Raw genomic sequence first — 56637 nt, forward strand, 5'->3', positions numbered from 1 at the left:
GGATTTGGCTCAGGGTCTGGATTTGGCTCAGGGTCTGGATTTGGTTCAGGGTCCGGATTTGGCTCAGGGTCTGGATTTGGTTCAGGATCCGGTGTTGGGTCTGGATCCGGATTTGGTTCAGGATCTGGATTTGGTTCAGGATCCGGTGTTGGGTCTGGATCCGGATTTGGCTCAGGATCTGGATTTGGTTCAGGGTCCGGTGTTGGGTCTGGATCCGGATTTGGCTCAGGATCCGGAGTTGGATCAGGATCCGGAGTTGGGTCTGGATCCGGAGTTGGATCAGGATCTGGGTTTGGCTCAGGATCCGGTGTTGGATCAGGATCTGGAACCGGTGCTTCACATACTGGCGGCACGATAATTTCAGTATTGGCCGCATCAGCTGTAACAGCTGTCTGAGCTAATATTCTGCCGTTAGTAGTGGAGTCCGCACCAACCGTGATGGCTGATTTACTCATTAATGTTCCGACAAACGTGCTGTTTGCGCCAAGAGTGGCAACGTTGGCTACCCAAAAGATATTACAAGCCTGGGCACCGCCCTGCAGTTGGATCTCCGTATTTGCAGCGGTAGAAAGCGCTCCATCAATCTGGAATATATAAACGCCATCACCGTTAAGCGTAATACTTGATCCCATAGAGACAGCATTATTAAAGTTATACACACCTGGAGTTAATGTGTCCCCGCCCAGTGTAGACAATGTAGTATCAGCAGGTTGCGAGTCAGCACGGGTCATAGCACCTTGGAAATCTGAATACGCTTCTGTATATGCGTCGTTCGCTACGTCTGTTGAACCGGTAACATCTGCCGTTCCGGTTAAACCTCCGGCTCCCAAACTGCCATTGACTGAAGTGGATTCTGTAACTGTTACGGATTCACCTAAAATACCATATGGGTTTGCTGCTCCTAGGCCAGGGTTAACTCCGACAGCATTAACGTGTAATGAAAAAAGGGGAAGTATGAGAAGGATGGTCATAAAAATCGAAAATATCCTAAAATATTTCACTTGATGTTTCACCCCTTCAGATAGTAATATACCTACAAAGTATATTAATTTTCTTAATTTTCAGTAAATTTAATGTAGTGGAATTTATATTGTTCACTCCTTTCAAAAATATTAGGTCCCCATTAATAAATTTTTTTATTATCATTAAATTCACTAAAGTGAACAATTTTGATTTATCAATAAAACTTTCAAGATAGCTTATTGCTGCAAATAGTAGGCTACACATAGAGTATACACCCGTTTTTATTAAAGTATATAACTATTTTTACTATTATAATTGTTCACTATAGTGGAATTATATTATATAGTAATAAATAGTTTAAGTTTTTATTTAATTGCAAAAAGGAAAAATAATCATGGTGATGAGAATAAAAAAGAGTATTCCTGGACACAATACAACCTGCCTTCCCAGCTATCAGCGCGAGTTGTGTCTTTAATGATGAATGTTACCCCTCAAATAGGCAGGAGTTTATTACGAAAATGAATAGATTATCGTCGGAAGGCGTTAACGATCAATTCATAGGTAGTAAACAACCTGAATAGCTTGCGGTGCAAACAAAAGTCATAAAATATCCTTATAATAATGATCATTCTGGACGAATCAAAAGGAAGTGAGGACTTTATAATAAATTCAGTTTTAAAAACGTACCAGGCAGTTACAAATGTATGGAGATATAATTAAAAAAAATAAAAAAATCTCGATTCTTTGTAAAAAAGAAGAATGCGAGGTTTTTTTCAAATGATAATGAATATTTTATAGACCTCTCGCAAGATTTCGAAATAGTGAAATTACAGAATTTGTATGCATGAAGACAAGCGCTTATAATGGGTGTTTGTACAATAGCAATTAAAGGAAGAGGTGGGCTGCTTGGGTTTAGGAATACTCCTTTTATTACTTGCGATTACATTTGTTATTTATTTCAGGTCAAACACCTTAAAAGTCGTTTACGTTAGTTTGGGGTTACTTGCTTGCGGCGTAGTTTGTTTTATTGTGTTTGTCATTGCTATTGATACGATGAATCCAGCTTATGGCTCTGTTATGCGATTGGACGTAGCTCTTCTTGGCCTGCAGGCCTCACTGATCTTAATTCCAAGCGGCGTTATTATGAGTATTACCGCCATTGTTTTCCATCGAACGCGTAAAAAAACTTCATAGGAATATGGGTCTACTGAGTAAGGTCAGAAGGTCGAAATCTCTATCAGGTATGAGTGATTAATCTATACAAAAATGTACTTACATTTTATATGGAAATCACGATGTTTATAAAATCGAATCATTCGAAAAAGCTTTTCTTCTTTATGTAAAAAACACCCCAAACTCGCATGTATGACTGCGATAATATAGAGGTGTTTTTTTTATGAATACCAACGGTTCATTATCTTTTACTCCTTGTTTTATTCTATGCAGGATCTTACATTTTCAATTACAGCACGGAGTTATTTGAGAAAATGATGGATTCCATACCTGGTGATTAAAAAACAAGAGGATCATAATATAAATTTCACGGCCGGATCCTATCGATACGAACATATAGACAAAATCCGCCTCCTTTCTAATGAGCACTTAGAAAGAAGACGGATGTTTTAACGACCGGTAATGGTTCGATCTTTTGGATGTTCAGGCAGGATAGAAGCAACCAGTTCTTTAACTTTTGGCTGTTCGGAAGTGAAAATATCATTTTTATCATAACAAGTTTCAACTATTCTTCCGTTTTCCATAACAATCATAGCATCTGAGATAAAATAGGCTGCGCGGATGTCGTGGGTAATAAAGAGATAGGAGAGACTATACTCGTTTTTCAACTCTTGCAGCAAGTGAAGAATATTTGTCTGTGTCACCATATCAAGACTGCTTACCGATTCGTCCAAAACAATCATTTTTGGCTTCAGAGCAATGGATCTTGCAATGCTAATGCGCTGCAGCTGCCCGCCGCTGAACTGGCCGGGGCGTTTTTTCATATCCTCCGCATGTAGGCCGACCATTTCCAATAATTGAGCGACGGTTCGTTTTTGTTCCGACACAGAAAGCTTTTCGTAATTGTCCAGTGGTTCCCCAATAATTTGTTCTGCCGTCAGGCGGGGATTTACGGAGGAATAGCTGTCCTGAAAGACGACCTGAAGATCTCTTCTCATCTTCCGGCGGGCTGCAGCGGTCATCGTATAAAGGTCTTCTCCCTGGAAGAGGACCTGACCTTTCTTTGGCTTTTCCAGCCCGAGAATTACCTTTCCGAGCGTGCTTTTTCCTGCTCCGCTGGTCCCTATAAGTCCCATACACATGCCTTGCTCTACAGTAAGGGATACATTGGAAAGAACCTGTGTTTCTTTTCTTCGGATGGGTAAAAAAGAACGTGCTGAGCCGTATGTATGGGTAACGTCTTTCACTTCCAAAAGACTCATAAGTTCTGTTCTCCCTTCGATCTGTAGTAGGCGCCCCATCTCTTCTATATAACCCTTCTTTTTAATTGATCATTTAACAGCAGGGCAGGCCTTGCCTGCAGCAGTTGCTTCGTATACTCCTGCTTTGGATGATCAAACAGCTGAAAGACATCTGCTGTTTCTATAATGCGGCCGTTCCGCATCACGGCCACGTCGTCAGCCAGTTCGGAAATGACTCCTAAATCATGGGAGATCAGTAAAATGGATGTGCCGCATTCGGTGCGGAGACGGTCCAGTTCTCTCAGCACCTGCAGCTGATTAGTAACATCAAGTGCCGTAGTAGGTTCGTCAGCAATAACAACAGAAGGGCGCAGACACATCGATATGGCAATCATGACCCGCTGCAGCATACCGCCGCTTAATTGAAAGGGATACTTTTTCATTAATTTAGAAGGCTCTGGCAGATTCATTTTTTCCATTGATGTGATGGCAAGATCCACCGCCTGCTTTTTCGTAAGGACGGTATGGCTTCGAATCGTTTCTACAAACTGATTTCCTATCGTATACACAGGAGTGAAGGCATTCATTGGGTTCTGCATAATAAACCCGATGTCCCTGCCGAGCACGCTGCGCATTTTTTTTTGATTCAGATCCGTAAGCTCCCGGCCATGCAGCTGAATACTTCCCTTTACAGACATTGTTTTTGGATTTAGGAGCTGCAGCAGGGCCATGCACGTAACGGTTTTTCCGCTGCCGCTTTCTCCTGCCAGGCCTAATATCTTCCCCGGTTTTAATTCCAAGTGAAGATTCTGAACTAGGGGAAGCATGCCTTTGGGCGTTTTTACAGCCACATTTAAATCCTTTACATGTAAAGCATTCTGCTGATGTCCCATCTTTTTATGCCCCTTTCAATAGCGGCGTTTCACGCCTAATCGTTCTGATAAAGATTCTCCAAGAATATTAAATGAAATAACGACGAACAGGATAAATAAACCGGGATAAATCATAAGTTCCGGCTGGCTTCGAATAAAGGCTTTTCCCTCGTGAATCATTGCGCCCCATTCAGGTGTAGGCGGCTGAATGCCGAGACCAAGAAAGGAGAGGGCGGAAATGTCCATAATAGCCCAGCCCATTTCCAGCGTCCCCATAACTATAATAGGAGGGAGGACGTTTGGGATCAGATGCCGCCTGATAATCTTTCCTGTCGAAGAACCGCTCATTCGTGCGGCTGTAATGAAATTTTGTTCTTTCATGCTGACAACCATGCCCCGGATCATCCGGGCATAATAAACCCACTGAACCATCATCAATGCCACTACTACCTGCCAGAGGCCGGGTCCCAGTAGGCCTACAATTCCCAGCACAAGCACCAGGTTTGGAAAAGCCATGACACCGTCGCAGAAGCGCATCAGCAGCAGGTCGATCCAGCCGCCGATGTAGCCGGCAAGCGTACCAATAAGCAGGCCGATGCCTAACGAAGCAGCGAAAATTAAAAAAGCAAATCCGAGAGAAACGCGTGCGCCATAAAGCAGGCGTGATAGAGTACAGCGACCAAAATGATCAGTGCCTAAAGGATATTCCCAGGAAGGAGGAGCTAATTTTACTGCCAGGTTCACATGCACCGGATCATGAGGAGCAATCCAGGGAGCCAGAATGCTGATCAGAAAAAATGTTAGTAACACAACGGAGCTTATAGTAATAGCCCATCTTCCTTGACTGGCCGTTCGTATGCTTGCAATCAAGATTCAGTCCGTCCTTTCCATGAAATGCGCGGGTCCATATACAACTGCAGGACATCGACGATGAGATTGCAGACGATAAATAGACACGCTGCGAGCACCACGTAGCCTTGAATAACGGGAATATCCCGGTTCAGGATGGCTTCGATAAAGAATCGTCCAAATCCAGGCCAGGAAAAAACCTGTTCTACAATGATGGTGCCTGTAAGAAGCTTCCCCAAATTCATACCGAGCCCGGTCAGCATGGGGGAAATAGCTATTCGCAGCACGTGCTTGACCATAATGGTCTTTTCTTTAATGCCGCGTGTTCTACCGTAGGTCACATATACTTTTTCCAGTTCCTCCAGCACACTTGCACGGAGCAGCCGAGTGTAAATGGCAATTAATGCGAGGGACAGCGTGATGCTTGGAAGCACGAAATGCTGCCAGGAGCCTCTTCCTTCCACTGGGAATAAATCCAGCTGTACAGCAAAAACAAAAATTAAAATATAGCCAAGCCAAAACTGTGGAATAGAGGCGCCCAAATAAGCAAGGAATCTGCTGAAATGATCAATCACACTATTCTTATAAACCGCTGATAAGAAACCAAGCGGCACACTGACAATGACAGCAAGAAGAATACTGCTTACCGCCAGCTGGATCGTAGCCGGCATTCTTGTCACGACCTCCTGCCAGACAGGGGTATTCGTTACGTAGGAATTGCCGAAGTCTAGCTGAACAATTTGCTTGACGGTTTGCACATACTGCATAATGAGAGATTCGTTCAGGCCAAACTCCTGCCTTTTTTCTGCTAAGATCTCCTCAGTAGGATGGATGTGGGCCGCAGCAAGATACGCCTCGGCCGGATCAACCGGCGAGAGACGTATCAGGGCAAACATTAGAAAAATGGCGAACAAGATAATAGGAATGACAGCAAGCAGTCGTTTTGTAAGGTAGGAAATCATGGCTTATCCTTTCTCATCATTACTGACTGACTTTTATTTCATTGAAAGGATGTTCATCCCGGTTCGCCGGAAATGAAAACTCTTCTATACTATCCTGATATACCACAGTTTTTTTCATGTAAGAAACCGGTACAATAACAGACTGATCTTGTAGTGTGTTTAAAATGCCGTTATAAAGCTCCTGGCGTTCTTCTTCATCCTGAGAAGCTAAAGCCTCTTCGATCTGCGCATCCAGTTCAGCTTTCATCGGCAGGTTGGAGTGTGCTTCTGCCACGCCCCAGCCTTTTTCTGCTACAACGTTTATAAATGAATGAGGATCATAAGGAGCACCGTAGTTATACCAAAAATCAATATCGAAATCGCCGGCTTTTCTGCGCTCAATTTGATCTGTCAATTCCACTCCTGCAATATTCAGCTGCACACCAATGGCTGTCCATTCTGCTTGAAGTGTTTCGGCCATTGATTTTTGAATCGGGTCAGTTTTGTCGTACATTAATTCCAGTTCAAGAGGCTCTCCATCTTTTTCACGGATGGTTTTTCCATCAGGAAGGCTCCAGCCTGCCTCCTCTAGATAGGATACTGCTTTCTCCATATCATATTCGATGGGATCAATATCAACATCGGTGTAGGGGAAGTTAGTGGATAGAATTTTATCCGCTTTTTCTTCTAACCCGAGCGTTATGCCCTCTACCATTGCTTCTTTATTAAATGCATGCTGGAGAGCCAATCGTACGTTAAGGTCTGAAAGCTTTTCGTTTGTGGAATTCAGAAGCAGGCTTCTTGTAGCTAATGGTTCAGATAAGTCCGTTTCATACTCTCCGGACTCTTTCAAATGGTTAAAGGAATCCATGCTAATGACGCCCTCTCCATAAATCATGTCCAATTCTCCCTTTTCAAAAGCAAGAACACGCGTCTCTGCATCAGGGATAATTTTTATAGTTACCTTCTCGAGTTCCGGAGCTTCTCCCCAGTAGTCAGGATTCCGGGTGAATACAGCATATTCGTCTGCTTTATAGTCTTCGAGCACCCAAGGTCCGGTACCGACCGGTTCTGTAATGCCCTGTGATGTGTCCCCATCTTCTGGAAAACCGGATTCACCGAGAAAGCGAACCGGACGCACGACGGCTAAATCCTGCAGCGCTGGATAATAAGGTTCCGATAAAACCATTTTAAATGTAGAGTCGTCCACGGCTTCTGTTTTTTCGATCACATTGATAACGCCAAGCCAGGTATGGGAACTTTTATTTTCCAGTACAGCGTCAAAGTTCTTTTTAATAATATCAGCGTTCAGCGAAGAGCCATCTGTAAACGTCACGTCCTCACGAAGCTTGAATGTATATTCAAGGCCGTCCTCTGAAACATCCCAGGATTCTGCAAGGTGCGGTTTGATTTCTCCACCTTCTTCATAGCTCACAAGTGGTTCATAAATCATTGATTGGGTCAGCAGCTGTGAAGGGTTGTACACGTGGGGGTTCATGGAGCCTATATCCCTCGGCCAGGATAGGGTAATAGAATTCGGGGTTTTATCTGTACTGTCCCCTGATTCGGAAGAAGCATCTTCGCTGGAGCATCCAGCTAATAATGTGAAAGTAAAGATAATAAGTACGGTAAATAACATCTGCCTGCGGTTAAGTAGTTGCATGTTCGATTGAGTCCTCTCTAAGTCGAATAAATGATAATGATTATCATTATTAATATTCTAACTATAAGGAGTGGGTGTTCTATTGTCAATATAAATTTAAAGTGGTTACGAAGCCTGACAAAACAGCATTTGAATAATATTCAGTGTTAATAAAGAAGAAAATATTGAAGAATGTATAAAATACTGAACATACCTTTCTACATGCATCGCAGAAAAAACAGAAAAAATACCCGACTGATCTATTGGAAGGGCAGTTTCCTCCTTCTTGCAGTATTCAGCCGGGTATTTAGTGTTTTATTATTTATTGAAATGCTCTATTGCCTACTTAATAGATTCGTTATATCTATAATTTACGCAAAAAATTATTTCTGCGCGAGGAGAACATAGATTTTTTCAGTAGGATAAAACTTTCGTATCACTCGCAGACCTGCTGCAGTGATAGCCTTTTCCATCTGCTCGGAGGTGACTCTAGGTGCTTCATGATGGGAAACTCCGTTTGGCTCCAGCTCTACGCAGATGAGATAACCGTCCTTTTTCAGTACCTGCTGGATGTGATGCAGGGCCGGAACGAGCGGATCTATCTCATGCAGCACGAGGGAGGCAATCACAGCGTCGATCGTATGATCCGGGAGCGATAATTTCTGAATGGGTACGATGTTTGTCAGTTCCTCCTGAAGGGCTTTAGAGCGGATAATATCGAGCATGCTGTCGTCGGTATCAAGCGCGTACACGGTGCCGTCAGTTCTTTTGGCTGCGGGAATGGAAAAGTAACCGGTGCCCGCTCCGAAATCGAGCACGAACTCTGAATCTTTCAGTGAAAGCATGTCTAAAATTTCCTCCGGAGGCAGCTCTTTTCTTCGTTCCGGGCTGTCCAGATAAGATACTTTTCCTTTATGATGCATCGATTTTTCCTCCTTTTTTATGTTCAGCAAATGATTCTTCGACTAAGGCTGCATTGACGGCCGCACCTGCCATACTTCCCTCACCGGCGGCAATAATCAGCTGCGAGGGACCTGCCATTAACGTATCTCCGCATGCAAAAACGCCGGGGATAGTCGTTTGTTTCATTTGATCAACGTCAATTCCGCCGCGTTCGTTCCGGGCGCATCCGAGTGCGGAAGCAAAAGGGGAGGATTGTGTCCATTCCGGCGTAATAAATCCGCCTGTCCGTTTAACGGTTGTTCCATCCACAAATGCTATCTCCTCCAGCGCTCCGCATTCCCCGATTAAAGAAAGAATTTTTTCTTCATACACGTGGATGTGTTTCCGGCCGAGTATTTCTTTTTCGTCTTCTGATAGAATCTGCCTGCCGTTTGTGCAGACGATCACATCGTCCGTCCAGTTCGAAACAATTTTAGCCATATGAAAAGCATGTGGGTTTTCGGAAATAACGGCCAGCGGCTGATCCCGAAGCTCCCAGCCATCACAGTAGGGACAGCTGAACAGGCTGTTTCCGTAAAATTCGGCCACCCGTTTTACGTCAGGCATGATTTCTTTAAAGCCGGTGGCGAGAATAACTTTTTTGGCCTGATAGATATCGCCGTTTTCCATGGTGATCTGAAAATGCTGCTCCTTTTTTTGGATTTCACGTACCCGCTGCTTTTCAACGCGGACGTCGGGATACTTACGCAGCTCATCCTGGGCGATTCGTTTCAACTCCTGTGGATCTATTCCGTCCCTTGTTATAAACCCATGTGATTCAGAAGTAACCGCATTTCTTGGCCTGTTGTCGTCAAAAAGAATGATTTTTCTGCGGGCACGTCCCAGAACGAGTGAAGCATTCAGGCCTGCCGGGCCCCCGCCGATAACAGCGCAGTCAAGTATCATATGATAGCCTCCTTTTAATAGATATTAAAGACTCTTATTATCTTTAATAGAATAAAATATAGCATCTGCTTTAATAGAAGTCAACGAAAAGCTTTTAATTCCTCTCTGTTACATGTAAGCGTTATCATATATAATTAAAAGAACAGACGGTACGGCAATTTCCTTCATACACTCCTATCATGCAGACGAATAAGCAGACCTGTCTTTTATAAAATTTAATTGAGGTGAGCTTCATGATAGCTGGTCAGGTAACAAAAGAGCAGTGGAAGCGATTCGTACAGGAAGGGGCGCTGGACACGTCCAGGATCAGCCGGCGGATTGCCGCCTCCTGGTACGAGTGCCGGAAAAACGGGGTGGATCCTTACAATGGAAAGGGGATTCTGCGCCTGGAGAGCGGAGATCTTCAGAAAAAACGCGAGGAAAATAAACGCCTGATTGAGATTGCGGTACCATTTATGAAGAAGCTGGCACAGATGTACGCCCAATCAAATATGATTATTCTGCTGATTGACAGGGACGGCTACGTATTAAAACTCATGGGGCAGGATAAAGCCAGAGCGCTCGCCACTCATATTAACTTTACTGAAGGCGTAAAGTGGACAGAAAAAGAAGTGGGCACGAATGCGATTGGAACGGCACTTTCGACGGGAGAGGCGATTACGGTAAACGGACCGGAGCATTTTTCCCTGGCATCGCAGAGCTGGGGATGTTCGGCATCCCCGATCCGGGATGAAAAGGGAGACGTGCTCGGCATTCTGGATATCTCCAGTCCATCAGCGGCCGGCTACCACGAGCATCTGCTTGGGACAGTCGTCTCTGCGGCTTACGCAATTGAGCACAAGTGGCAGCAGCTTATCAAAGAAGAAGAGATTGCTCTCATGCATCATGCGCTGGAGTGTCTTGGAAAACAGGAAACCTCCTTTTTTGTGGCAGACCGGCATGGCCGTATCGTGTATCTTTCCCCACAGGCAAAGGCGAATCTGAATGCCTCGCGGGGCGGCTCCATCGACGATCTGCCTTTTTCTGCGGCCAAAACACCGGTATATTCGTCGGACGGCGGACAGGTGATCGGCAGCTATGCGGCGGTTCCGGTAAAAGAAGCAAAACCGTGCGGCACCGGCTGGGCCGGGACTTTTTCTTTCAAAGGAGTAATCGGCACAAGCAGCACGTTCAAAGAGGTACTTGAAAAAGCGGAAAAAGTTTCCCGTACAAACGTAACGGTGCATATCACTGGTGAAACCGGTACGGGAAAAGAAGTGATGGCCCGATCCATCCACGAAAGTCATGCAGGCCGTAATGCCCCGTTTATTGCAATTAACTGCGGAGCAGTTCCGGCAAACCTGCTGGAAAGTGAATTGTTCGGCTATGCGCCGGGGGCATTTACGGGCGCAAAAAAAGAAGGCGCTCCCGGAAAAATCGTGCAGGCGGATGGAGGCACGCTGTTTCTGGATGAAATTGGGGAAATTCCGGCGGCAATGCAGGTCGCACTGCTGCGGGTTCTTCAGGAAAAAGAAGTCACGCCGGTCGGAGGGGACAAAACGAGACCTGTTAAATTCCGGCTGATTACCGCATCAAACCGGCCACTCGGGGAACAGGTGCAGAACGGTACCTTCCGGGAGGATTTGTATTACCGTATTTATGTATACGCGATTCACCTGCCGCCGCTTCGCAGGCGCAGAGAGGATATCCCTGCGCTCATTCACTATTACTTTCATCAGAACGGGTGGCCGTTCAGCTGGACAGAAAAATCCCTGCAGGTACTGCAGCGGCAGAAATGGGAAGGTAACATCCGCGAACTATTTAACGTGCTGGAAGGCCTGTACGTGGAATTTCAGGAGGAAACGCCCACGGCCCGTCAAATTGAAGCCTATGTACAGCAGACTTCCTCCGGCCATGAGGAGACGCCGCCGGTGCCCTCTCTTTCTGTCCGGGAACAGATGGAAAAGGATTACCTGGAAAAAGCACTCCGCCAGCACGGCGGTAAAGCTTCTCTTGCAGCGGAACAGCTGGGCATCCCCCGGAGTTCTTTTTACCGGAAACTGGCCAAGTACCAGCTTTCCTGAAAAGGACAGACTGGGACGAAATGAGACAAAATGGGACATATCCCGCTGATTCCCATTTTCATATAAAACAAAAGAAAGAGAATGCTTATTTTGTAAGCGTTCTCTTTTTGGCATGGGATTTGCAGTTATACCTAACAGAACGGCCGGCTTCCGGCACTATTTATTCAGAAGGAGGTTAACGAGAATGGGAGTATCGGAAATTCAACAGCAGTCCCTCACGTCAGAAAAAGCAAAATGGATGTACCAGAAGATGGCAGAAATCCGCAGGTTTGAAGACCAGGTTCACGAAACGTTCAGCACCGGTGTCCTGCCGGGATTTGTGCACCTGTATGCAGGAGAAGAAGCGGTAGCAGTCGGAGTATGCGCGCATCTCGATGACAAGGACAGCATTACGAGCACGCACCGCGGCCATGGGCACTGCATTGCCAAAGGATGTGACCTGAAAGGCATGATGGCTGAAATTTACGGCAAATCCACCGGCCTCTGCAAAGGAAAAGGCGGGTCCATGCACATTGCAGATGTCAGCAAAGGCATGCTTGGAGCAAACGGGATTGTCGGCGGTGGTTTTCCGCTGGCAACCGGAGCAGGGCTGTCTGCCAAGCTTCGCAAAACCGGCGGGGTAGCGGTTTGTTTCTTTGGAGACGGGGCCAACAACCACGGCACATTTCATGAAGGGATCAACATGGCAGCCATTTGGAAGCTACCGGTTATCTTTGTAGCGGAAAACAATGGCTATGCAGAGGCTACTCCATTCGAATATGCGTCCAGCTGCGAATCTATTTCCGATCGGGCTGCTTCTTACGGCATTCCGGGTGAAACGGTGGATGGAAAGGATACAATGGCGGTCTATGAAGCAGCGGAACGCGCCGTGGAGCGGGCCAGAAATGGAGAAGGTCCAACATTAATTGAGTGCAAAACGTACCGGAACTACGGCCACTTTGAAGGCGACGCACAGAAATATAAAACAAATGAAGAACGCGATGAGCATTTAAAAGAGCTGGATGCGATTATCCGCTTCCGTCAGCATGTGTTAACGACGGATCTAGCCTCTGAAGATGAGCTTCATTCCATTGATGAAAGTGTAAGAAAAGAAATAGAAGACGCGGTGGAATTTGCAGAAAAAAGTCCAATGCCGGAAGCCGATCAGCTGACCACAGACGTGTATGTAGATTACCAGCCAGGCGGGGAGGAATAAAAAATGGCAAGAAAAATATCTTTTTCAGATGCAGTCAATGAGGCGATGGCGATTACGATGCGGAATGATGAACATGTGATTCTTCTTGGAGAGGACGTAGCGGGCGGAGCGAACGTGGATCATCTGCAGAACGAAGAAGCATGGGGAGGCGTAATGGGCGTTACCCAGGGTCTCGTCCAGGAGTTTGGGCGAGACCGGGTGCTGGATACGCCGATTGCCGAAGCGGGTTATGTAGGTGCTGCTGTGAGTGCGGCGGCAACCGGTATGAGGCCTGTGGCCGAGCTGATGTTTAACGATTTTATTGGCAGCTGCCTCGATGAGGTGATGAATCAGGGGGCAAAGCTGCGCTACATGTTTGGCGGCCATGCAAAAATTCCGCTCGTCATCCGTACGATGCACGGCGCCGGCTTCCGGGCGGCAGCCCAGCACTCTCAGAGCCTGTACGGCATGTTTACGGCGATCCCGGGATTAAAAGTGGTCGTCCCTTCGACGCCCGCAGATGCCAAAGGCCTTTTGATTTCCGCAATTGAAGACGATGACATTGTGATCTTTTTTGAAGACAAAACACTCTACAACGTTAAAGGAGAAGTGCCGGAAGGGCATTACAAAATCCCGATCGGCAAGGCGGACATTAAGCGGGAAGGCAGTGATATCACGATTGTTGCCATCGGCAAGCAGGTACAGACAGCGCTGGATGCGGCCGATAAACTTGCAGAAAAAGGCATTCAGGCCGAAGTAGTAGATCCGCGCAGCCTCTCTCCGCTTGATGAAGACACAATTTTAAAATCGGTCCAGAAGACGAGCCGGCTTGTGATCGTAGATGAAGCCAATCCACGCTGCAACGCCGCGACGGATATTTCGGCTATGGTAGCGGATAAAGGATTTGATTTCCTCGATGCGCCAATAAAAATGATAACCGCGCCGCACAGCCCGGTGCCATTTTCCCCATCTCTGGAAGATCTATATCTGCCGTCTCCGGAGAAAGTCATCAAAGCAGTGGCTGAACTGATTGACGATGAATCCATTGTGGCAAGCTGATAAAACCTGAGAACAGGCTGAAGGAGAGTGAGGCGTATGGCACAGGAAGTGGTGATGCCTAAATTTGGAATGAGCATGGAGGAAGGCACGATTGTAGAATGGCTCGTAAAACCGGATGATGAAGTAAAAAAAGGGGATCCGCTCGTTACGATCAGCTCCGACAAAATAACAAATGATCTGGAAGCGCCTGCAAGCGGTGTTATTATCGAAGTCACTGCGAATGTCGACGATACGCTTCCAGTAGGGAAAACGCTCGCTTATATTGGAGAAAAAGGAGAAAAACCGGAACCCGGCAGGGAAGAACCGCAAGAAGAGCCGCAGGCCCAACAGGCGCAGTCCAGTTCAACCCAGACGGAAGAAGAGCCAAAAACAAACGGACGCGCCGCTTCAGATTCCAGGCATATTAAGATTTCTCCGGCCGCGAAAAAACTGGCCAAATCAAAAAATATTCCGCTGGAAGAACTCACAGGTACAGGACCGCAGGGACGAATCACCAAGCAGGACGTGGAAAATTATGAGAGGCCTGCCTCGGAGGAGCCGGCGCCTCAAACGGAAATTGTGCCTTATGCCGGAATAGAAGAAGCCGTCACTAAAACACCGGTACGGGGCATGAGAAAAGCGATTGCAGAGAACATGCATCAAAGCCTGCAGCAGAGCGCGCAGCTGACTCTGATGAAAAAAGCAGACGTTACGGATCTGCTTCATGTACAGAAACAGGCTAAACAAAGCCTGGAGAAAGACGGGGAAACCGTAACGCTGACGCTGACCTCTTTTATTGCTAAAGCCGTTGTCAAAAGCCTGCAGGCTCATTCCCATATGAACAGCGCGTATATAGAAGACACAATTCATACGTATCCACACGTTCATTTAGGCATTGCCGCCTCGCTTGATAATGGCCTGGTAGTGCCGGTATTGTTCCATGCCGAGCATCAATCGGTACTGGGACTGGCGGAGAGTATCCAGAAGCTGGCTGAAAAAGCACGTGAAAATCGGCTCGACACCAGCGAAATGTCCGGATCCACGTTTACGATTACAAATCTGGGAGCCACAGGAATTGAATATTTTACGCCGATTTTGAACCCTCCGGAAGCCGGCATTCTAGGCATCGGCTCGCTGCAGGAAGAAGTGGTCATGATCGAAGGCCAGCCGCAGGCACGAAGGTTTCTGCCGCTCAGCTTAACCTTTGACCACCGGGTGATTGACGGCGATCCGGCGAGCCGTTTTCTAAAAGATGTCGCATCGGCACTGGAGCAGCCGTATCAGATGCTGCTGTAGGAGGTGGGCGGATGCAGGAGCACAGCACAGAGCTTCTTATTATCGGAGCGGGACCCGGAGGATACGTTGCGGCCATCCGGGCCGCCCAAAAGGGCAGGAAGGTAACATTAGTAAATAAGGGTGAGCTTGGCGGCACGTGTTTAAACGTTGGCTGCATCCCTTCTAAAGCGTTAATCGAAGCCGGCCATTATGCTGCGATGCCCGCCCGTGCGGCATCAGCCGGCATTCATTATCCAGAGCCTGAGATTGATTTCCAGAAGCTGCAGCAGTGGAAAACGGGAATAGTAAAACAGCTGACCGGTGGAGTAAAAGGACTTCTGCAGGCAGCCGGAGTAAAAATTATTAAAGGAGAGGCTTCGTTTGTCGATGCCCGCCGGGTAAAGATGACCGGTGGACAGGAGATTACTTTCTCTCATTGCATTATCGCCACAGGCTCTTTTCCTATTGAAATTCCGGCGTTCCCGTTTAACGAAAGGACGCTCTCATCGACAGAGGCGCTGGCCTTAACAAAAAAGCCTGAGTCGGTGACGGTAATCGGCGGCGGTTATATTGGCATTGAGCTGGGAACGATGTTCGCCAATTTCGGTACAAAAGTAACGATTATTGAAGGGCTCCCCGGCATTCTGCCCGGGTTTCCGGCAGCTATGTCCGCACTTGCCGCTGAGGAGCTGAAAGCCCGGCCGAATGCAGCCGTTCATACAGAGACCAAAGTAAGGAAAGTGGATACAACAGAACAATCTGCCGTCATTACGTATGAGAAAGGCGGAGAAACGAAAACGCTGGAAAGTGAGTATGTGCTGGTGACGGTGGGAAGAAAGCCAAATACAGAGAAGCTGGAGCTGGAGAAGGCCGGTATCCATGCAGATGAGAATGGGTTTATTGAAGTCAGCCCGGCCTGCCGTACGAGCGTACCTCATATTTTTGCGATTGGGGATGTTACGCCGGGTCCGGCGCTTGCCCACCGCGCCTCCATGCAGGGGAAACTGGTGAGTGAGGCGTTGGAAGGAGAAGAAGGAGACAGCTCGGATTACGTCATTCCGGCAGTGGTGTTTTCCGAACCGCCGCTTGCTGTGGTCGGTTTATCGAAGGAAGCGGCACAGCAGGAAGGATATGAAGTGAAGGCTGACAGTTTCCCAATGAGCCATAATGGACGTGCCCTGACGTTGAATACAACGGCCGGCATGGTAACGCTGATTACGGATCAAGCAGATGGAACAATACTGGGAGCGGAAGCGTCCGGCGAAGGAGCTCCGGAACTGATCAATGAGCTTGCGCTCTGCATTCAGTCCGGTTTAACGGCCGAAGATGTGTCCCTTGTTGTTCATGCGCATCCGACTCTTGGAGAAAGCATAATGGAAGCCGCGGAAAAAGTGATAGGTACGCCGATTCATCAATTGTAAAAGCAGGGGAGCGTGCTCTCCTGCTTTTTAATGTGGAAAATAATCGAAAAAATACGGATCCGGCAATAGGCATATTTATTTTTGTTATACTAATGAAGAGTTTGTTCATCCGCAGGACTTGGCGGCGCACGGATTTTTTCTTATACTATGTATCATAGAAGGGAGTGATGAATGACTATGACTTCAGTAAATGTACTCGTGATCGTGATCAGCCTTGGAGCCGCCGTATTCGCATGGCTGCAGGCCAATACCGCCAAAAAGCAGGCGCAGGCCGCAGCAGAGCAGGTGACCATCGCCCAGGATCATATAGAATATGTAAAAAAGAATTACGAACAGGAAGAAAACCGGCTGCGGGACGAAATCGACAATCAGCACAAAGCGTTCTTCACGATTGAAAAGGTGATAAAAGGCGCACGACAGGAAATTGTTATTTCCAATATCGGCAACGGGGAAGCAAGAATTACGGAAATATTATTTGACGGGGCTGATTACACCGAACACCGTTCCTATGAAAGCAGCAACTGGAGAAAAGGCGTGATTAAAGGAAATGGGGCAAATCTTGTCATTACCTTGATCCCGAGTAAGTTTCACCGCTTAAATGAAATTGAAGTGTTCTGGACCGATGAAGTCGGTGAAGACAGCACTCATAAACTTATTTAATACATAAGACGTGCCTGGAAAGGGGACGTCTTTTTACGATCTTGGAAAGCCGGGAGCCGCACGTGGTATACTGGTAAGACGGTTTGATACATATGAACAGGGGGAACGACACATATGATATTTGCAGCTATTGAAGGCAGCCGCGGCATTATTTCCGGAGGAACAGGGAGCATTACCTCCCTTCCGGTGCCTACAGGAAGCGCCAACTTTTTTGACCTGCTCGTCATTATTATGACGCCGATTCTACTTTTTACTTTTGCTCTTGCCCTGCGCCGCATGCTTAAAGACAAGCTGAACCGGAATTATGCTGTATTTCTCGGCATGATTGCCATGGAGTGGCTGCTTGCCTCTATTATACTAAACATTATTTACGGCAGCCTGCTGTACCGGAATGCCGGCTTATATTTATTCGAACTGTTTGGAGGGGGCTTTTTAACCAGTCTGTTGAACCTTATTGCGTACGGCGCTCTTTATCAGATTCTGCTGAGCTCCATTATTATGGCGAATCGCAAGATCGAAGAGCATTCCAGTGCGAAGACGCTGCACTTAATGGATATGCTCGTTCTCTCATCGAGAGACCGCACAGATTTATCACGGGCGGTGCGCGATGATATATCCCACCAGCTGTCTTCCAACAGCAAGCTTAAAAAGGAACACCAGTATTACTTAAAGCGGTCGATGGCGATTTATAATGAAGACCTGTCCACTTCTATGAGTACACGGTCCGGTCGAATTGAGATGGAACGATACACAATGCAGAACGAAGAAATCTCCCACCCAATGAGCTACGTCTCCGCGATCTATAATATTATGCGCCAGCAGTTCAGGCCGAGCCGCCCGAACCGTCGCTGACACTAAAGAGCTTTTTCTTATTAAAAGGAGAAAGCTCTTTTTTTGGCATATATGGAGGCGTTTACAAAAAGGGAGAGGTAGGATATGATGATAAAAAGTCGACGGTCGACGGAAATGAGGGCAAATAGATGAGAACATTGAAAATAGCAAGTATTCCCGGTGATGGTATTGGAAAAGAAGTTGTGCCGGCTGCAGAAGAAGTCGTACAGGCAGCGGTCAAAGCCTTTGGGGGAGTTGAGATTGAATTCACGCAGTTTCCATGGAGCTGCGAATATTACTTAGAGCATGGCAAAATGATGCCCGATGACGGCCTGGAAACGCTAAAAGAATTTGATGCGGTATTCCTGGGGGCTGTCGGCAATCCGGAGCTCGTAGCCGATCATATTTCCCTGTGGGGGCTGCTGATTAATATCCGCCGTAATTTTGAACAGGTGCTTAACATGAGGCCGGCGAAAACGTTTAAAGGCCTGAAATCAAAGCTTGCTGACCCAAAAGACTTCGATATTATGGTCGTTCGTGAGAACAGTGAAGGGGAATACAGCGAAATTGGGGGGCGTATTTATCAGGGAGAAGACCAGATCGCTATTCAGAGCGCCGTATTTTCAAGAAAAGCGACCGAACGGGCGGTTCGTCATGCGTTTAAACTGGCGGCAGAGCGCGGGAAAAAGGTAACAAGCGCAACAAAATCCAATGGAATTATTCATTCGATGCCGTTTTGGGATGAAATTTTCGAAGAAACAGCGCTGGAATACCCCGATTTTAAGACAGAGTCCCAGCATATTGATGCCCTGGCCGCGTTCTTTGTTACCGCACCGGAGCGGTTTGATGTCATTGTAGCGAGCAATTTGTTCGGCGACATTTTAACGGATATCGGAGCCGCCATTATGGGAAGTGTCGGTATTGCGCCGGCTGCCAATATTAATATGAACGGCAAGTATCCTTCAATGTTTGAACCGGTTCACGGTTCTGCCCCTGACATTGTCGGCAAAGAGCTTGCAAATCCGATCGGACAGATCTGGACGGCCAAAATGATGCTTGATCACCTTGGTGAAGAAAAAATAGCCGATCGTTTACTCGAAGTAATTGAAGGCGTTATTGCAGATGGTATTATGACCCGTGACATTGGAGGTACCTCGACTACTACAGAAGTGAAAGATGAAATAATCCGCCGCCTGCAGGCATAGCATAAGTAAAGAGCCCGGCTCGAAAGCCGGGTTCTTTACTTATTTCCTGTTTATTAAATAATTAGTGCTTTTGTCTGCAGCTGTTCTTTCAGATAGCTGAGATCGTGTTCGAGATGATCGATCATGGCTTTGGAGGCAGCTTCCTGATTTCCAGCCTTAATTTCCCGGTAAATGGCGGAATGTTCGGCTTCTATCGTCAGGGCTCTTTCTGTACCGGTGAAATTGTAGGTGCGGAACAAGTACATTAAAGAACGAAGTTCATCAATCTGTCTTTTGAGACGGTTGTTTCTGCTAAAGAGAATGATATGATTATGAAAGGATTCATTCAGCTTAATAATTTCCTGTGCGGGCGCTTCCCGATGGATAGCCTGCCTGGTCTCTTCAAGCACCAAACCTATTTGGGCGGTTTCATCTGTTTCTGCCGCGGTTATCATTAAGCGCACGGCAAACGATTCAAGTGCCTGTCTGCACTGGTAAATCTCTTCTACATCCTGAAACGTAGGCTGATAGACCATCACTTTCGCTTTTTCATCGGAAACGAGAAGTCCTTCCCGTTCTAGTACCCGAATAGCTTCTCGTATCGGACTTCGGCTCACCCCGAAGTCTTTGGCGAGCTGTGTTTCATTAATGCGCTCGCCGGGCGTAAGCGTGCCTTCTACGATCATCGCTTTAAGCGAATGATAAAACTGCTCGTAATAAGGAATGGGTTTTTGAATAATCGGTTGTTTCACGTGAAACCAGCTCCTTTCATTCCGATATGTATCCAACGTTCTTTTTTTTAAGTATAGCATGTTTAAAACAGGCAGGAATAAACAGGCTGTATTAAGGGTAATTATAATAAGTACCCATTTTACCACTACACAATACTAACGATTATGTCATTGTACATATCCAAGGAGGAACCCCAGTGATCATTGCGATCATCATCTTATTATTTGTATCTTTTTTCTTTTCCGGAAGTGAAACAGCACTGACGGCCACAAACAAAATGAAGCTTCAGACAAAAGCGGAAAATGGAGATAAAAAAGCAGGAAAGCTGCTTGATCTGCTGTCGCGCCCAAGTGAATTTATTACAACGATTTTAATTGGAAACAACATAGCGAATATTCTGCTGCCGACGCTGGTGACGGCGCTTGCGATTCAATACGGTGTAAGTATAGGTATTGCTTCGGCCATATTAACCGTAATTATTATTATCTTTTCCGAGGTAATTCCGAAGTCAATAGCGGCAACATTTGCGGATCGGATTTCGCCGGTCGTTTATCCAATTATCCGCTTTTTTGTTATTATCTTTAAGCCGGTTTCGCTCGTTCTAAACAAATTAACAGGCGCTATAACGAAAGTGTTGTCAAAAGGGCAGGCACAGGAAGCATCTGTCTCGAAGGAAGAATTCCGGACAATGGTCGATATTGCAGGATCTGAAGGGACATTCAATGAAGCGGAATCCCACCGTATAAAGGGTATGCTCGATTTTCACAACCTAAATGTAAAAGACGTTCTGAAAACGCCGCGCGTAGAAGTAGAGGCCCTGCCTCTTAGTGCTTCTTTTGAAGAAGTACGCGACGTCGTGATTGCAAAGCCGTATACGAGATATCCGGTGTACGATAATGATATTGATGATATTGTTTCTGTCTTTCATTCAAAATATTTAATATCCTGGGCAATGGAAGCAGAAAGGCCTCTTGAGGCTTTCAGCTCCGCGGATCCTTTAATTGTATACGAATTTCATAAAATTGAAGGAGTCTTCCGCCGCATGACGAAAGAAAAAAAGCATATGGCGATTGTGCTGGATGAATATGGCGGTACCGAAGGAATTCTGACGCATGAGGATATCATTGAAGCAATGATCGGTCTTGAAATTGAAGATGAAATGGACGTAGAAGAGGATGCGAGTATTGAAAAAGTGTCCAATACAGAAGTAGTCTGCGACGGAAAAGTTACGCTGCGCCGTCTGAATTCGGTGTTTAATACCAGGATTCCCGAAGAAGAGGATGTGCTCGCAGGCTATCTGCTCAAGGAGCATAACGGTTTTCCGGAACAGGGAGAAAAACTGAAGCTTGAAGAGCTGACCTTTGAAATACTGGAAACAAAAGGAAGAACCATCAGCAGAGTCCGCATAGAAAAAGAAGAAACATAAAAAAGAGCTGCCCAGCCGGGCGCTTTTTTTTGTGAGAAAATGTCCAGAAAACTTCTGCAGAAGATTTACAGCACAGGAGGATAATTGGTAGGGTAGAAAAGTATGAAAAAGGGGGAAATTATGAAATTAGTCTTATGGATTACAGGTGCCGCTCTGGCTGTTATTGGCGTTTCAGCCTATTTTTATTTTACGGCCCAGCAGGAACAGCAGGCGCAGACAGAACAGGAAGTAGAAAAAATTCAGGAAACGGTTGGAGAAAGCAACCAGGATATCGGAGAAGTGGTAAGCGAGTCCCATCAGTTTTATAACGGCACTACCGGCTACGGAGGGCTGCAGAATCTGGAAATGGAAAAACAGGTAGAGCAGGCAGAACAAAATATCGAGCAGGTAAACGAACTGGAGCCGGACAGCTCAAGTCTTGAGGAAGACCTTGAAGAAATAAAAACCTTGTCGGAGAATGTAGCTTCCAATAGAGAGATGGAAGAAGTTCGGATGCTCCACCGTCATTTTCATGATCTGGACATTGCATTAAATGATTATGACGGCAACACAAAAATATGGGGCGTTACCGAAACGCTGGATGCCGGGTAAAAGAACCCGAAGGAAAAAAACGACAAACTATGAGAAAATACAGAAGGCGCCGTTTGGGCGGCTTCTTTTTCGTCTATACTATGAAAGAAAGGACGTGTTTTGAATGAATAGACTGCAGTATGAAAAATCACCTTACTTACTTCAACATAAAGATAACCCTGTCGATTGGTTTCCGTGGGGAGAGGAAGCATTTGAGAAAGCCAGAAAGGAAAATAAGCCGGTGCTTGTATCGATCGGCTATTCGAGCTGCCATTGGTGCCACGTGATGGAAGAGGAGAGCTTTGCCGATGAAAAGACAGCCGCTTTGTTAAATGAGCGGATGGTAGCTGTAAAAGTGGATCGTGAGGAACGGCCCGATATTGATGCGTTGTACATGAAAGCCTGTCAGGCCATGACGGGCCGCGGCGGCTGGCCGCTTAACGTATTTCTCACGCCGGAGCAGAAGCCGTTTTACGCCGGTACGTATTTTCCGAAGCAGGGTATGCAGGGACTTCCCGGGATGACGGACGTTGTAACGCAGCTTTCGGATAAATACAACGAAGATCCGGATAAAATCGCTGAGGTGGGCAGCAAGATGGAAATGGTGCTGCAGCCGGGCGATGCTTCGAGCCAGATGGATATTGGACACGAGACGCTTGCTCAGGGGTATCAGCAGCTGTTTCACAGCTTTGACAAGCTGCACGGCGGGTTCGGCTCCGCGCCGAAGTTCCCGACGCCCCATACGATTTTATTCCTGCTTCGTTATTATCAGAATACAAATGAAGAAGAAGCGCTTCACATGGCCGTGCAGACGCTTGATCATATGGCGTCCGGGGGTATTTATGATCACATCGGCTTCGGTTTTTCCCGGTACTCCGTAGATGATAAGTGGCTTGTGCCCCATTTTGAGAAAATGGTCTATGACAATGCACTGCTGCTGATGGCCTACACGGAAGCCTATCAGATTACGAAAGAAAGGCGCTTCCGGGAAACGGCACTGAGCATACAAACCTATCTGCTTCGTGATATGCAGGATGGGCAGGGCGGTTTTTATTCCGGAGAAGATGCGGATTCGGAAGGTGTGGAAGGGAAATTCTACGTATGGACGCCTGAAGAAGTAAAGCAGGTGCTTGGAGAAGAGACTGGAGAACAGTACTGCGCGGTTTATGACATTACCGGGCAGGGCAATTTCGAAGGAAAAAGCATTCCAAATACGATAGATTCGTCGATATCAGAAGCGGCGCTTTCTTTTCGCATGGAAGACGAGGCATTCCGTGAAAAGCTGGAAGATGCCCGAAAGAAACTGTTTGAAGCCAGAAAAAAACGAACCGCCCCATTTAAAGATGATAAAATCCTCACCTCCTGGAATGGCCTTGTCATTGCTGCGCTTGCTAAAGCGGGCCGGGTGTTTAAAGAAGCAGGAGGCTTAATTGCTGCCAAACAGGCCTATTCTTTTATTGAAAAAGAATTGTACGCCGGCGAACGCCTGATGGTCCGGTGGCGTGAAGGCGAAGTGAAGCATAAAGGTTTTCTGGAGGATTATGCCAACATGCTGTGGGCCTCCATCGAAATGTATGAAAGCACGTTTGAACTGCATTATCTGGAGCAGGCCAAAGCTCTCGGACACGAAATGATCCGCTTGTTCTGGGATGAGGCGGAAGGTGGCTTTTTCTTCTACGGAAGCGACGCGGAATCCCTTCTGGTCCGTCCGAAAGAAACAAGCGACGGCGCGATGCCGTCGGGAAACAGTGTGGCTGCTTATCAGCTTCTCCGCCTGGGCCGGTTAACAGGAGATCCTGTATTTGAAAATACGGCAAAAGCCTGCGTTCAGGCGTTTTCCGGAAACCTCGCGCGGCATCCGCAGAGCCACATGTATTTTCTGCAGGTTCTTGGAGCGCTAGTGGTATCTTCCAAAGAAGTAGTGGTTCTGTCGAGCATGGAAGATGAAGAAACCAAATACATTGTAGATGCCCTGCAGGAAGATTTCCATCCCAACGTTACGTTTCTTGTAGCAGAGGAAGCAGAACAGTTTAAGCCGGCAGTTCGTTTCGTAAAAGGCTATAAAAAGCTGGAAAACAGCACGACAATTTATGTGTGTGAAAATTATTCCTGCCACACGCCGGTCACTTCGGCTGCCGAGGCGCTGAATTTGATAAACGAAACCATGGAATAAGTTCCGGTTGAAAGAAGGTACTGTATGAAAACGACCATTACGCTGCGCCACCACGTATTATTTTTAGCCAGTATTTTTTGTTTCTGGTTTGCTACGTATATTTATATTCCTACATTCAGCTTATATCTGGAGTACCAGGCGTTTCCCCTGGATACCATTGGCATTATCCTGGGAAGCTACGGGGTGACGCAGGTGCTGCTGCGGTTTCCGCTCGGCGTGTTATCCGACCGGCTTCAGTACCTGCGTAAAGCGTTGTATATAGCAGGCTTTGTATTTGCAATTGTAAGCGGGCTGATGCTGATTTATTTTGATTCCTTTTTCCCGATATTAATGGCCCGTCTGTTTGCCGGCGTGACTGCGGCAATGTGGGTGATGGCAACGATTATGTATGCCCAGTATTTTCGTCCAGATCAATCGTCAAGGGCGATGGGAACCGTGCAGTTTTTAACGGTAACGCCTCAATTTATCAGCATGGCTAGTGCCGGTTTTCTCGTGTCCCAGTTCGGCTGGTCGCTGCCATTCTGGATTGCGGTCGTGTTTTCTGTTCTCGGACTGGTACTTGCTCTGGCAGTTAAAGTGGTGCCGGTGGAAGCCGGAAGCGCTCCAAAAATGAATCTTTCGGAATATGTAACAGGCACGCTTAAAGTGAAATACCTGCTTCCGGTCACCACGGTTTCGATGCTGTGCCACGCAATAATGTTTATTACGATCTTTGGCTTCACGCCGTTGTACGCCAGTTCCCTGGGCGTCACGGAAAGGGAATTAATCTGGCTGATGACCGGCTTTTTTGTGCCGCATGCGGCAGCTTCGCTCGGTGTAGCCTTTGCTTCTATTTCACCGGAGCGGGAGCGGTTTTATTTTATCGGAGGGCTGGTACTGACTGTCGTTATGCTTGCCGCCGTGCCGCTGACTAATTCACTGCTCACCTTAAGCCTCGTACATGGAGTGATCGGATTGGCGCTTGGTGTTGTGCTGCCCCTGCTGCTTGCAAACATTGCCCGTCTGCCGGGAAATCAGCTGAAAAATTCCGTCATGGGCTTTTATCAGTCGTTTTATGCGCTTGGCATCTTCCTCGGTCCTCTTATTGGAGGAGCAGTAGCAGAAAATATCGGCCTGAACGCTGTGTTCGTGATGGGAAGTATTTTTGCCGCAGCAGCGCTTGGAGTTGTCTGGTTGTATTTTAAGGATAGAAAACCTGCTGTAAATAATATAAAAAAACCGGCCTCCTTTTGAAGGGGAGCCGGTTTTTTCATAGGCTTGACGAAACGGCGCTGCTAAAAAATAAGCTTGGCGCCGAATGCCATTAAAGCGAGACCTGTTGATTTCTGAAAAATCTGCTGGAAGCGTGGGCTGTTCAGCCAGCGCTGCACGTGATTGAGCACGAATACAAGCACGAGAAACCAGGTGACGGCGATAACGGTTAAGATCCCGCCGAGCACCATCAGCTGCTGGTTTACATTGCCGCTCATATCAACAAAAGGCGGCATAAAGGTGATATACACCACAACTGTTTTAGGGTTGAGGATGTTGCTCAGTACTCCCTGGAGATAGGACTCCCTGCAGCGTCCGTTTCTGCCTGCAGCGGCTGTCTCATCGGCGCTTTTCTGTACTTCTTTTAAAGAAAATGAGCTTTTTGTCATAAAGGAGCGGATCCCTAAATAAAACAAGTAGGCGGCGCCCAGGTATTTAATCGTTTCAAATAACACGGGAGACTGGGAAATGACGACGGAAAGGCCCAAAACCGCTATAACGGTCCAGAACGTTAGTCCGGTTGCCATGCCAAGTATCGTAAACCGCCCGGCTTTTGCGCCGTGCGAGAGCGTATTTTTCATAATAAGTACGGTGTCTGCTCCGGGAAGCATTGACATCATGGCGGCCATTAAAATATAAGCCGGTAAGTTTTCCATAGCGGACATCTCCTAACAATATACATATGCAATATATTACATATTATAATATACCATATATAGGAAGGAAAAGCACGTTGTGGCGTTGGTATTTTTTTTGCTTTATACTTTAACTAAACGAGTATGAAGCGAAAGGTGATATGCACTGTGCCGATTCCATCCGATCTACCTATACCGGAACGAAAATCCGCAAAAGACCGGGCGTATCTGCAAATTCAAAAATGGATTATTGACGGAACGCTCCAGCCTGAAGAAAAAATTAACGACTCTGAACTGGCGGAGGCTCTTGGAGTGAGCAGGACACCTATAAGAGAGGCGCTGCAGCTGCTGAACGAAGATGGGTTCGTAGCAATGAAGCCGGGAGTTGTTACGCAGGTAACACAGGTGAAGCCCGAAGATGCTGTATTAATATTTCCACCACTCGCTGCCCTGCAGGCACTGGCAGCGGAAATAGCAGCAAAGAATATGGAAGAGCCAATGATAGAAGAGCTGCGAAACGTAAATGAGCAGTTCACAGAAGCAATTCAGGACGGCGACTACAGGGCTGCGCTGAAATGGGACGAGAAATTTCATGATATTATCGTAGACAGCATTCGTAATCCGTATATTTCAAAAACAACCCTTTCCCTGCAATCGCACGTCAGGCGGCTGTTCTATCATGATTCAATTATCCTGACAGAGGAATCAATTGAAGAACATGATCAGATTATTTACGCGATGGAAAAACGGGATCCGGAAACGGCGGCTGAAGTGACCCGCACTAACTTTTTCCGTCCGATTGACCATGATTACCCGCTTCGCTGAGAAGGCAGGGCCAGGCACGTATATCCTTCTTTATGAATCAGGTCAATTAGTTCGGGCAGAATCGATACCGTCTGCTGAAGTTCATGAAGCAGCACAATCGATCCCGGCTGGATAGTGTCCATAACGTTGGAAAGAATAGCCTCCGGGCTCTTTTTTTCTTTCCAGTCAAACGAAGCAGTATCCCACATAACGAGTTCCAAACCGAGCTCGTTTACGACACGAACCGTTTCTTCATTATAGCGTCCGTAGGGCGGCCGGAAATATTCTACAGGCGCTGGACTGATGCTTTTGATAGAGTCAAGGCTGCTTTGTATTTCATGCTTTTGTTTATCAAAGGAGAGCGACGTAAGGTTGGGATGGCGGTGAGTGTGGGAGCCAAGCGTATGCCCCTCCTCAATCACCCGCCGTGCAGGCCGCTGCGGATGAACCAGCCGGCCCTGCCAGAAGAAAGCCGCCTTTGCCTGTTTGTCTTTTAATATATCCAAAATTTGATGAGTAGTGCGACTCGGCCCATCGTCAAAGGTTAAAAAAACAGCCTTTTTTTCAGCGGGGGCAAGAGACGCTGCATTAGTCAACGCATGATCGGTATTGAAGCTGGACCCAGCTCCTTTTTTTGCAATTCAAGGTGACTGCCTCATGCTGATTCCTCCTCTTTTTTCATCTTATATTAGTATAGAGGAAAGGATTCCCTCCGCCTACTTTTCTGCTTAATGGAATTACTGCTTGCATTATTTGGAAACGCTTACTATAATGAAGCTGAGAAATCGAAACGTTTCGGATTGCTCCGCAGTAAGTTTTACATAACGCCAGCGTGAAGAAGATAAGAAAATAATATATTCTTTCTGTTATGATTTAATTTTTAAAATGATGGGTATTCTCATCATTTCATTTTTTTTCTGCAGAATCCGCACTAATAGAGCTTTTCACTGCAGTAATTCATTCTTTTTATTCGAAAAGGATATATTTTCATAGAAAACGTCCGAGCAACAAAAGGTTAATTTATTACTAAAATATATTATAATTGATATAGGAGGCCTTTATGAAAATTGTAGTATGGAACGAAAACAGGCACGAGAAAGAGAACGAAGTGGTTTCTTCGATTTATCCGGAAGGAATTCACGGAGCTATTCAAGGCTTCCTGGAAAAAGAGGGGCTTGATGTTAGCACAGCTACATTGGATGAACCGGAACATGGGTTAACAGAGGAGGTTCTAAATCATACGGATGTTCTCGTCTGGTGGGGTCATCAGGCTCATGATGAAGTGACCGAAGAGGTCGCAGAACGGGTAAAAGAGCGGGTGTTGGAAGGAATGGGACTGGTAGTACTTCACTCCGCTCATTTCTCGAAAGTGTTTAAAAAGCTCATGGGTACTTCCTGTGACCTGAAATGGAGAGAAGCGGATGAAAAGGAACGTCTTTGGGTCGTCAATCCTACACATCCCATTACGGAAGGCATAGGGGAATTTATTGAGCTGGAGAAAGAAGAAATGTACGGGGAGCATTTTGACATTCCTGTACCGGAGGAATTGTTGTTTGTCAGCTGGTTCGAAGGTGGGGAAGTATTCAGGAGCGGTGCCACTTTTCAGCGTGGCCGGGGGAAGATCTTTTATTTCCGGCCGGGACATGAAACATATCCAACGTATTACCATACAGACATTCAGCGCGTAATAAGTAATGGCATACACTGGGCAGCAGGACTGGCTACACCAAAGCCGGTTTACGGAAATGCCCAGCCGCTTGAGCCTATTGCAGGCAAAACAGCTGCCGGACGCTGATGGCCACACTAGAGGGGGTAAATAGTAATGGACAAGCTGAAAATCGGCATCATTGGATCAGGTGGAATAGCGCAGTCAAGGCACATTCCTACTTTTCAACAGCTTGAAGAAAAAGTATCGATTGAAGGGGTATATGATATCAATCAGGACCGGGCTCAGGAAGTAGCGGCATCTTTCTCTATCGCCCGGGTCTACCACAATATTGAAAGAATGCTTGAAGAGGTGGATGCAGTCATTATCTGCACACCTAATAAATTTCATGCAGATATTGCCGTACAGGCGTTGAACAGAGGTATTCATGTGCTCTGCGAAAAGCCGATGGCTATTACGACCGAAGAATGCAGCCGTATGATAGAAGCGGCTGAAAAAACAGATTCGGTTCTGGCCGTTGCCTTTCACTATCGTTTTGGACCGGAAGCCCAGATCGCCAAACAAATGATGGAAAATCATGAAATCGGCGACCCGCTTGTTTGTCGTTTCCAGGCACTCCGCCGTCGTAAGGTACCGGGCTGGGGCGTATTTACAAACAAAGAACTACAGGGTGGAGGAAGCCTGATTGACTACGGCTGCCATCTGCTTGATCTGTCCTTGTGGCTGCTTGGAGATCCGGAGCCGCTTGAGGTTATGGCAAAAACGTATGACCGTTTAAGCAAAGCGCCGAATCTTACGAACGAATGGGGCCAGTTTGATCACACTACCTTTAACGTGGAGGATCACGTGACCGGGTATATCACATTTGAAAATGATATTACGCTGCAGCTGGAATGTTCCTGGGCAGCCAATATAAAAGAAGATACGGAACAGCTCAGCATTTCCGGCGTGGAAGGCGGGTTTCAGCTATTTCCATTTGAGCTGTATCAAGCGAAGTACGGCACCCTTTTGAACAGCACCGCCCAGATTAATAAAATTGATAATATTGAGCCATACTATCAGGCGAACAACTTTGTAGATGCCTGTACAGGTGAAGCGGAACTTATCGTTAAACCGGAGCAGGCTATGAAGGTAACCAAAATAGTCGAAGCTCTTTATAGAAGCAGTGAATCAGGACAAAGCGTCCGATTTGAAGAAAATCCAACCAGTTTTGAAGAATCTTATTAAAAAAACCAAGCCTCCGGGCTTGGTTTTTTTAGGCTGTTGAAAAAGACAAAAAATACGTCCTTTTTATCTTTTTAGGTAGAAACAGTCAGCTTATAAACCTTCGTTTTCAAAGCGGCGGATTTCATCTTTATGGCCCAGTACAATCAGCATGTCGCCCTGCTCAATCGTATCGTTGGGACGAGGGGACACGTTAACGTCCTCATTTCGTTTAATAGCAAGGATGGTAACTCCGTATGTGGCGCGGATATTGGAGTCAATCAGCGTTTTACGGTGCAGTTTTTTTGTGGCATATACTTCTACAATAGTGTAGTCGTTGCTTAAGTCGATAAAATCAATAACTTTTTCGGAAGTCATATTGTGGGCTACGCGTATTCCCATATCAAATTCCGGATGGACTACGCGGTCGGCACCGATTTTATCAAGCACTTTCTGGTGGTATTTATTCTGGGCTTTGGCCCACACAATCGGCACATTCATGTCTTTTAATACGAGCGTGGTGAGCACACTTGCCTGAATATGATCGCCGATCGCGACAACAACATGGTCAAAGTTGCCAAGCCCCAGCGACTTTAAGGCTTTTTCATCCGTAGAGTCAATGCAGGCTGTCTGGGTGGCAAAGGTAACATACTCATCCACCTTTTCTTCATCCTGGTCAATGGCGAGAACTTCGTAGCCCAAATGATAGAGTTCACGGCAGATGCTGCCTCCGAATCGGCCCAGGCCGATAACGGCAAATTGTTTTTTATTTTTTGGCATGGAAAAGCGCTCCTTTAGATGTCCATTTTTTTCCTACAGCAGAGAGATACCCTGAGGCAGTGTTAATCCGAGAATAACAGTAAATAATACAAATCCTATCATAAACCGGGTAAACAGCCGGTGTCTGGTGTTTTTAAACAGCTGAACTAAGTAGACTTCGATTAAACCGACGCTGATAAAGCCGCAGGCAATTTTTAACAGCCCGCCTAGATAAACAGGACGAAGTCCCAGCACAAGCCCGCCGGTGAAAATGGCTGGAAGGTACATAAATCGCAGCACGTAGTGAAGAAGAACTGCTGTGCGCTTCATATTGGTCTGGTGAAATAAGAAAACAGCACCTGCCAGCAGAAGGACGGCAGCAATAACAATAAGGTGTATAGTAAGTATTGTATCGGTCATAAAGCCTCTCCCAGCTAATGTAGACGTTTTCTTAATCATATCACGTGTGCTGAATTTACAGGAGCAGAGATTTTTCTTTAAATAAAACTCCCGGTACAATCTGCTTTTAATGTATGCTATCTTTAAGAAGACAGATAATTTCATACCACAAGCACTAGGGGTGCTGAAAAGCTGAGAGGGATGTTATTCATCCTAACCCTGGAACCTGATCTGGATAACACCAGCGGAGGGAAGTGCGGAAGGTTCACCTGAAGAAACAGCCGATCGAGCTGTTTTTATTGATAGAACTGATTTTTCCGCCGCTCCCCTGCTGGAGCGGCTTTTTTGTGTTTGAATTACGGGATTGTGGTGGGGCAGGGAGGCAGAAAATGAATAAACGGTATAGACCTGAACATCAGGAGACAGCACTGGAATTTCGAGATGTGACCTACACACATAAAGGCAGTCAGAGCGCTATTTTTCAACATGTACAGGCAGAGGTGAAGCAAGGTGAATTTGTCAGCCTGCTTGGGCCGAGCGGGTCGGGAAAGTCCACGTTCTTCCGGCTGGCAGCTGGATTAAGTCATCCTGATCAGGGCACGGTTTTTCTGCATGGTTCCGTACCTGAAACGAGGCTCGGGCGTGTCGGCTATATGCCGCAGCAGGATCTTCTGCTGCCCTGGCGGACTATTTTGGAAAATGGCATGCTTCCCCTGGAAATAAACGGGGTCCCCAAAAAAGAAGCGGCGCATAACGTGTCCGCCCATTTGAAAGCGTTCGGCCTGGACGGGGTGGAAAACCAATACCCGCATGAACTGTCCGGCGGAATGAGACAAAGAGTGTCTTTTCTCCGGGCGGTAGTAGGAGGCAGTGACATTCTAATGCTGGATGAGCCATTCAGCGCGCTTGATTCTATTACCCGTTTCATGATGCAGGAATGGCTGCTCGAGCAGTGGCAGATGGCTGGACAGACGCTGATTTTCATTACCCATGATATAGAGGAAGCGCTGTTTCTATCGGACCGTATTTTATTGTTTACGCAGCCGCCGATAGAGGGCCGTTTTACAGAGATTACGGTGCCGCTGCCAAGGCCGAGAAAAGAAAATGCCCGTGACCATCCGGAGCTGTTGAAGCTGAAGCGGGAACTTATTAATAGGATGCGCGGAGAGGGCGGGATAATATGAATCGCTGGAAAAGCGCAGGCACCTCCTATGCCGGTGCGGCTCTGCTGGCAGCTGCATTTTTTATCATTTGGGAAGCAGGGGCGCGCTGGTACGATACGCCTTATATTCTTCCGGCGCCGTCTGCGGTGCTGCAGAGACTGTGGGAACTTGCCGATATTCTGTTTCTGGTGCACCTGCCGGCGACTCTTCTCGTTATCGTAACCGGCCTCGCCGTTTCTATCGTTTGCGGAGTCGGTATTGCCGTTCTTATGAGCCGGAGCCGGGCGGTGGAAAAAAGTGTGTTTCCTTTGTTAATTACGTCACAGACCATTCCTATCATTGCACTGGCACCGATTTTCGTTTTGTGGTTCGGCTATTCCATGTGGAGCAAAGTCGCCGTCACGGTGCTGATTACCTTTTTTCCAATTACGGTTGGGGCGTTCGACGGCCTCCGCGCAGCCAGCAAAGATATGGAGGACCTGCTTCGTACTATGGGGGCCGGCAGCTGGCAGATTTTTAGAAAAGTTCAGGTTCCCATGGCTCTACCTTCTTTTTATTCCGGGTTAAAGGTAGCAGTAACGCTCAGCGTGATAGGAGCCGCAATCGGCGAATGGCTGGGGGCGGATGCGGGCCTCGGTTATTTCAGCCGCAGAATGATGACACAAATGGACGCGGCGGGTGTATTTGCCCCAATTGTTTTGTTGTCTTTATTAGGCATCGGCCTGTTTTTGGGAGTAAAAGCGATCGAATATGCGACAACAAAAAGAGGAGGAAGAAGATCATGAAAAAGATTAACACATGGTTTAAACGAGCGGGTATGCTGACTGCGGGGGTTTTGGTGCTGGCAGGCTGTGGAAATGAAAGCGGCGGGGACCAGCAGACAGAAAACAACGAGCTGCAGGAAGTCGATATTATGCTGGACTGGTATCCAAATGCGGTTCACAGCTACTTATACACGGCTCAGGAAAAGGGGTATTTTGAAGAAGAAGGGCTGGATGTAAATATTATGTTTCCTACCAATCCAACCGATCCTCTTAACCTGGCGGCAGCAGGAGAAGTAGATCTTGGCATCACGTATCAGCCGGACGTCATTACGGCACGTACCGAAGGGATTCCGGTCGTGAGCGTAGCGGCTATTGTGAGGTCTCCACTTAATCACGTCGTATACAAAGCAGATTCCGACATAGAACGGCCGCGGGATTTAGAGGGCCGTACAGTAGGCTATCCCGGCATTCCGGTCAATGAGCCGATCGTAGAAACCATGGTAGAAGCCGACGGCGGCCAGTTTGACGAGGTTGATCTGGTGGATATCGGCTTTGAGCTGCAGTCTTCTCTCGTCAGCGGCCGGGCGGATGCGGTAAGCGGGGCATATATTAATCACGAAGTGCCGGTACTCGAGCACGCAGGCACTGCTGTGGAATACTTTGATCCGGTGGATTACGGCGTTCCGCCATTTTACGAGCTGGTCCTTGTAACGAATGAAGAAACGCTGGAAGAAGACGAAGCGAAAATTAATGCCTTTTGGAGCGCTGCAGAAAAAGGATATACGTATATGAAAGACCATCCGGAAGAAAGCCTGGATATTTTATTTGAAAACGAAGATCAGGAAAACTTCCCGCTTGAACAGGCAGTAGAAGAAGAAAGCCTGGATATTCTAATGGGGAAGATGGAAACAGAGGAAGAAGCCTTTGGAACCCAGAGCCGGGAATCATGGGAGGAGACTATCAGCTGGCTCGAAGAAATGGACTACATTTCCGAAACACCTGATGCAGAAGAAATATTTGTAAACACCGCAGAATAAAAAAGCTTCCGGCTGTCAAAGAGACAGCCGGAAGTCTTTTAATAGGGGCAGGGATCATTCTACATAATAAGGTAGTCCAGGTTAATGTTAATAGTCTCTTCGAGCTGATCAATGCCGTATTGGTCTTCTACGGAGCCACTGTAAATAAGCTGAATGGAAGCAGCGTTATCGGGAAGCTCCACTTTATAATAGTTGGCATTCATCGTTTTCTGGCCCGGCTTTAATGTTTCTTCATCCGCAGGAGAGGCTCCGCGCTTTTCTTCCATCGAGACAGCCTTATCAAGATGATTGCCGTCCTCGTCCAGAACGCGGATCTCTACAAATTGATCATCGTGAAAACAGGTGATTTCCTCGCTGTTCGGATTTTCAATATATGGATGGATATAGACAATAGATTCTTCGGGATTTGTGTATTTCACGCCAACTTCTACACGTTCGGTCAATTGCTGATACTGATGGCTGAAGGTGGGGGTGACAAAATAATATGCCGTCCATCCAAGTGTAAGAATAATTACAAATGGAATACCCCACTTCATCCATGAAAAACGATTATTCACTATAAGCCCCCTTCAATTACGACCCGTCTATATCTAATGTTTATAAAATGTCAGGTTTGTTGTCATTTATTAGTATATGACAGGCAGGTACCTAATTAGAAGGGGATTTGCAAAGCGTTATATAGTCTTAAAGACCCTGTCATCATATTGAAATGTAAGGCGCATAATAGGTCCTATTCCGTATGAAAAGGGAAATAATGATAAAAATCCCGCTTATTTGATTATTCTGTGTTTTGTTCAATGGTATTCACAAACTCGAAAAACCCGGGCGTCTGCTCTGATTCGAAGTGGTGGACACATTCCATGCATTTTAAACGAAGATCCTGACGCAGATCTTCCCGGTTCTGGGGCTTCGTCTGCGAAAGTGATTTTTGTATAAAGGGCTCGAATTTCTGCAGGAAGTCATACATCGCCTCCCGGTCCTGCTGTTTAGCCTTTTCTGCTAATGTATATAGGGATGCTGTCATGTTATCTCGCTCCTTCTAATGGATTGAAGCTGTAATATAAGCGTAAAGTTTCGAAAGACCCTGGCGCCTGGAGCGGTAAACAGCCTGAGGCGTTACGTTGGTCAGAAAGGAAAGGTCAATATCCCTCATTTGTTCTGCATAGCTTTTCTGCAGAATCCACTGCTGGTGCGGCGTTAATGACTGATAGGCTGCATATAAGGTTCTGCTTTCGAGTTCTTCTGCAAGAAAACGTGAGTGCTGCGGAGGTTCCCATACCGGTTCTTCCCACGTATCACTATCTACAATCAACGGATGCACAGCTTCTCTCTTCCGCTGCTTTTTATCAAATTGTACCGCGTGCCAGTGAAGCGATTTTAAAATATAGGCTGTTAATTTCTTTTCCTCCCGAAATTGTATAAATGCTTGATTAAGTGCTTCCCCGGAAGTTTCTTCTGTCTGGCACACCGCTGCTGTAAAAAGACTGCAGTGATGAGGATCGGCAAGAAACTGTCGGAGAACGGGAGAAGAGAGCGCCTGTTTATGAGTGTGAATATAACAATCAAGCTGAGGGCACTTTCCCAGAAGATGTGATAAATAATAAGCCATGATGTTCCCTCCTTTCTGATAATGCATGCAAATTCAGGGTGATTGTTAAGCTTCTATATGAACAAAAGGTAAATATAGTGAAAAAAACAAACCATTTTACGAACGTTTGTTCTTATTTTATAGGCGGAAGAAAAGAATTGCAAAGTGTATTCAATATTTTGTTAGAATAGACCCTGGCAGGAAAACCAGAAAAGAGGGAATGTACATGAAAATGGCTGCAGGTATTCTACTGCTGCTGGTTATAGCAGTGGTATACGTATATTTTGTCCGCACACGTTCCAAAATTAACGGAAATACTTTATATATAAAGCACTCCCTGCAGACGCTTACGCTTCCGATCGATCAGATGAAGCAGATAGAAGTGTCGCAGGGTCCGTCGGCTTTGGAGCATGATGAAGCAAACCGCGTCGGTTCGCCCTATGCAGAAAAAAAGAGGCTGATTATTATAATGGAAGACAACACGATGCATGTAATTGCATTAAAAAAAGCCGTTCAGACGGCGGAAATACTGCGCAGAAAAAGCCAGCTCTCCTCATAAAAGGGAAAGCTGGCTTTTTTCACAGGCTGTCTGCGGGGAGCACTGTGTTTGTTTTTTTGGTTTCTGCGACGAGCAGGACAGAGGACAGCACGAGCAGTACCCCGAGCGTCTGCCATCCGTCGAGCCGGTCACCAAATACGGCAACGCCGATAATAATGGCTACGACCGGTTCTACTGTAGAAAGAATGGAAGCCCGGCTGGATTCAATATGCGTAAGGCCGAGAGTGTAAAGAATATAGGCAAGCACCGTCGGGACAATCGCAAGGCCGAAAGCAAACAACAGCACCTGGGGCTGGAACAGCAGGCTGCTTTTAGCTGCCAGTCCCCCGGCAGGAATCATCAGGAGGCTGGCGCAGATAAATGAATAGGCGGTAATGGTGATGGAATGATACGTCCGGCTCACATATTTTCCGAAAATACTGTAAAGCGCATAGAAAAATCCAGACGCAACGCCGGCCGCGATCGCAAGAGTGGTCACCGTCGTCTGAAAGCCCGGCAGCAGGCCGACGGCAAAGGCACACCCGGTGATGGTAAAGCCCAGGGCCAGCAGTTTTCTCGGTGTAAGCCATTCTTTAAACAAAAGCCTCGATAAAACCGTAACAAATAGAGGACCGGTGTATAAAAGCACGACGGCAAGCGACAACGAAGCTTCCTGAATCACTAAAAAATAACAGTAGTTAAAAAATACAATACTTACAATTCCGGTTCCCATAAAAAAGGGAAGATCTTTCATTTTAATTTTCAAATAACCGGGAAACTTCACGGCAAGAATAAAAACAATGAATACAGCTGAAAAAACAGCCCGGATGGCCACGGTTTCCCATGGAGTAAAGCCTGCCTGATACAAGTATTCAACGAAAAGGCCGATGGTCCCCCAAAGGGAAGCGCCTAAAAGAGTTAAAAGATAAGCTTTGCTGCGGGTCATAGAGGCACCACCTGTTTATCGGTATTGTTCTAATGGGAAAGCGTGATTGGCAGGATGCCGTGATCCGTCATAATTCCATCCACCTGCAGATTAATCAGGCGCTGCAGAGCTTTTTCATCATTTACTGTAAATACGCGCACTGTAATACCCTGCTCCATCAGTTCGACCATTTCTTTATCCGATATGGTCTGTCGTTTTACATGAAGAGAAAATACTTCTGCCTGCTGCAGGTAGCGCAGAGGCTTATAGAGTCCGGAAGAAACAAGCAGTGCTTTTTCCGGCTCTTTCCATTCTTCATGAAGCGAAACAACAGTAGGGTGATGAAAGCTTGAAATAATGACCCGGGAAGCAGGGAGGGCAGGTTCAACAATATTTTTTACAGCCCTGATAAGGTCGGGCATCGTCTTTAACGGACCTTTCAGTTCGATATTAACCAGAAGAGTATTCCCGGAAAGCCAGCTTACTACGTCTTCTAACAAAGGAATAGGTTCATATGTGCCGCCAAACCAGGAGCCGGCATCCAGCTTTTTTAAATCATCCCATGTTTTGCTGCGGATCGTGCCGCGTCCATTGGTCGTGCGATTGATGCTTAAATCATGCATTACGATAACTTTGTTGTCCCGGGTGAGCTGCACATCGAGCTCAATTCCGTCGGCTCCTTTTTCCTCTGCCAGCTTAAAAGCAGCCATTGTATTTTCAGGTTTTGCTATTGAAACGCCGCGGTGGGCAAACCATTGTGTCATAGTATCCTCCAATTACAACTATCTAGTTGAATTTTCCTTATTTATCTTATCATAAGCATTATAAGTATGTATTGAATCATTCATTATGCTTTACTTCTTTTAGAATACAGGGATTTCCCTAGGAAATTATTCCGTTTTTTGTTAAACTAAAATAAATACAGGGTATACGTATAAAAAGGGGGCATTGGAATGGAACAGGAAGTGAATGTAAAGAAAACGGTCCAGCCTAATAAACAGCAGATGCTGAATCGTCTGAAACGAATTGAAGGCCAAGTCCGCGGTGTACATCAAATGGTGGAAAATGACCGTTACTGCGTAGATATACTTAATCAAATCGCAGCTATACAGGCAGCCACAAATAAAGTATCACTGGCACTGCTCGAAGATCATACGAACCACTGCGTTTCCAGTGCGGTTAAACAGGGCAACGGCGAAGAATCCATTCAGGAATTGATGACGGTTATGGGAAAAATGCTGAAATAGGGCTTTCAATATACCTATATAGGGTATAAAATAGAAATATATAATACTTTTCAAGGAGGAATTTACATGGCTCAGGAAACACTAAACGTAAAAGGAATGTCCTGCGAACACTGTATAAAGGCAGTCAAATCAAGCGTTGGAGACTTGTCCGGCGTATCTGCTGTTGATGTGGATTTAAAAAAAGGCACCGTATTTGTTGATTACGATGAAACCAAAACAGAGCACGGGGATATTGTAGAAGCAATCGATGATCAAGGATACGACGTCGTTTCATAAGCAGGAACTTCCTGCTTATATTTTTCATTGATATATACCCTATAAGGGTATAAAGGAGGCGTTGAAATGGCCACGGAAAAAAATATAACCTTTGATATATCCGGTATGACCTGTGCAGCCTGTGCCTCCCGAATTGAAAAAGGGATGGGGCGGCTTCCGGGTGTGCAGGAAGCCCAGGTGAATCTTGCCATGGAACGGGCGGCCGTTACCTACGATGCCGATACCGTTACTGAAAAAGATATGGCAGAAAAAATTGAGTCACTCGGCTACCATGTGGAACAGGAAAAAACGGAATTTGATGTAATCGGCATGACCTGCGCGGCCTGCTCTGCAAGAGTGGAAAAAAAGCTGAACAAGCTTCCCGGCGTATCCTACGCTGCGGTGAACCTTGCGATGGAGACAGCCTCTGTCGAATATTATCCGGAAGCTGTCCAGCCTGAAGAAATGGAAGCGGCGGTTGATAAATTAGGATACGAGCTGAAACGAAAAACAGACAGCGGTGCCGAAGCCGCTTCTAAACGGGAACACAATATTTCCGTTCAGACCGGTAAATTTTACTTTGCATTAATTTTGGCACTGCCTCTATTCTGGACCATGGTCACCCACTTTGAATTTACTTCATTTATTTGGGTGCCGGCGATGTTTATGAACCCGTGGGTTCAGCTGGCGCTGGCTACTCCAATTCAATTTATCGTCGGTGCGTCTTTTTACAAGGGTGCTTACAATGCGCTTCGAAACAAAAGCGCCAATATGGACGTGCTGGTAGCTATGGGTACTTCTGCCGCCTATTTCTACAGTATTTATTTAGGCATAGAATGGGCAGCTGGAGGCTCCATGGGAATGCCGGAGCTGTATTTTGAAGCAGCTGCCGTTATTATTACGCTGATTGTGCTTGGAAAACTGTTCGAAGCACGGGCCAAAGGGCGGACGTCTCAGGCGATTCAGTCCCTGCTCGGCCTTCAGGCCAAAACAGCGCTTGTTGAGCGTGACGGGGAAGAGATGACGCTTCCTGTAGAAGACGTCGTTCAGGGAGACATCGTGTTAGTCAGGCCCGGAGACAAAGTTCCGGTGGATGGAGAGATTTTGTCAGGAAGCTCTTCTGTTGATGAATCGATGCTTACCGGGGAAAGCATGCCTATTGATAAAAAAGCCGGGGATGCAGTAACAGGAGCGACCTTGAATAATAACGGCTCCCTGCGCGTAAAAGCTTCACGGGTAGGAAAAGATACGGCGCTGGCCCAGATTATTAAAGTAGTGGAGGAGGCACAGAATTCAAAAGCAGACATCCAAAGGCTGGCAGACAGGATTTCCGGTATATTTGTACCGACGGTCATTGGAATTGCCTTTCTCACTTTTGCTGTCTGGATGATCTGGGTGGCACCGGGAGAATTTGGAACGGCATTGATTCCCGTTATTTCGATTCTTGTTATTGCCTGTCCATGTGCCCTCGGTCTGGCTACCCCTACTTCCATTATGGCCGGCTCCGGCCGGGCAGCGGAAATGGGAGTGCTGTTTAAAGGCGGCGAATATCTGGAGAGCACGCAAAGTATCGATACGGTGATTCTTGATAAAACCGGAACGATTACGCAGGGACGACCCGCCGTGACGGATATACTGGCAGCGGACCCGGAAAAGCAAAAAGAACTGCTTGCTGTTGCGGCCTCGGCTGAGAAAGATTCAGAACACCCTCTGGCAAAAGCGATTGTAGAAAAAGCGGAAACAGAAAAAGCCGGCCTTTATACCGCCGCTGATTTCGAAAGTCTTCCTGGCCGGGGAATACGGGCGGAAATTGAAGGCAGAACGGTTCTGGCAGGCACCAGAAAGCTGATGGAAGAAAACAATATAAACTTCGATGCAGACCGGGAAGCAGTAAAAGAGCTGGAAGCCCAGGGGAAAACGGTGATGCTGTTTGCTTCAGCAGGCATCTATATAGGCGCTTTAGCGGTAGCGGATACGGTCAAAGAAACATCAGCCGAAGCGGTCCGCCTGTTAAAAGAAGCCGGTCTCGAAGTCGTAATGATGACAGGAGACAATGAACAGACGGCTAAAGCAATCGCGTCGCTTGTAGGAATTGACAGGGTTCTGGCTGAAGTGCTTCCTGAAGAAAAAGCGTTTCACGTTCAGCAGCTGCAGAAAGAAGGAAGAAAAACGGCTATGGTAGGCGACGGGATCAATGATGCTCCCGCTCTGGCAGCAGCTGATATAGGAATGGCGATCGGCACAGGAACAGATGTAGCCATTGAAGCGGCTGACGTGACCTTGATGCGCGGGGATCTTCTCAGCGTAGTAGATGCAGTAACGATGAGCCGGAAAACAATGCGAAACATTAAACAGAATTTGTTTTTTGCCTTTCTTTACAATTCGCTCGGAATTCCGATTGCGGCAGCGGGCCTGCTGGCACCCTGGATTGCAGGAGCAGCCATGGCGTTCAGCTCGGTTTCCGTGGTAACCAATTCACTCAGGCTCCAAAAAATTAAACACAGGAGGACGGGCTGATGGATAAAACGATAACGACCTGGGTTGTTTCCGGCGCAGTATACCTTACTGCCGTGATTATTCTCTCTCTATTCCTGGGCAATGGCTCATCTATGTGAACATCTGCATAACTAAAAAGGAAGCAGCCCCCTCGGGGGTCTGCTTCCTTTTCTTACATAAATATAATTAGTTGGCGTTTAGTCCGCCGGTAGCGCTGTATACGTGTCCTGTTACATAGCTGGACTGTTCAGATGCAAGAAATACATAAATGCCGGAGAGTTCCACCGGCTGTCCGGCGCGTTCCAATGGAACAGCGGGGGTTTCTTTTCCGAATTTCGGAATGTTTTCCTGAGGCTGTCCGCCGGAAATCTGCAGCGCGGACCAGAAAGGGCCAGGCGCAACGGAATTAACCCGGATGCCTTTGGAAGCGATCTGCTTGGAGAGCGCTTTTGTAAAGCCAATAATAGCGCTTTTTGTTGCGCCGTAATCAAGAAGCATTGGGGAAGGATCGTATCCTTCTACCGATGTGGTCGTAATAATAGTACTGCCGGCAGGCATATGAGGAATAGCCTCCTGAGTCATCCAGTACATGGAAAAAACGTTCGTTTCAAAAGTAGAAACGATTTGTTCTGTTGTTAAGTCAGCGATATCTTCCACTGCCTGCTGCTTTCCAGCAACCATAGCCAGAAGATCCAGGCCGCCCAGTTCGCGCACAGCGGACTGAACAAGCTCCCGTGTGACGGATTCATCACGAAGATCTCCGGGAAGGAGAACAGCTTTGCGGCCTTCTTTTTCAATAAGTTCTTTCACTTCCTGAGCATCAGGTTCTTCTACTGGAAGGTAGTTAATAGCTACGTCCGCTCCTTCACGGGCATACGCGATAGCTGCGGCGCGGCCGATGCCGGAATCACCACCGGTAATAAGCGCTTTACGCCCTTCGAGCTGGCCGGTGCCTTTATAGCTTTCTTCTCCGCAGTCCGGCTGCGGATCCATATATTTCTGGACGCCGGGAGGGTCCTGGTATTGTTTAGGATAATCGTTATTATAGTATTTAGTTCGTGGGTCTTGAACCATGAATGAAAACTCCTTTTGTCTAATAGTTACATATTGGTTTTCATTTCCTTTTCAAGACCATTTCAAACATCGCTGTTGAAATTTTTATCAATCCGGTATTTGTTTACTCTATTTTTGATCGATTTCAAATTTGTTAATCAGGCCGTTTAACTCTGCAGCCAGAAGATGGAGCGTCTGGGCAATAGCGTTAATTTCTTCACTCGAAGCAAGCTGCTGCTCGGAAGCAGCGGCGATTTGCTGGGTGCTGCTTGTCGTATTCTGCGAAATAGAGGCTATGCTCGTAAACGAAGCGGAAACCTGTTCAGAGCCGGCCGCCATTTCTTCAGATACGGCTGCCATATTTTCAATCTGGCCTGCAACCGTACTTGTGCGTTCCACAATTTCCTGGAATGTCATCTTCGATTCTTCAGCAATGGAAAGGCCTTCTTCCACTTCTGCTGTCACCGTACTCATTGATTGGGAGGATTCGGTAATATCGAGCTGAATTTCTTTAATGATTTTAGCAATCTGTTTGGAAGAATCCTGGGACCCTTCCGCCAGCTTTCGTACTTCGTCGGCTACAACGGCAAAGCCACGGCCCTGCTCGCCTGCGCGTGCGGCTTCAATGGCAGCATTCAGCGCCAGAAGATTTGTCTGCTCGGCAATGCCGGTAATGACCTGCAGAATTTTTTCGATTTCCTGTGAGCGTTTATTCAGCGAGTCTGTAATAGTTGTGGAGTGCAGGACGGACTGCTGGATAGATTTCATTTTCGCCAGGGTTTCCTGCACACGCTCGTCTCCTTTTTCTGCGATTTCGAGCGTCCGCCCGGCATTATCGGAAATAGAGGAGGAGCTGTCGGCCATCTGCTGTACGCCTTCCGTCATTTCCTCCATAGACTGGAGGCTCTCCATTACGCCTTCCGACTGCTTTTCTGAACCGGCTGCGACCTCCTGAATAGAAGCAGTAATTTCTTTTGTCGTATCGGTGGACTGGCCTGAACTGACCAGCAGTTCCTGGGAAGAAGTGTTGACGAGCTCGGTCCCGACAGCCAGCTGTGACACTAACTCTTTCAGGTTCGCAGTCATAGCGTTACTGTTAGCAGCAAGTTGTCCGATTTCATCTTTGCGGTCGACAGTCAGGTCTTTTCCGGTAAGCCTGCCGTCTGCGACGAGCTGAACCTGATCTGCTACTTTATTTAAAGGATTGCTGATGCTTTTTGCAATAAAAACAGCAGCTGCAACGATAAGAACCGCGGAAATAAGAATGGCTGTCATGCTGATCCATTGGATAGCATCATTGGCAGCAAGAACGTCGTCCATAGAGGTTACGGTAAATAAAGAAAGTCCTGCTGCGGCTATCGGCGAGTATGCCACAAGGCTTTCACTGCTTCCACTTCCTACAGTAGAAAATCCGCTTTCGGTTTTTCCGGCTTCGAGAAGGCCGTTCCATTCCCCACCCAATCCGGCTTCTTCTACAGGTGTACCGATCAGATCTTCCTGCGGATGTACCTGAATAATATTCTGCTGGTCTATGAGAACAGGTTCAGCTGAAGAAAAACCGCTGTTTTCATCGGTTAAAAACTGCGTAACAACGGTTTCGAAATTAACGGAAGCAGACAGGACGCCTATGTTGTCTCCGGCATCATTGACAACAGGTGCTGCTACAACTACGATGCGGTTGCCCGTAGAGTTGGAAGTGAGCACCTCGGAAGTTGTTTCTTCCCCGTTCATTCCGTTTTGAAAATAGTCGCGGTCTGATAAATCGAGCGTATCAATATTTTCAGCAATCGTATGGGCACGGACGATACCTTCATCATCAGTGAAAACAACGGTTTCGTAGTTGTCGTTCTGGGCCTGAATTTCATTTACGAGCTGAAGCTGGGTATCGGGATCATTGCCCCGGATATCGCCGGTGCCGGCCACGATTCGTATTTCGTCCATATGTTTATCAAGCCAGCTGTCCATCGCTTCTGCTGTGTACTCCGTAGAAGCCTGTACGGACTCCTCTTCCTTGGCAATAATCTCATCACTGCTCGTGTAAAACAGCAGAAAAGACACAATAGTAACCGGGATAAGGCCGATAAGGAGAAAATAAGTAATAAGCTTTCCTCGTATAGTAGATAAGGTGAACCATTGTTTTGCACGTTTCATTCGTTGTCTTCCCTTCTCAACAATATGTAAATAATAGTCCAAATATCCCGTTAAAAAATAAATAAAGATAATTTAAAGGACTTTATACTTATAATATCGACAGGGAAAGCAGATTTTTTATAATAGGAAGGAAAAGAATTAAGGCTTTCTTCTTTCAACGATTTGTAAGAAAATAGATACTAATAGAAATGAAAGGGGATCCGGCCTTGCTGTATATAAAAGAACTCCAGGAAGAAGATACAAAAGAAGCCGGCCGTTTTCTGCTGGCAACGATGGAAGAAGCATTTCCTCATCCGTTGTCCGAAACGGCCAGGCTGGATGCACTATATATGAATGAGCGGCTTGTTCAACCACAGAGGACCGCCGTATTTGGGGCTTACATAGATGGAGAGGCTGCAGGCACAATAGCTGTCAGGCCATATGATGACAGAATTGCTTCTATCGAGGGCAGGTATGAGCTTAAAGAAACGTGTGAAATTATTAAATGTTACGTGGATCCGGCTATGCGGAAAAAAGGAATAGGTACCGCTTTATTACGGGAGCTTCTTCATTTCTGCAGGCAGAATGACTATCATATGCTCTACCTGCACACTCAGTTGTTTTTAGAAGGAGGCCTTTCTTTTTGGAAAAAGCAGGGGTTCAGCGTTGTTGCAGAGGAAAATGATGAGTGGGAAACGGTACATATGGAAGGAAAGCTTGCTACTATTGAGCAGGTAGTCCAAAAAACAGAAACGAATGCAGCTGGAAATTAAAAGAGAAACATCTATCCTGCCTTCCGTACAGCAGTTTTTCTGACGCAGGTGGTATAATAAGGAAAAACCTGTAATAACGAGGCAGGAGGCGTGGCTAGTGTAAATCAGAGGTAAGATATAAAGCCTATAAAAAAATTTAAAAAACAGGAGGTGAATCCCCGTGCAGAGCGGGGATTTAATTGACCATTCTTAATTTATTTTTTGTAGCAGCACTGATTGCATTGACGGCCTTTTTCGTCGCCACGGAATTTGCCATTGTCAAAGTACGTTCTTCCCAGCTCGATCAGCTGATTGCAGAAGGAAAGCCAAGGGCCCGGGCGGCTAAGCATGTAACCGACCGTCTTGATGAATACCTGTCTGCCTGCCAGCTGGGTATTACTATCACAGCTTTGGGACTGGGGTGGCTGGGGGAGCCTACAGTAGAAAGGCTGCTGCACCCTCTTATAGAACCACTTGGCCTGCCGGGATCTATTACAACCATAGGCACTTTTCTGATCGCCTTTCTGGCCGTTACATTTCTGCACGTAGTAGTTGGAGAACTGGCGCCTAAAACGCTTGCTATACAAAAAGCGCAGCAGGTTACGCTGTTGACCGCTAAGCCCATCCGCCTGTTTTACCGGATAATGTTTCCTTTTATATGGTTTTTAAACGGGTCTGCGCGCCAGCTGACAAAAATGGTCGGTTTAAAGCCGATGTCTGAAAATGAAGGGGCGCATTCCGAGGAAGAGCTGAAACTCATTCTTTCCGACAGTTATGAAAAAGGGGAAATCAACCAGTCCGAATTCAGCTATGTAAACCGGATTTTCGAGTTTGATAACCGTCTGGCAAAAGAAATAATGGTTCCCCGCACAGAAATGACCGCGCTCTCTGTGACGGATACTTTAAAGGAAAGCGTAACTATAATGACGACAGAACGTTTTACAAGGTATCCGCTTTTGGAAGGCGATAAAGATCATATTATAGGAATGGTGCATGCCCGCGATATATTAAGCTACTTATACGTTGAGGAGAATCATATGCTGGAAAAAGAGCGGCCGCTGGAGGAGTTCGTCCGGCCGGTTATTCAGATGCTCGAAACCGTACCTATCTCGAAGCTTCTTCTCACTATGCAGAAAGAAAGAACCCACATGGCGATCCTTCTGGATGAATTTGGAGGAACAGCGGGACTTGTAACCGCAGAAGACATTATTGAGGAGATTGTTGGGGAAATTCAGGATGAATTTGATATGGAAGAGCATGCTTTAGTCGAGAAGCTAGGAGAGGACCATTATAAAATAGACGGCAAAGTCCTTATTGAAGAAATCAACGAGCTGCTGGCTGTTGATATTATGGCAGAAGACGTGGATACGATTGGGGGATGGGTGTTCTCTCAGAAATATGACGTAGCCGAACAGGACAGGCTTCTATTCCAGGAGTGGATTTTTCAGGTGAACGAAATGGATAACCATCAAATTAAAACCATTGAAATCAGAAAAGCAGATCCTTCTTCAGAAGCTTCATCCGGCCTATAAATCAGAATTGGATGAACAATAGTAAATAAACACAATGACCAAATGTGAACTTTTTTTTACAATTTCAGTGAAAACCGCTTGATTTTTTCAAAGAAGAGAGTATGATAATCTCAATAAGGAGATGATCATATGATTGCAGCATATTTTCTGCAAAGCTTTCGCTTTGTTATGATGGGAGCAATGGGGCTTACAGCACTAAGTCTTGTCACGTTCCAGTGCGTTGAGCTGTATCACGCATTAATGACAATGTTCCACAAATAAGTCTGTATATAAAAAAAGCCGTTCTCTGCGATAGAGAACGGCTTTTTAGATACATAAAACCAAGTGCACGGCCGTCGGTTTTATTCGTTCATTTTCCAGGAAACTTTCAGAGAGTCTGTAATATACTCTGCGATTTCTTCTTCTGTCAAATGGTCAGTGGATACTTTCGAGCTGTGCTCGGCGTATATCATTTTCCGTTTGTTAAACAGATCTTCGATTTCTTCCATACTGCGGCCCTGCAGTACGGGACGGCTTTCCATAAGCATGTGAAGACGTTCATTCTTCCAGACATCCCAGGTAATATCAAGATAAATTACGATACAGTCTGCCATGCAGGCTTCGCGGACTTCTTTCTGCATAAAAGCACCGCCGCCGACAGAAATAATCTTCAGTTTCTGACCGGCATAATGCTGAATCAGCTGCTTTTCTTTTTCGCGGAATTCTTTTTCGCCGATGGTTTTGAAAATTTCCGGAACCGGCATTTGATATTCCTGTTCAATGGCTTCATCGATATCTATGAAAGACCGGTACAGCTTTTTTGCTACAAGCTTTCCTATTGTCGTTTTGCCAACGCCCATAAAACCGATAAAAACGATGCTTTTTTCTCTAAGTGAACATTCGTTTGTCTGCATAAAAAGCTCTCTTTCCTTTATAAGAATATCTTTGCTTTCCTATCGTCTAAAATGAATTGTAACACATTCCTGATTTGCTGCGCTGCAGCCGCAGATAATCAGCGGAAAAAAGGAAAAGGGAATCAGGCATAAGCAGGCTTTGGAAATCCCGTGATTATTTCCCATGAAAGTGTGGAATAGAAAATAGAACGCATACATATAAGAGAGGGGCTGTCAGTCGTTATGGAAAAAACAGAAGCAATTATAGAAAATTCATTAAATGCATTAATGGAAAATAAAGATTTTCTCCCAGATTTACAGCAGGAGGATAGAAAGAAAGCTTTTTCATCTCTTCTTTCTATTCTTTCCACTCCAAACCATATCCATAAATCATTTCTCCGGGTTACGCTCCGGGATGACAAAGTAGTCCGGATTCCGGCTTTCCGGGTGCAGCACAATAATACAATGGGTGCTTATAAAGGAGGCATCCGTTTTCATGAAAGTGTAAGTGAGGAAGAAACGATCACGCTTGCTTCGTTAATGTCTCTTAAGAACGCTCTGCATGATGTGCCGTTCGGAGGCGCAAAAGGCGGTATTTCCATTAATCCGCGGGATTATAATAAAAAAGAGCTGAACCTTATCTGCAAAAAATATGTGCAGTATTTTGCTGACATTCTTGGCACAGACAAGGACGTGCCGGCTCCCGATGTGGGATCAAGCGAAAGGGAAATGGACTGGATGATGGCAGAGTTCAAAAATATTCATCCCGGCGAGTCCTACCGTGGAAGCTTTACCGGAAAAAGCGTTCTTAATGGAGGGTCGCTGGGTCGTAAAGAAGCGACAGGGAAGGGAGTTTACTTTACGTTCCGCTACATTCTTCATGATTTCCTTAAAGAGCATAAAGGCGATTACCCGGACAGTACAAACCCGTTTTTAAAAACAGCACTGCAGTATACGGAAAAGCCGTTGAAAATTGCGGTGCAGGGATTTGGAAATGTTGGTTCCGTTGCCGCTCTGGAGGCGTATCACTGCCCTCATCTAAATAATAAGGTAGTGGCCGTCAGCGATAGAAATGTCACGCTTTATAACGAAAAAGGGCTGGCAGTACCTGAGCTTGCTGCCTTCACGAAAGAAAACGAAGGAGATCTCCCCCGGACTTCCGAAGAAATTAATGGACTGGGTATAGAAGCTGAAATCATGGGACGCGATGATATTATTACGATGGATGTTGATGCTTTGTTTTTCGCGGCTCTTGGCAATGTGGTAGACGAACACAATATGAAAGACGTTAAAGCTGAACTGCTTATTGAAGGAGCAAATACGCCTATTACAGCAGAAGCAGATAAATACTTAAGCGATAAGGGTTCCGTAATTATTCCGGATATTCTGGCCAATGCGGGAGGCGTTATTGTTTCCTACCTGGAATGGCTGCAGGGAAGAGAAACAACGATGTACAGCGAAGAAGAAGTATTTAAACAGCTGTTTGATAAGATGAAGCATACGATGGATACTATTCTTCCACAGTTTTTCGGGGATCCTTTTCCTCTCCGCCAAAACTGCTTTATTCATTCGGTAACCAAGCTGTCGACTATTCTTTATATCCGGGGAAAACTGTATTAATAGAAAAAGCAGATTTATTTTCTCTCTTTTTGATCGGGCGTATAATAGAGGTACACCACGAAAAGGGGGGAAAGACAAATGGATATATCGCTGTATAAAGATGTAATTAAAGACGAACGAGGCAATTATTACAGAGCAATAGCCTACCGCAAGAAAAAATTAGTACTCGTACACGCTTTTATAGATCTTTCCTTTGATACGGTTCTGGAATTCACCCAGAGTTTTCAGGAAAAGCATCGGGAATATGAGCACCAGTTTCTGGGTAAAGAGCCGATGGACAGGCTGCGTCATGACTATATGTTTGCCCTCGAAAACCGGGATGGCATGCATTTGTACAGCCTGGAGGAAGTAGAAGAATACTATGAAATTGAGTTTATAGATGCTATTGAATTTTTCCGCCATACCCAGGCAGGAAGACCTGCCCTGTAAAAGTCCCGGCGTGTATAAGTGCAGATATAAAAAAACAGGAGCCTGAAGAGGCTCCTGTTTTTTTCATGTGCTCTTATTCCGCACGATTATCTTTTTTTAGCGTAGGCACCGTTCAGCCGGAGAATATTATCAATTTTTTTCGTATTGGGACCTACCACACTAAGCTTTTTATCCTTAATGCTGATAACGGTATACGGAACGAACTTCTGGCCGGCTTCGCCGAATTCCTTATTTGCATTCATATCATTAACGATGTCTTTTTCGGTATAGGCAATATTTTGATTTTCCAGCCACGTCTTAACTTTTAAACAGGATTCACAGTTTGGCTGTGTAAATACGTCAATAGAATAACTCAATGGGTTTCCTCCTTGTTATTTCGAAGAGTTTGATTTATCTGCGTTGGCTTCCCTGATGCTTTTCCATTCTTTTACGATAAGAATACAGGGAATGACAGAAGCTAATAAAAAAGCAATGGTCCAGGCTGTGTCGCCTGTCTGAAAATGGTTGTAGGCAAAAAACAGCCCAAATCCAATAAACAGGCCTAAATATAACATTTTTCCAATCTGTACGATAGAAATCTCCATGCAGACACCTTTTCTTTCCAGGTATTATTGTTTAAGATTTTCCCTTTTTAGTCACTGTAATTATAGCAAAGAACCTGTATTAGAGCGAGATTCCTGTTTTTTTCAGTCGGCCGGGGCGTGTATAAGGGTTTCGAGGAGGCGGAAAAAGGATACATACACTAAAGAGATAATAAATAAGCTGAATGGTAATCGACGCACTATCATTTTGCCTAAAGATGGAGGAGATGTCATGAAAAATATTTCAAACTGTACCTGGAGCCTGGTTGCTGTTTTTGCTGCAGTTGCCGCTGTTGTTCTGGCAGCCAGCTGTAAGAACAATCAAAATGAGCTGCCGCAGCGCTCAGAAAAGGAAGAGATCAGCAACACCCAGAAAATAGATAAAAGAGAAAGCGTAGATGCTGAAGCCGATCCTTCAGAAGAAGGCCTTTCCCAGCTGGATTCTGCCCATAAATCAGAGTGGCAGGCCAACGGCTTTCCACAGACACACAGAGGTCTTGAAGAGCTGGAAAAAGCGGAAAACAAAAACAAATAAACAATGTGCAGCCGCCCCTGAAAAAGGGGCGGCTTTTTAGTTGGGGAAATCATTTAATAAAAGAGGTGTCAGCGTTCTTCATTTTGGGAATACAAAAGTCATGAACGATAAAAGGAGAGATAAGTAAATGGAAAGAGTGTACGTAACAAACGCATCGACTTCAGAAAAGGATCTTGCTTTTACTAAAGCTGTACTTGAAAGCGGAGACGGCCACGGAACAACAGATCAGCTTCTGCACGTAGATGGTCTCCTTGATGCAGACGAGCTGGAAGGAAAAGAATTTCAGCTGACATTTAAGACAGAAAAAAATGAAGAATTAACGAAAAAAGTAAAATATGATACGTCATTTCAGCCTAACTACGGTCAGACTACATTTATTGTTAAACCGTAACAAACAGAGGAGCTGCCACTTTCCGGCAGCTTCTTTTTTTACGGCGGATGACTTATAATTGTCAAATTTACTATGTTTTCCTGTGATCTATATCACACTGTTATGAAGAAAGACCCACTATACTAAAGGTAGATAGAACATTACCTTTGAAAGGGGAAATGAACGATGGAAAATTACAAAAAAATTCTGGCAGCGGTGGATGGATCGGAAGAATCTAAAAATGCTTTCAAAAAAGCAATTGCGATGGCTCAAAAAGAAGAGGCGGAACTTGTTATCTGCCACGTTGTCGACACCAGCTCCTACAACAGAATTGAACACTACAGCTCTGCTTTTATTGCAGGTCTCGAAGAGTATGCAAAAGAACTGCTCGATGACTATGAAAAACAGGCAAATGACGCAGGAATCAAAAAAGTAACAGCAGTACTGGAGCACGGGTCTCCAAAAGTGAAAATTCCTAAAGAGCTGGCCGGTAAATATGAAGTTGACCTGATTATTGCAGGTGCAACCGGTCTCGGAGCGGTTGAGAGATTTATTATAGGAAGTGTTTCCGAACAAATAGCAAGACGGGCGAAGTGCGATGTGCTGATTGTCCGGATGACAGAGCAGGAAGCTTAATGAATTTTTTCAATTTACAGCTTGCAGAGAAAAGTAATACTTTCCCTGCCTTAGAGAAAGAATGGTTCTAATATGTAACAGATCGCTCTTATGGGAGAAAAATATGAGCGGTTGATAATTTAAATTACACTGCTGCGCACAAGGAAAAGTAGATAGAACATTATCTCTGAAAGGGGAAATAATCAATGGAAAACTACAAAAAAATTCTGACAGCGGTGGATGGATCGGAAGAGTCTAAAAATGCTTTTAAAAAAGCAGTTGCGATGGCTCGAAGAGAAGGAGCGGAACTTGTTATCTGCCACGTAGTGGACAGCAGCTCTGCCTTTGTCTCTGAGCTCGAAGAGTATGCAAAGGAACTGCTCGACGACTATGAAAAACAGGCAAATGACGCAGGAATCAAAAAAGTAACAGCAGTACTGGAGCACGGTTCACCAAAAGTGAAAATTCCTAAAGAACTGGCCGGCAAATATGAAGTTGACCTGATTATTGCAGGTGCAACCGGTCTTGGGACGGTTGAGAGATTTATTATAGGAAGTGTTTCCGAACAAATAGCAAGACGGGCGAAGTGCGATGTGCTTATTGTTCGAATGAAAGAGCAGCAGTCTTAACAGAATTTTTCCAATTGATGACGTACAAAAGAGCGCTGTTCCTGTTATGATAAGGATAAATAGTAAGGGGGAATGATAACCATGACCTTTGCTTCTTCCGTTGAAAGCCGGGCCCGATTGAAAAACAGCCAGGCCGTCCGGGACTTCTTATACGATGATCCATTCCGCCGGCTTCAGAGCCGGATGCAGCGGCCGGTGATTCATAAGTGCCGCGGCAGTTATCTTTTTTTCGAGGGAGATCGTGCCGACGATTTTTATTTTATTCGAAAAGGAAAGATTAAACTTCAGAAAACAACGTCTGATGGCCGGGAGATTATCTATGCCATCATCAATGAAGGAGACTTGATTGGGGAGTACTACGGCGAGACCGACGGTTCGTACAGCTATGGTGCGGTCGCTTTGGAAAAAGTAGAGGCTCTGGTTATTTCGGCCGCTTCTCTGGAAGATTTAATGCGGGAGTCCGGAGAGTTTGCTGTCGAATTTTCAAAATGGATCGGCAGAAAGCAGTATTTGTACCAAAAAAGATGCCGGGACCTTCTTTTATTCGGCAAAAAAGAAGCACTTGCTTCCGTGCTTCTGGAACTGGATGCTTCTTTCGGGATACCCTGCCCGGAAGGAAGAAGGCTTTCTGTCAGACTGACCAATACGGAAATAGGGGCATTGATCGGCCTGACCCGGGAAAGCGTAAACCGCTTTTTAAACAGCTGGAAGCAGGAAGACGTTATTGATTTCAAAGAAAACCATATTGTTATTAAGAATATTCGTAATCTTCAGGCTTTGATTTCTAAATAAAAAGCTTCCTTTCTAAAACCGGTGAGGTTGTCTGCACCGGTTTTTTGCTATACTAATAAGTATGAAATAAAGGAATAGAGGAGTAATTAATGAAGCTATTATTAATGAGAGCGGCGGGGCTGGCCCTATTTTTTATGGGTTTTCTGCCCATTGCCGGTATTACCGGCTATTACTTATTAATCCCTGTTCAACCTGTGGCTCTGGCGGCTACAATAATGGGAAGTGCCCTGCTTGTTCTTTCGACGGCTTTTCGTCCAGCCCGGTAAAATTAGGCGGTTGAAGGAAAAGAAAGAAGAGTTGTCAAAAATAGAGGAACTATATACAATAGTACAGTGTAAGAAAATCGTATGTGTACTAAGCCTTACGAGTTTATATCTTGCAAATATAAAACAATAGGTGATAAAAGATGGAAGAAAATCAGGAATACCGGGTATTATTGTATTATCATTACGTAAATGTTGAAGATCCGGAAACAAAAGCCGCTGCCCATTTGAACTACTGTAAGCATATCGGCTTGAAAGGCCGTATTTTTATTGCACCGGAAGGTATTAACGGTACCGTTTCCGGAACCGTCGAACAGACAGAAAAATATATCCGGGCTATGCGGCATGATGAACATTTCGCAGAAACCATTTTTAAAATAGATGAAACAGAAGGCCATGTATTTAAAAAAATGCATGTCCGTCCCAAACGGGAGCTGGTTTCCCTGCGGCTCGAAGATGATATTGATCCGAAAGAACAGACAGGGGACTATTTAAGCCCAAAGGAATTCTATGAAGCGATGCAGCGCGAAGATACAGTTGTATTGGATGCCCGTAACGACTATGAATACGATATCGGCCACTTTGAAGGCGCGGTGCGTCCGGATATTCGTTCCTTCCGGGAACTGCCGGAATGGATAGAAGAGAATAAAGAACAGTTTGAAGGAAAGCAGATTCTAACGTATTGTACCGGCGGTATCCGTTGTGAAAAATTCTCCGGCTGGCTGAAAGAAGAAGGCTTCGAAAATGTCTCCCAGCTTCATGGAGGCATTGTCACGTACGGAAAAGATGAAGAAGTAAAAGGTGCCGGCTGGAACGGTAAATGCTATGTATTTGATGAACGCCTGAGTGTTCCCGTTAATCAGGTGGAGCATATTGTTGTAGGCCGCGATCACTTTGACGGTGAGCCGTGCGAACGCTACGTCAACTGTGGAAATCCCGAATGCAATAAGCAGATTCTCTGCTCGGAAGAAAACGAGGATAAATATATGAGGGGCTGCACGCATGAATGCCGCGTCACTCCAAGAAACCGTTACATTATCGAGAACAAGCTGTCCAAAGCGGAAGTCGATGAAAGACTTGAAGCGATACGCAGGGAAAAGATCCAGCACGCTTAGGCTTATAATCATATAGCATGAAGCCGAGTCCGCCCGGCCTCATGCTTTCTTTATATCATGTAAAACTACATAGGAGTGAAACAAATGAACAAGGCGTCTAACCAGCAGGTCAAGCTGAAGCAGATGGATGAACAAATTAAGCAGTCGGACAGGCCGATTCCGGAAACTGTGCTGGAAACGGTAAGAAAGGTTTTTAATATGGACCTCAAAGAAATCTCTGATAGAGGAGAAGGCCGGCTGGAAGGGCGGTACAGCGACGCGGTAATGGAAGCAGTTGGAAAGCGCCGGCAGCCTATTTCCGATGCAGAGATTATGAACTTTCCAAAGTGGGAGGTGCTCAAAGACTGCCTGGAGCAGGAAGCAGCGCCTGATGGAGACAGCATACGGGAGTGGGTGGATGCGGTATTTGGCATCAATCTCAAAGGCGTCGCATCACTGGAAGAGGCCAGAATTTCCGTTTATTCCAAAGGAATATGGGTGTCCCGCCAGCCGGAGGATTTAATTGTTATTGATTCAGGCAGAGGGGACATTGATGTGCATGTATACCCTTCTGAAACTTATATAAAAGCAGAAGCAACAACAGAGCTTCCTGTTTCCCTGCAGGAGGCGCTGCTCTCCCTGGGGTATACTCATATGAAAGAAACCGATTCGTTTTATTATAGAAATGAACATAACGAAAGTGTGCCTCCGTCTTTCAAAGGCCGGACGATGGCTGTTATTTCGGAAGCCACCGCTTCTTTGGCATAATAAAAGCCTCTGCACGTGGCAGAGGCGGAGATGTTATGCTTTTTCTACGATATAAGCTTTTTTCTCAATGTATTCTTTGCCGCCGATTTCTTTAGAGTGATCGAAGTATCCCTGTACTTCATGTATCACCTTAAATTGACGGTTGGGATCACTGAATAAATAATTCTCATTTGTAGCGATCAGCGTAACGTGCGTATTTTCTACAAAGCTGTCCAGCTCTTTGGCTGTATAATTAGCTCCGATTTTTAGTGACTGTCCTGCCTGGCTTCCCATGAAAAAATCCTCCTTATAATATCTTATACTGTTACGCATTACCCTTTTTCAAAAAAAATATGCAGATTTACCGGAATTTCTAGAAGGAGGAACACGATGAATATAAGAAAAATGACCGAAGCAGATATACCGAAGGTACAGGAAACGGCAGAATCATCCTGGCGCGAAGCCTATGAAGGGCTGATCGAAAAAGATGCGCAGGACCGCTTTCTCGAGTACGCGTATTCGAGCCAGATGCTGAAGATGAGACTTAAGAGGTCAGTGTTTTTCGTGGCGGAAGAAGAAGATGTAGTTTCCGGATTTATTAATGTTACCTATCCAAACGGAGACCGGGAAAGCGTCCTGGCCGCTCTGTATGTGCGTCCTGAATATCAGCGCATGGGTACTGGGGAAGCATTGTTCAGAGCGTGTTTTGACGTGCTCGAAGAGGCGGATGTGCTTACCTTAAACGTGGAGGCTGAAAACGAAAAAGGAACAGCTTTTTACAAAAAGCATGGGTTTGTGGAAGTAGAAAGAATGGAAGAGACGATAGGAGAAGACACGTTTCAGTCCATTCTTATGAAAAAATCCTTTCTTTCTTAAATAATGGCCAGCAGAGCCTGGAGGAAGAAATGAAATGCGAATTCAGGCAGTTTCCTGCATAACCCGCTTTTTCTTCGGGAAAGAGAAAGCAAACGGATAAATGGAAGGAGCGGTCTTTATGTATATATTTTCTGAAGAAGAGATCCGCAGCTGTATCAAGCTTGATAAACAAACGCTTAGCGTGATTGAAGAAGGATTTGAAAAACTCGATAACGGAGAAGTAACGATGCCGCCTGTGCTTCGGGTGGATATTCCTGAAAATAACGGAGAAGTGGACGTAAAAACAGCATACGTAAAAGGATGGAGCCAATTTGCTTTAAAAGCTTCCTCCGGCTTTTTCAATAATCCTGAAAAAGGGCTTCCCAGCCTGAGCGGGATGATGCTGTTATTCAGCACAGAAACGGGCATCCTGGACGCTTTTCTTCAGGACAATGGCTATTTAACGGATGTTCGGACAGCATTAGCCGGGGCTGCCGCTTCTAAATATCTGGCTCAAGAAGGACCGGTTCGTGCCGGAATCATTGGCACTGGAGCCCAGGCCAGGTTTCAGCTCCGCGCCCTGGCTCTTGTCCGGGATATTGAAGAAGTGCGCGTTTATGGACGCCGCGAAGAGCGGGTACAGGCCTACATCGGAGAAATGGAAGAGGAGCTGAAGGTGCCGGTAAAAGCTGCTTCTTCTATTGAAGAGACCGTGCAGCATAGCAATGTAGTTATTACGACGACCCCCTCCAAAACGCCGCTTATAAAAAAAGAATGGCTTCATCGGGGGCTTCACATTACGGCGATGGGGTCAGATGCAGAAGAAAAAAATGAAATAGCGCCGGACGCCCTGGCTGCAGCAGATATAAAGGTTTGCGATTCCAAAGCGCAGGTCTTTCGCCTTGGCGAGTTCCACCATGCAGAATCCGCCGGCCTGCTGGCGCCTGATGACCCTTCCATAG

At 46.0% G+C, this 56637-nt stretch carries 62 protein-coding genes and 1 riboswitch (1 of these 63 cut by a window edge); of the genes, 38 read left to right on the forward strand and 24 right to left on the reverse strand.

Going from position 1 to position 56637, the window contains the following annotated elements:
• Nucleotides 1–1001 (reverse strand): ice-binding family protein (locus tag ATL39_RS17580; RefSeq protein WP_147419321.1); only part of this gene is annotated, 1001 nt, incomplete at its 3' end.
• Between the two features lie 868 nt (nt 1002–1869).
• Here ATL39_RS17580 and ATL39_RS00950 point away from each other — a divergent pair.
• Nucleotides 1870–2157: a hypothetical protein gene (locus ATL39_RS00950; RefSeq protein ID WP_120191410.1), complete on the forward strand. Its 288-nt coding sequence runs from the start codon at nt 1870–1872 to the stop codon at nt 2155–2157.
• Nucleotides 2158–2585: 428 nt separating this feature from the next.
• Here ATL39_RS00950 and nikE read toward each other — a convergent pair whose 3' ends face one another.
• The 7 genes from nikE to ATL39_RS00985 all read right to left on the reverse strand — a co-directional run bounded on the left by nikE (nt 2586) and on the right by ATL39_RS00985 (nt 9529).
• Nucleotides 2586–3398, reverse strand: a complete 813-nt coding sequence (gene nikE / locus ATL39_RS00955; RefSeq protein WP_120191411.1) for a nickel import ATP-binding protein NikE — start codon at nt 3396–3398, stop codon at nt 2586–2588.
• Nucleotides 3399–3442: 44 nt separating this feature from the next.
• Nucleotides 3443–4270 carry an ABC transporter ATP-binding protein gene (locus ATL39_RS00960; RefSeq protein ID WP_120191412.1) on the reverse strand — a complete coding sequence of 276 codons (828 nt, stop codon included), beginning with the start codon at nt 4268–4270 and terminating at the stop codon, nt 3443–3445.
• Between the two features lie 15 nt (nt 4271–4285).
• The gene (gene nikC / locus ATL39_RS00965; protein WP_120191413.1) at nt 4286–5119 is read right to left on the reverse strand and encodes a nickel ABC transporter permease subunit NikC; all 834 of its coding nucleotides are present in this window, start codon (nt 5117–5119) and stop codon (nt 4286–4288) included.
• Complete coding sequence (nikB, locus tag ATL39_RS00970) at nt 5116–6060, reverse strand: nickel ABC transporter permease subunit NikB (RefSeq protein WP_120191414.1); 945 nt, start codon at nt 6058–6060, stop codon at nt 5116–5118. Before nikB ends, nikC begins: the two co-directional genes overlap by 4 nt.
• 19 nt (nt 6061–6079) lie before the next feature.
• Entirely contained in the window at nt 6080–7702 is a 1623-nt protein-coding gene (nikA, locus tag ATL39_RS00975) for a nickel ABC transporter substrate-binding protein (RefSeq protein WP_120191415.1), read from the reverse strand.
• A 362-nt stretch (nt 7703–8064) separates the two neighbouring features.
• Nucleotides 8065–8604, reverse strand: coding sequence for a class I SAM-dependent methyltransferase (locus ATL39_RS00980; RefSeq protein ID WP_120191416.1), 540 nt, complete (start codon nt 8602–8604; stop codon nt 8065–8067).
• Nucleotides 8594–9529 carry an NAD(P)/FAD-dependent oxidoreductase gene (locus ATL39_RS00985; protein ID WP_120191417.1) on the reverse strand — a complete coding sequence of 312 codons (936 nt, stop codon included), beginning with the start codon at nt 9527–9529 and terminating at the stop codon, nt 8594–8596. Before ATL39_RS00985 ends, ATL39_RS00980 begins: the two co-directional genes overlap by 11 nt.
• A 233-nt stretch (nt 9530–9762) precedes the next feature.
• On the opposite strand from ATL39_RS00985, the gene ATL39_RS00990 reads away from it, so the two are divergent.
• From ATL39_RS00990 to ATL39_RS01025, 8 genes are all read left to right on the forward strand, one after another.
• Nucleotides 9763–11592: a sigma-54-dependent Fis family transcriptional regulator gene (locus ATL39_RS00990; RefSeq protein WP_120191418.1), complete on the forward strand. Its 1830-nt coding sequence runs from the start codon at nt 9763–9765 to the stop codon at nt 11590–11592.
• Nucleotides 11593–11776: 184 nt separating this feature from the next.
• Nucleotides 11777–12787 carry a thiamine pyrophosphate-dependent dehydrogenase E1 component subunit alpha gene (locus tag ATL39_RS00995; RefSeq protein WP_120191419.1) on the forward strand — a complete coding sequence of 337 codons (1011 nt, stop codon included), beginning with the start codon at nt 11777–11779 and terminating at the stop codon, nt 12785–12787.
• 3 nt (nt 12788–12790) lie between these two features.
• A complete protein-coding gene (locus ATL39_RS01000) occupies nt 12791–13825 on the forward strand; it encodes an alpha-ketoacid dehydrogenase subunit beta (protein WP_120191420.1) in 1035 nt (344 codons plus the stop codon).
• Between the two features lie 36 nt (nt 13826–13861).
• Nucleotides 13862–15100: a dihydrolipoamide acetyltransferase family protein gene (locus ATL39_RS01005; protein ID WP_120191421.1), complete on the forward strand. Its 1239-nt coding sequence runs from the start codon at nt 13862–13864 to the stop codon at nt 15098–15100.
• Nucleotides 15101–15111: 11 nt separating this feature from the next.
• Nucleotides 15112–16500 (forward strand): dihydrolipoyl dehydrogenase, encoded by a 1389-nt coding sequence (gene lpdA, locus ATL39_RS01010; protein WP_120191422.1) that lies wholly within the window; start codon nt 15112–15114, stop codon nt 16498–16500.
• Nucleotides 16501–16671: 171 nt separating this feature from the next.
• Nucleotides 16672–17160, forward strand: coding sequence for a hypothetical protein (locus ATL39_RS01015; protein WP_120191423.1), 489 nt, complete (start codon nt 16672–16674; stop codon nt 17158–17160).
• 114 nt (nt 17161–17274) lie between these two features.
• The gene (locus ATL39_RS01020; RefSeq protein ID WP_120191424.1) at nt 17275–18012 is read left to right on the forward strand and encodes a hypothetical protein; all 738 of its coding nucleotides are present in this window, start codon (nt 17275–17277) and stop codon (nt 18010–18012) included.
• 128 nt (nt 18013–18140) lie between these two features.
• Nucleotides 18141–19196, forward strand: a complete 1056-nt coding sequence (locus ATL39_RS01025; protein WP_120191425.1) for a tartrate dehydrogenase — start codon at nt 18141–18143, stop codon at nt 19194–19196.
• Nucleotides 19197–19249: 53 nt separating this feature from the next.
• On the opposite strand, the gene ATL39_RS01030 is transcribed toward ATL39_RS01025, so the two are convergent.
• Nucleotides 19250–19927, reverse strand: a complete 678-nt coding sequence (locus tag ATL39_RS01030) for a GntR family transcriptional regulator (RefSeq protein ID WP_245960888.1) — start codon at nt 19925–19927, stop codon at nt 19250–19252.
• Between the two features lie 176 nt (nt 19928–20103).
• Between ATL39_RS01030 and ATL39_RS01035 the strand changes: the two genes are divergently transcribed.
• From ATL39_RS01035 to ATL39_RS01050, 4 genes are all read left to right on the forward strand, one after another.
• Complete coding sequence (locus ATL39_RS01035; protein ID WP_120191426.1) at nt 20104–21333, forward strand: hemolysin family protein; 1230 nt, start codon at nt 20104–20106, stop codon at nt 21331–21333.
• 120 nt (nt 21334–21453) lie between these two features.
• Complete coding sequence (locus ATL39_RS01040) at nt 21454–21924, forward strand: hypothetical protein (RefSeq protein ID WP_147419322.1); 471 nt, start codon at nt 21454–21456, stop codon at nt 21922–21924.
• Nucleotides 21925–22027: 103 nt separating this feature from the next.
• Nucleotides 22028–24076, forward strand: coding sequence for a thioredoxin domain-containing protein (locus ATL39_RS01045; RefSeq protein ID WP_120191428.1), 2049 nt, complete (start codon nt 22028–22030; stop codon nt 24074–24076).
• Nucleotides 24077–24100: 24 nt separating this feature from the next.
• Nucleotides 24101–25309 (forward strand): MFS transporter, encoded by a 1209-nt coding sequence (locus ATL39_RS01050; RefSeq protein ID WP_120191429.1) that lies wholly within the window; start codon nt 24101–24103, stop codon nt 25307–25309.
• 41 nt (nt 25310–25350) lie between these two features.
• Here ATL39_RS01050 and ATL39_RS01055 read toward each other — a convergent pair whose 3' ends face one another.
• Entirely contained in the window at nt 25351–25983 is a 633-nt protein-coding gene (locus tag ATL39_RS01055; RefSeq protein WP_120191430.1) for a LysE family transporter, read from the reverse strand.
• A gap of 147 nt (nt 25984–26130) precedes the next feature.
• On the opposite strand from ATL39_RS01055, the gene ATL39_RS01060 reads away from it, so the two are divergent.
• Nucleotides 26131–26787 carry a GntR family transcriptional regulator gene (locus ATL39_RS01060; protein ID WP_120191431.1) on the forward strand — a complete coding sequence of 219 codons (657 nt, stop codon included), beginning with the start codon at nt 26131–26133 and terminating at the stop codon, nt 26785–26787.
• Here ATL39_RS01060 and ATL39_RS01065 read toward each other — a convergent pair.
• Nucleotides 26772–27362 (reverse strand): polysaccharide deacetylase family protein, encoded by a 591-nt coding sequence (locus tag ATL39_RS01065; protein ID WP_120191432.1) that lies wholly within the window; start codon nt 27360–27362, stop codon nt 26772–26774. The two genes, ATL39_RS01060 and ATL39_RS01065, sit on opposite strands and share 16 nt — an antisense overlap.
• 464 nt (nt 27363–27826) lie before the next feature.
• Here ATL39_RS01065 and ATL39_RS01070 point away from each other — a divergent pair, with 464 nt between their 5' ends.
• Nucleotides 27827–28561: a ThuA domain-containing protein gene (locus ATL39_RS01070; protein ID WP_120191433.1), complete on the forward strand. Its 735-nt coding sequence runs from the start codon at nt 27827–27829 to the stop codon at nt 28559–28561.
• Between the two features lie 27 nt (nt 28562–28588).
• Nucleotides 28589–29659 (forward strand): Gfo/Idh/MocA family protein, encoded by a 1071-nt coding sequence (locus ATL39_RS01075; protein WP_120191434.1) that lies wholly within the window; start codon nt 28589–28591, stop codon nt 29657–29659.
• Between the two features lie 90 nt (nt 29660–29749).
• On the opposite strand, the gene ATL39_RS01080 is transcribed toward ATL39_RS01075, so the two are convergent.
• Together ATL39_RS01080 and ATL39_RS01085 are read right to left on the reverse strand one after the other, a co-directional pair.
• Entirely contained in the window at nt 29750–30415 is a 666-nt protein-coding gene (locus ATL39_RS01080; protein WP_120191435.1) for a potassium channel family protein, read from the reverse strand.
• 33 nt (nt 30416–30448) lie between these two features.
• On the reverse strand, nt 30449–30814 hold the full coding sequence (locus ATL39_RS01085; RefSeq protein WP_170146797.1) for a YisL family protein: 366 nt from the start codon (nt 30812–30814) through the stop codon (nt 30449–30451).
• Between the two features lie 146 nt (nt 30815–30960).
• A riboswitch (TPP riboswitch) is annotated at nt 30961–31063 on the forward strand.
• 119 nt (nt 31064–31182) lie between these two features.
• Here ATL39_RS01085 and ATL39_RS01090 point away from each other — a divergent pair.
• The 3 genes from ATL39_RS01090 to ATL39_RS01100 are packed head-to-tail and all read left to right on the forward strand — an operon-like array spanning nt 31183 to nt 33757.
• Complete coding sequence (locus ATL39_RS01090) at nt 31183–31977, forward strand: ABC transporter ATP-binding protein (RefSeq protein ID WP_120191437.1); 795 nt, start codon at nt 31183–31185, stop codon at nt 31975–31977.
• Nucleotides 31974–32741, forward strand: a complete 768-nt coding sequence (locus tag ATL39_RS01095; RefSeq protein WP_120191438.1) for an ABC transporter permease — start codon at nt 31974–31976, stop codon at nt 32739–32741. The genes ATL39_RS01090 and ATL39_RS01095 overlap by 4 nt, the downstream gene beginning before the upstream one ends.
• Nucleotides 32738–33757, forward strand: a complete 1020-nt coding sequence (locus ATL39_RS01100) for an ABC transporter substrate-binding protein (protein ID WP_120191439.1) — start codon at nt 32738–32740, stop codon at nt 33755–33757. Before ATL39_RS01095 ends, ATL39_RS01100 begins: the two co-directional genes overlap by 4 nt.
• Before the next feature lie 59 nt (nt 33758–33816).
• Here the strand turns inward: ATL39_RS01100 and ATL39_RS01105 are convergent, their stop codons facing one another.
• The 3 genes from ATL39_RS01105 to ATL39_RS01115 form a co-directional block, all read right to left on the reverse strand.
• The gene (locus tag ATL39_RS01105) at nt 33817–34314 is read right to left on the reverse strand and encodes a hypothetical protein (protein WP_120191440.1); all 498 of its coding nucleotides are present in this window, start codon (nt 34312–34314) and stop codon (nt 33817–33819) included.
• A 221-nt stretch (nt 34315–34535) separates the two neighbouring features.
• Nucleotides 34536–34781, reverse strand: coding sequence for a helix-turn-helix domain-containing protein (locus ATL39_RS01110; protein ID WP_120191441.1), 246 nt, complete (start codon nt 34779–34781; stop codon nt 34536–34538).
• Nucleotides 34782–34796: 15 nt separating this feature from the next.
• Entirely contained in the window at nt 34797–35366 is a 570-nt protein-coding gene (locus ATL39_RS01115; protein WP_120191442.1) for a sigma-70 RNA polymerase sigma factor region 4 domain-containing protein, read from the reverse strand.
• A 205-nt stretch (nt 35367–35571) separates the two neighbouring features.
• On the opposite strand from ATL39_RS01115, the gene ATL39_RS01120 reads away from it, so the two are divergent.
• A complete protein-coding gene (locus ATL39_RS01120) occupies nt 35572–35904 on the forward strand; it encodes a SunI/YnzG family protein (RefSeq protein WP_120191443.1) in 333 nt (110 codons plus the stop codon).
• A gap of 19 nt (nt 35905–35923) precedes the next feature.
• On the opposite strand, the gene ATL39_RS01125 is transcribed toward ATL39_RS01120, so the two are convergent.
• Together ATL39_RS01125 and ATL39_RS01130 are read right to left on the reverse strand one after the other, a co-directional pair.
• Nucleotides 35924–36829 (reverse strand): EamA family transporter, encoded by a 906-nt coding sequence (locus ATL39_RS01125; protein WP_120191444.1) that lies wholly within the window; start codon nt 36827–36829, stop codon nt 35924–35926.
• A gap of 29 nt (nt 36830–36858) precedes the next feature.
• On the reverse strand, nt 36859–37572 hold the full coding sequence (locus ATL39_RS01130; protein WP_120191445.1) for a glycerophosphodiester phosphodiesterase family protein: 714 nt from the start codon (nt 37570–37572) through the stop codon (nt 36859–36861).
• 189 nt (nt 37573–37761) lie between these two features.
• On the opposite strand from ATL39_RS01130, the gene ATL39_RS01135 reads away from it, so the two are divergent.
• The 3 genes from ATL39_RS01135 to ATL39_RS01145 all read left to right on the forward strand — a co-directional run bounded on the left by ATL39_RS01135 (nt 37762) and on the right by ATL39_RS01145 (nt 40827).
• Nucleotides 37762–38055, forward strand: a complete 294-nt coding sequence (locus ATL39_RS01135; protein WP_120191446.1) for a metal-sensitive transcriptional regulator — start codon at nt 37762–37764, stop codon at nt 38053–38055.
• Between the two features lie 66 nt (nt 38056–38121).
• Nucleotides 38122–38331 carry a copper chaperone CopZ gene (copZ, locus tag ATL39_RS01140; RefSeq protein ID WP_120191447.1) on the forward strand — a complete coding sequence of 70 codons (210 nt, stop codon included), beginning with the start codon at nt 38122–38124 and terminating at the stop codon, nt 38329–38331.
• A gap of 66 nt (nt 38332–38397) precedes the next feature.
• Entirely contained in the window at nt 38398–40827 is a 2430-nt protein-coding gene (locus ATL39_RS01145; RefSeq protein WP_120191448.1) for a heavy metal translocating P-type ATPase, read from the forward strand.
• A gap of 165 nt (nt 40828–40992) precedes the next feature.
• On the opposite strand, the gene ATL39_RS01150 is transcribed toward ATL39_RS01145, so the two are convergent.
• Nucleotides 40993–41880: an SDR family oxidoreductase gene (locus ATL39_RS01150; protein WP_120191449.1), complete on the reverse strand. Its 888-nt coding sequence runs from the start codon at nt 41878–41880 to the stop codon at nt 40993–40995.
• A gap of 108 nt (nt 41881–41988) precedes the next feature.
• A complete protein-coding gene (locus tag ATL39_RS01155; RefSeq protein ID WP_120191450.1) occupies nt 41989–44010 on the reverse strand; it encodes a methyl-accepting chemotaxis protein in 2022 nt (673 codons plus the stop codon).
• Between the two features lie 206 nt (nt 44011–44216).
• On the opposite strand from ATL39_RS01155, the gene ATL39_RS01160 reads away from it, so the two are divergent.
• The 3 genes from ATL39_RS01160 to ATL39_RS17585 all read left to right on the forward strand — a co-directional run bounded on the left by ATL39_RS01160 (nt 44217) and on the right by ATL39_RS17585 (nt 46534).
• Complete coding sequence (locus ATL39_RS01160) at nt 44217–44762, forward strand: GNAT family N-acetyltransferase (protein ID WP_170146798.1); 546 nt, start codon at nt 44217–44219, stop codon at nt 44760–44762.
• Nucleotides 44763–44941: 179 nt separating this feature from the next.
• The gene (locus tag ATL39_RS01165) at nt 44942–46273 is read left to right on the forward strand and encodes a hemolysin family protein (RefSeq protein ID WP_120191452.1); all 1332 of its coding nucleotides are present in this window, start codon (nt 44942–44944) and stop codon (nt 46271–46273) included.
• 129 nt (nt 46274–46402) lie between these two features.
• A complete protein-coding gene (locus ATL39_RS17585) occupies nt 46403–46534 on the forward strand; it encodes a hypothetical protein (RefSeq protein ID WP_281270874.1) in 132 nt (43 codons plus the stop codon).
• A gap of 80 nt (nt 46535–46614) precedes the next feature.
• Here ATL39_RS17585 and ATL39_RS01170 read toward each other — a convergent pair whose 3' ends face one another.
• Entirely contained in the window at nt 46615–47166 is a 552-nt protein-coding gene (locus ATL39_RS01170) for a shikimate kinase (protein WP_120191453.1), read from the reverse strand.
• Nucleotides 47167–47388: 222 nt separating this feature from the next.
• On the opposite strand from ATL39_RS01170, the gene ATL39_RS01175 reads away from it, so the two are divergent.
• Both ATL39_RS01175 and ATL39_RS01180 read left to right on the forward strand, forming a co-directional pair.
• A complete protein-coding gene (locus ATL39_RS01175) occupies nt 47389–48765 on the forward strand; it encodes a Glu/Leu/Phe/Val family dehydrogenase (RefSeq protein WP_120191454.1) in 1377 nt (458 codons plus the stop codon).
• Nucleotides 48766–48843: 78 nt separating this feature from the next.
• Nucleotides 48844–49194, forward strand: coding sequence for a hypothetical protein (locus tag ATL39_RS01180; protein ID WP_120191455.1), 351 nt, complete (start codon nt 48844–48846; stop codon nt 49192–49194).
• An 86-nt stretch (nt 49195–49280) separates the two neighbouring features.
• Here ATL39_RS01180 and ATL39_RS01185 read toward each other — a convergent pair whose 3' ends face one another.
• Together ATL39_RS01185 and ATL39_RS01190 are read right to left on the reverse strand one after the other, a co-directional pair.
• On the reverse strand, nt 49281–49550 hold the full coding sequence (locus ATL39_RS01185) for a glutaredoxin family protein (protein WP_120191456.1): 270 nt from the start codon (nt 49548–49550) through the stop codon (nt 49281–49283).
• 15 nt (nt 49551–49565) lie between these two features.
• Nucleotides 49566–49778 carry a hypothetical protein gene (locus ATL39_RS01190; protein WP_120191457.1) on the reverse strand — a complete coding sequence of 71 codons (213 nt, stop codon included), beginning with the start codon at nt 49776–49778 and terminating at the stop codon, nt 49566–49568.
• A 229-nt stretch (nt 49779–50007) separates the two neighbouring features.
• Here ATL39_RS01190 and ATL39_RS01195 point away from each other — a divergent pair, with 229 nt between their 5' ends.
• The 8 genes from ATL39_RS01195 (at nt 50008) to ATL39_RS01225 (ending at nt 54841) form a co-directional block, all read left to right on the forward strand.
• A complete protein-coding gene (locus tag ATL39_RS01195) occupies nt 50008–50310 on the forward strand; it encodes a hypothetical protein (protein WP_120191458.1) in 303 nt (100 codons plus the stop codon).
• Nucleotides 50311–50437: 127 nt separating this feature from the next.
• On the forward strand, nt 50438–50701 hold the full coding sequence (locus ATL39_RS01200) for a hypothetical protein (RefSeq protein ID WP_120191459.1): 264 nt from the start codon (nt 50438–50440) through the stop codon (nt 50699–50701).
• A 165-nt stretch (nt 50702–50866) separates the two neighbouring features.
• Complete coding sequence (locus ATL39_RS01205; RefSeq protein WP_120191460.1) at nt 50867–51316, forward strand: universal stress protein; 450 nt, start codon at nt 50867–50869, stop codon at nt 51314–51316.
• Nucleotides 51317–51501: 185 nt separating this feature from the next.
• Nucleotides 51502–51924 (forward strand): universal stress protein, encoded by a 423-nt coding sequence (locus ATL39_RS01210; RefSeq protein ID WP_120191461.1) that lies wholly within the window; start codon nt 51502–51504, stop codon nt 51922–51924.
• Nucleotides 51925–52005: 81 nt separating this feature from the next.
• Entirely contained in the window at nt 52006–52716 is a 711-nt protein-coding gene (locus ATL39_RS01215; RefSeq protein ID WP_170146799.1) for a Crp/Fnr family transcriptional regulator, read from the forward strand.
• An 89-nt stretch (nt 52717–52805) separates the two neighbouring features.
• Nucleotides 52806–52982: a hypothetical protein gene (locus tag ATL39_RS17300; protein ID WP_170146800.1), complete on the forward strand. Its 177-nt coding sequence runs from the start codon at nt 52806–52808 to the stop codon at nt 52980–52982.
• Between the two features lie 140 nt (nt 52983–53122).
• Complete coding sequence (gene trhO, locus ATL39_RS01220; RefSeq protein ID WP_120191463.1) at nt 53123–54094, forward strand: oxygen-dependent tRNA uridine(34) hydroxylase TrhO; 972 nt, start codon at nt 53123–53125, stop codon at nt 54092–54094.
• 84 nt (nt 54095–54178) lie between these two features.
• Nucleotides 54179–54841, forward strand: a complete 663-nt coding sequence (locus ATL39_RS01225; RefSeq protein WP_120191464.1) for a hypothetical protein — start codon at nt 54179–54181, stop codon at nt 54839–54841.
• Between the two features lie 33 nt (nt 54842–54874).
• On the opposite strand, the gene ATL39_RS01230 is transcribed toward ATL39_RS01225, so the two are convergent.
• A complete protein-coding gene (locus ATL39_RS01230) occupies nt 54875–55114 on the reverse strand; it encodes a hypothetical protein (RefSeq protein WP_120191465.1) in 240 nt (79 codons plus the stop codon).
• A gap of 96 nt (nt 55115–55210) precedes the next feature.
• Here ATL39_RS01230 and ATL39_RS01235 point away from each other — a divergent pair, with 96 nt between their 5' ends.
• Nucleotides 55211–55696 (forward strand): GNAT family N-acetyltransferase, encoded by a 486-nt coding sequence (locus ATL39_RS01235; RefSeq protein ID WP_120191466.1) that lies wholly within the window; start codon nt 55211–55213, stop codon nt 55694–55696.
• Between the two features lie 118 nt (nt 55697–55814).
• Nucleotides 55815–56637: the 5' portion of a cyclodeaminase gene (locus ATL39_RS01240; RefSeq protein ID WP_120191467.1), read on the forward strand. The gene runs 164 nt beyond the window's last position; the window shows 823 of its 987 coding nt (coding positions 1–823); its start codon is at nt 55815–55817; the stop codon falls past the right edge of the window.

This window comes from Sinobaca qinghaiensis (assembly GCF_003610495.1).
GTDB lineage: Bacteria > Bacillota > Bacilli > Bacillales > Marinococcaceae > Sinobaca > Sinobaca qinghaiensis.

Coding starts and splice junctions, on each gene's coding strand:
- nikE (WP_120191411.1), bottom strand. CDS start 3,398: ATGAGTCTTTTGGAAGTGAAAGACGTTACCCATACATACGGCTCAGCA.
- ATL39_RS00960 (WP_120191412.1), bottom strand. CDS start 4,270: ATGGGACATCAGCAGAATGCTTTACATGTAAAGGATTTAAATGTGGCT.
- nikB (WP_120191414.1), bottom strand. CDS start 6,060: ATGATTTCCTACCTTACAAAACGACTGCTTGCTGTCATTCCTATTATC.
- nikA (WP_120191415.1), bottom strand. CDS start 7,702: ATGCAACTACTTAACCGCAGGCAGATGTTATTTACCGTACTTATTATC.
- ATL39_RS00980 (WP_120191416.1), bottom strand. CDS start 8,604: ATGCATCATAAAGGAAAAGTATCTTATCTGGACAGCCCGGAACGAAGA.
- ATL39_RS00985 (WP_120191417.1), bottom strand. CDS start 9,529: ATGATACTTGACTGCGCTGTTATCGGCGGGGGCCCGGCAGGCCTGAAT.
- ATL39_RS00990 (WP_120191418.1), top strand. CDS start 9,763: ATGATAGCTGGTCAGGTAACAAAAGAGCAGTGGAAGCGATTCGTACAG.
- ATL39_RS00995 (WP_120191419.1), top strand. CDS start 11,777: ATGGGAGTATCGGAAATTCAACAGCAGTCCCTCACGTCAGAAAAAGCA.
- ATL39_RS01000 (WP_120191420.1), top strand. CDS start 12,791: ATGGCAAGAAAAATATCTTTTTCAGATGCAGTCAATGAGGCGATGGCG.
- ATL39_RS01005 (WP_120191421.1), top strand. CDS start 13,862: ATGGCACAGGAAGTGGTGATGCCTAAATTTGGAATGAGCATGGAGGAA.
- lpdA (WP_120191422.1), top strand. CDS start 15,112: ATGCAGGAGCACAGCACAGAGCTTCTTATTATCGGAGCGGGACCCGGA.
- ATL39_RS01015 (WP_120191423.1), top strand. CDS start 16,672: ATGACTATGACTTCAGTAAATGTACTCGTGATCGTGATCAGCCTTGGA.
- ATL39_RS01020 (WP_120191424.1), top strand. CDS start 17,275: ATGATATTTGCAGCTATTGAAGGCAGCCGCGGCATTATTTCCGGAGGA.
- ATL39_RS01025 (WP_120191425.1), top strand. CDS start 18,141: ATGAGAACATTGAAAATAGCAAGTATTCCCGGTGATGGTATTGGAAAA.
- ATL39_RS01040 (WP_147419322.1), top strand. CDS start 21,454: ATGAAATTAGTCTTATGGATTACAGGTGCCGCTCTGGCTGTTATTGGC.
- ATL39_RS01045 (WP_120191428.1), top strand. CDS start 22,028: ATGAATAGACTGCAGTATGAAAAATCACCTTACTTACTTCAACATAAA.
- ATL39_RS01050 (WP_120191429.1), top strand. CDS start 24,101: ATGAAAACGACCATTACGCTGCGCCACCACGTATTATTTTTAGCCAGT.
- ATL39_RS01055 (WP_120191430.1), bottom strand. CDS start 25,983: ATGGAAAACTTACCGGCTTATATTTTAATGGCCGCCATGATGTCAATG.
- ATL39_RS01070 (WP_120191433.1), top strand. CDS start 27,827: ATGAAAATTGTAGTATGGAACGAAAACAGGCACGAGAAAGAGAACGAA.
- ATL39_RS01075 (WP_120191434.1), top strand. CDS start 28,589: ATGGACAAGCTGAAAATCGGCATCATTGGATCAGGTGGAATAGCGCAG.
- ATL39_RS01080 (WP_120191435.1), bottom strand. CDS start 30,415: ATGCCAAAAAATAAAAAACAATTTGCCGTTATCGGCCTGGGCCGATTC.
- ATL39_RS01085 (WP_170146797.1), bottom strand. CDS start 30,814: ATGACCGATACAATACTTACTATACACCTTATTGTTATTGCTGCCGTC.
- ATL39_RS01090 (WP_120191437.1), top strand. CDS start 31,183: ATGAATAAACGGTATAGACCTGAACATCAGGAGACAGCACTGGAATTT.
- ATL39_RS01095 (WP_120191438.1), top strand. CDS start 31,974: ATGAATCGCTGGAAAAGCGCAGGCACCTCCTATGCCGGTGCGGCTCTG.
- ATL39_RS01100 (WP_120191439.1), top strand. CDS start 32,738: ATGAAAAAGATTAACACATGGTTTAAACGAGCGGGTATGCTGACTGCG.
- ATL39_RS01110 (WP_120191441.1), bottom strand. CDS start 34,781: ATGACAGCATCCCTATATACATTAGCAGAAAAGGCTAAACAGCAGGAC.
- ATL39_RS01115 (WP_120191442.1), bottom strand. CDS start 35,366: ATGGCTTATTATTTATCACATCTTCTGGGAAAGTGCCCTCAGCTTGAT.
- ATL39_RS01120 (WP_120191443.1), top strand. CDS start 35,572: ATGAAAATGGCTGCAGGTATTCTACTGCTGCTGGTTATAGCAGTGGTA.
- ATL39_RS01125 (WP_120191444.1), bottom strand. CDS start 36,829: ATGACCCGCAGCAAAGCTTATCTTTTAACTCTTTTAGGCGCTTCCCTT.
- ATL39_RS01130 (WP_120191445.1), bottom strand. CDS start 37,572: ATGACACAATGGTTTGCCCACCGCGGCGTTTCAATAGCAAAACCTGAA.
- ATL39_RS01135 (WP_120191446.1), top strand. CDS start 37,762: ATGGAACAGGAAGTGAATGTAAAGAAAACGGTCCAGCCTAATAAACAG.
- copZ (WP_120191447.1), top strand. CDS start 38,122: ATGGCTCAGGAAACACTAAACGTAAAAGGAATGTCCTGCGAACACTGT.
- ATL39_RS01145 (WP_120191448.1), top strand. CDS start 38,398: ATGGCCACGGAAAAAAATATAACCTTTGATATATCCGGTATGACCTGT.
- ATL39_RS01150 (WP_120191449.1), bottom strand. CDS start 41,880: ATGGTTCAAGACCCACGAACTAAATACTATAATAACGATTATCCTAAA.
- ATL39_RS01155 (WP_120191450.1), bottom strand. CDS start 44,010: ATGAAACGTGCAAAACAATGGTTCACCTTATCTACTATACGAGGAAAG.
- ATL39_RS17585 (WP_281270874.1), top strand. CDS start 46,403: ATGATTGCAGCATATTTTCTGCAAAGCTTTCGCTTTGTTATGATGGGA.
- ATL39_RS01170 (WP_120191453.1), bottom strand. CDS start 47,166: ATGCAGACAAACGAATGTTCACTTAGAGAAAAAAGCATCGTTTTTATC.
- ATL39_RS01175 (WP_120191454.1), top strand. CDS start 47,389: ATGGAAAAAACAGAAGCAATTATAGAAAATTCATTAAATGCATTAATG.
- ATL39_RS01180 (WP_120191455.1), top strand. CDS start 48,844: ATGGATATATCGCTGTATAAAGATGTAATTAAAGACGAACGAGGCAAT.
- ATL39_RS01190 (WP_120191457.1), bottom strand. CDS start 49,778: ATGGAGATTTCTATCGTACAGATTGGAAAAATGTTATATTTAGGCCTG.
- ATL39_RS01195 (WP_120191458.1), top strand. CDS start 50,008: ATGAAAAATATTTCAAACTGTACCTGGAGCCTGGTTGCTGTTTTTGCT.
- ATL39_RS01200 (WP_120191459.1), top strand. CDS start 50,438: ATGGAAAGAGTGTACGTAACAAACGCATCGACTTCAGAAAAGGATCTT.
- ATL39_RS01205 (WP_120191460.1), top strand. CDS start 50,867: ATGGAAAATTACAAAAAAATTCTGGCAGCGGTGGATGGATCGGAAGAA.
- ATL39_RS01210 (WP_120191461.1), top strand. CDS start 51,502: ATGGAAAACTACAAAAAAATTCTGACAGCGGTGGATGGATCGGAAGAG.
- ATL39_RS01215 (WP_170146799.1), top strand. CDS start 52,006: ATGACCTTTGCTTCTTCCGTTGAAAGCCGGGCCCGATTGAAAAACAGC.
- ATL39_RS17300 (WP_170146800.1), top strand. CDS start 52,806: ATGAAGCTATTATTAATGAGAGCGGCGGGGCTGGCCCTATTTTTTATG.
- trhO (WP_120191463.1), top strand. CDS start 53,123: ATGGAAGAAAATCAGGAATACCGGGTATTATTGTATTATCATTACGTA.
- ATL39_RS01225 (WP_120191464.1), top strand. CDS start 54,179: ATGAACAAGGCGTCTAACCAGCAGGTCAAGCTGAAGCAGATGGATGAA.
- ATL39_RS01230 (WP_120191465.1), bottom strand. CDS start 55,114: ATGGGAAGCCAGGCAGGACAGTCACTAAAAATCGGAGCTAATTATACA.
- ATL39_RS01235 (WP_120191466.1), top strand. CDS start 55,211: ATGAATATAAGAAAAATGACCGAAGCAGATATACCGAAGGTACAGGAA.